Origin of the sequence: Clostridium nigeriense (assembly GCF_050585265.1) — a bacterium.
Taxonomy (GTDB): Bacteria; Bacillota; Clostridia; order Clostridiales; family Clostridiaceae; genus Clostridium; species Clostridium nigeriense_B.
Genome location: NZ_JBNOOE010000014.1, coordinates 1 through 57671, shown reverse-complemented (window position 1 = coordinate 57671; position 57671 = coordinate 1). Strand labels below are relative to the sequence as shown.

Sequence of the window (57671 nt, the reverse complement as noted above, 5' to 3'; positions counted from 1 at the left end):
TAGTAGTTAATGATTCAGAAGAAGAAGTTTTATATAATGAAGTTAAGGAGTATTTATCTAATTCTTTAGATAAACCATTTATAATTAATTTAGTAGTTTTGGCTTCAGAAGATTATTTAAGTTATGGAGAAAGCTATTACAATAAATTAGTATTCTCATTAAAAGATAGAAAAGTTATTTATTGTAGTGATGGATCTAAGGCATTTATACCAGTAATAGATTATATGTTAAAAATAGATAATAAAAAGTCAATTAATGTTAAAGATTTTAAATTTACATATAGTATTATAATTTTTAATATACTTATTTATTTAATAGAAGTAATAAAAGCAAGAAGTTTAATAGATATAGATTTATATACATTAGTTGAAATGGGTGCTAAAGTTAATGTGCTAATAAATAATGGCGGATTTTATAGATTAATTACAGCTGCATTTTTACATGGTGGATTAATTCATATATTTTTTAATATGAGCGCTCTTAATATTATAGGTAAAGAGGTAGAATTGGTATATGGTGGTAAAAGGTTTCTGGTAATTTACTTCATATCTGCATTAGGAGGAAATATATTTAGTTATTTATTTAGTCCAAAGAGTATATCGGTTGGTGCTTCTGGAGCTATATTTGGATTATTGGGAGCAATGTTAATATTTGGATTGAAGGAAAGACATAGAATAGGGAAAAAATATGCTAAAAATATATTAGAAACTATAGGGCTAAACGTAATTATAGGTTTAACTATATCCAATATAGATAATTTTGCACATTTAGGTGGATTAGTTTTAGGTGCTATTATGGGTTTAATTTTATTTAATAAAAAAACATTAAAAGTTAAGAATTAGTAAACAATTAATAGGAAAAAATAATAAATATAATATTTTGATATAATAGTAATGTTAAGTTTATTAGTTGTAGGAGTGATTTTGTGAAAAATAAGAATATTAATAAGGAGTTTATCGTTATAGCAATATTTACATTAGTTTTAGTCATTACTTCAATTTACGATTTTTTTGCTAGGGATGGTGAAAAGTTATTTAGAATAGGATTAACATTTATTACTATAGTACTTACATATTTATTATATAAAAAAAGTTTTCTTAAAGGATCAAAAATTATTTATTATATAAATATAGTTTTTATAATTTTATCAATGTATTTAGCAAGTGTTTGGAATTTTTATTCCATTCCGAATTATGATAAATTTTTACATCTTTTATCAGGGGCAGTGATTGCTATAATCGGATATGTATTTTTCTTATATTTAACAATAGGTAGTTCAAGAAAAGAAATAAATTCATTAATGCCAATGATATTTGTAATTCTTTTTGCAACGGCAGTAGCTGGAGCATGGGAGATTTGGGAATTTACAACGGATTCACTATTTGGATTAACAGCTCAAAATAATAGTTTAACAGACACTATGTGGGACATAATATGTGGGACTGTAGTAGGAATAATAACTTCTATTCCTATATATCTTCATAGTAAGGGTAAAAAAATAAAGATCATTGATATGATAATTGAAGATATTGAAAGAAATAAAAAGTAAAATTGGGGGGATAGATATAATTTTCTTCCTTTAGTTCTGAAGTGCTTCTAGTAATTTAGTGATGACTTGGAACCTAAAAATAGAATGAAAATTAATAATTTCGAGAGATAAGGGATTATTACGTTGAATTTGTAGAAGTAAATATGTTGTGTTAGGGCGATTTGGAGCAACTAATATAACATATTTACTTCTTTTTTACTTCTTTTTCATTTGAAATATTATACAAAAAGAGATATAATTTTAAATAATTAATAAATTTTTACAATATTTTAGAAAAATATATCAATAAAATAACTTATATTGTATTATATAGTTATTATTTTAAATTAAAGGGGTGGCAGAGTTGTCAGGAAGAGAATATGTTAACAAAGTAATTAGTGAAGTAGAAAAAAGAAATCCAGGTGAAAAGGAATTTTTAGATGCAGTAACAGAAGTGCTAAATTCATTAGTTCCAGTATTTGATAAGCATCCTGAGTACATAAAAGAGGGGATTTTAGAAAGATTAGTAGAACCTGAAAGACAAATATTTTTTAGAGTTCCTTGGATAGATGACAAAGGAAATGTACAAGTAAACAGAGGATTTAGAGTTCAATTTAATAGTGCAATAGGACCATATAAAGGAGGTCTTAGACTTCATCCATCAGTAAATCAAAGCATAATAAAATTTCTAGGCTTTGAACAAACTTTTAAAAATTCATTAACTGGTTTACCAATAGGTGGTGGTAAAGGAGGTTCAGACTTTGATCCAAAAGGAAAATCTGATAGAGAAGTTATGAGATTTTGTCAAAGTTTTATGTCCGAATTATATAAGCATATAGGTTTAGACACTGATGTTCCGGCAGGGGATATTGGAGTTGGCGCTAGAGAAATAGGATATTTGTATGGTTATTATAAAAAAATTAAAAATGCTAATGATCAAGGGGTATTAACAGGAAAGGGATTAACTTACGGTGGTAGCTTAGGAAGAACAGAAGCAACTGGGTATGGATTAGTATATTTTACTGAAGAAATGTTAAATGATAATAATACAAGCTTTAAAGATAAAAAAGTTGTTATTTCTGGATCAGGAAATGTTGCAATTTATGCTTGTAAGAAGGCAACAGAATTAGGTGCTAAAGTTATAGCGTTAAGTGATTCAAATGGATATATACATGATGAAAATGGAATTAAGTTAGATGTAGTTAAGGAAATAAAAGAAGTTAGAAGAGGAAGAATTAAAGAATATTTAGATAAAGTTCCAACTGCTAAATATGTAGAGGGCTGTAGAGGAATTTGGGGAATAAAGTGTGATATAGCACTACCTTGTGCTACTCAAGGAGAACTAGATATTGAATCTGCTAAAATATTAATTGAAAATGGAGTTAAAGTGGTTTCAGAAGGGGCTAATATGCCGACAACATTAGATGCTATAGGAGAATTACAAAAATCAGGAGTTATGTTTGGTCCAGCAAAAGCAGCGAATGCAGGTGGAGTTGCATGTTCAGCTCTTGAAATGTCTCAAAATAGTATGAGATTATCTTGGACACTTGAAGAAGTTGATGAAAAACTTAAAAATATTATGGTTAATATTTATAAAAATTCTAAAAATGCTGCTGAAGAATATGGAAATCCAGGAAATATATTAATGGGAGCAAATATTTCAGGATTTGTTAAAGTTGCAGAAGCAATGATGGCTCAAGGGATAGTCTAATTTTATAAATCATTAAAATAGAAACTCATTTTTGAGTTTAGAATAGAGACTTTTTATATTAAAATTTTGATTTTAGCATAAAAAGTCTCTTGTATTATCTAGGAAATTATTACTATCTCAACTTAATTATATCTTTGCTTATGTGGGATAAACTAATAATGAATAACAATATTAATATAATTTTAAGATTTCTATACTTGATTTTTTACCCCTATTGGAATATATTAATAAGGATGTCAGGGGGAAATTATAATTAGTAATATATAAAAATGCCCTTTATTTAAAGGAGTGGATTAAATGGGAGAAATTATTTATTCTGTCACAGCTATATTTCAATTACTTGTATTTGCACTTATGATGTATTATTTTATCTTAGCTTTCTTTGGACTAAGAAGAAAGCCAGAAAAGAAAAATTATAAACCAACTAAAAAATTTGCAATGATAGTAGCTGCACATAATGAAGAAGTTGTAATAGGAAAGCTAATTGAAAGTATGTTAAATCAGAATTACCCTAGGGAACTTTTTGATATTTTTGTTATTGCTGATAACTGTACAGATAATACTGCCAAGATAGCAAGAAAATATGGCGTGTATGTATATGAAAGATTCAACAAGGAACAAAAAGGTAAGGGTTATGCATTAGAATGGATGTTTGACAAAATCTTTAATATGCAAAAAAAATATGATGCAGTAGCAATTTTTGATGCTGATAATTTAGTTTCAAAAAATTGGTGTAAAGAAATAAATTCAAAGATGTTAGATGGATATAAAGTAGTACAAGGCTACATAGATAGTAAAAATCCAAATGATTCATGGATAGCAGCTTCATATTCAATAGCTTTTTGGACTCAAAATAGAATGTATCAATTAGCTAGAGCAAATGTTGGACTATCTAACCAAATAGGTGGAACAGGATTTGCAATAGATATAGATATTTTAAAGGAATTTGGTTGGGGAGCAACTTGCTTAACTGAAGACTTAGAATTTAGTTGTAAGCTAATATTAAATGGTGAAAAAGTAGGTTGGGCTCATGATGCAATTATTTATGATGAAAAGCCTTTAACTTTAAAACAATCTTGGGTGCAAAGAAGAAGATGGATGCAAGGATTTACAGATGTAGCATCTAGATATTTCTTTAAATTACTTAAAAAGGGCTTTAAAGAGAGAAAATGGTTTGTTTTAGATTGTGCTTTATATGTAATACAGCCATTCTTTACATTAATGATTGGTATATCTACAATTCTAAGTTTTATACAAAGTATGGCACCAAGTAATATTTTCTTAGTAAGCTATTTAACGGGAAATTTATCATTTAAAGTAATTGGAGTAATGCAATTCTTGATTACACCATTAGTTTTAAGACTAGATAAAAAGATATCATCAGGACTTTTTGCTATGTTAATATTCTACACATCTAATGTGTTTATATTACCAATATTTGCAACGCAAGCTGATAACTATGCACAAGTATTATTAATAGATTTAGCTTATAATATAGCATTTTTAATAGCTACAGCATTATTCTTAGGTAAAAAGAAACTTATATTATTCTTTAGATTTTTATTATATTCTTTATATACTTTAACTTGGATACCAATAACTGTAGAAGGTATATTGAGAAAGAACAATAAAGAATGGAATCCTACAAAACATATAAGAAATATAGAAATTTGTGATGTTCAATAAAGATAGACGTAGCTTGATGGCTACGTCTTTTAAATTTAACATTAAAGTAGATGTATTTAGAAAAGTAATAAATTTTTTATTGGTAACGAACATTAGTTTGACTTTTTTCAAATAAAGATTTATATTTTTATTTATAGTTTAATTATGATAAAATTAAAAAGATTATAATGAACATGGATGGTTAAACTAAGCTAAGATGTCTTAGCTTAATTTATAATATTATTTTGGAGGTTTGTATGAGTACAGATTTAGTAAAAGGATATGATGTTACAGACTTAACTTCCTTAGAAAAGTTAGAACCAGTTAGAGTAAGACCGGGAATGTATATTGGGTCAACAGGAACCAAGGGTTTGCATCATTGTATATGGGAAGTTTTAGACAACTCCATAGATGAAATTTCTAATGGTTATGGCAATAAAGCCACAATTATAATAAATAAAGATAAGAGTATAACTGTAATAGATAACGGAAGAGGAATTCCAACAGGAATTCATCCAACTAAAAAGAAATCTGGAGTAGAAATGGTTTTTACAGAACTACATACAGGGGGAAAGTTTAATAATAAAAACTATAAAACCTCAGGAGGATTACATGGAGTTGGTGCTGCTGTAGTAAATGCCTTATCTTCTTGGCTTGAAGTTGAAGTATGTCAAAATGGAAAAAGATATAAACAAAGATTTGAATATACTTATGATAAAGAATTAAAAAAAGTAATGCCTGGAACACCAGTAACTAAACTTGAAGTAATAGGTGAAAGTAAAGAAACAGGAACAAAAGTAACATTTATGCCTGATAAAGAAGTTTTTTCAACTATCGACTTTAAGGTTGACATAATAGATGAAAGATTACAAGAATTAGCATTTCAAAATAAAGGAATTTATTTAGAATTAATAGACTTAAGAAAAGAAGAATTTAGAAAAGAATATTATTCTGAAAGAGGACTTTTGGATTTTATAGAATATTTAAATGAGAGTAAAACTGCACTTCACGAAGTTCCTATTTACTTTGAGGGAGAAAAGTCAGTTAATGATATTCAAATGTCTGGTGAAGTTTGCATTCAGTTTACAGATTCAAGTACAGAAAATATAGCTAGTTATGTTAATAATATACCTACTACAGAAGCTGGAACACATGAAGCAGGATTCAAAACTGGTATGACAAGAGCTTTTAAAGAAGGTGCTAAGAAACTTGGATTAGTAAAAGAAAAGGATAAGGATTTTGAGGGCGATGATTTAAGAGAAGGTATGACTGCAATAGTTAGAATTAAAATAACTAATCCTATTTTTGAAGGGCAAACTAAAACTAAACTTGGATCAGCAGAAGCCTATACAATGATGAATGACTTAGCATACAATAAATTTCTAGAATGGATAGAAGATAATAAAGATGTAGCTAGCATGATAATAAATAATGCCCTTCAAGCAGCTCAAAGAAGAGAGAAAATTAAAAAAATAAATGATGCAGAAAAGAAAAAAATTGGAAAAGGAGCAGCACCTCTTGCTGGAAAAGTTGCGGTTTGTTCATTAAAAGATAAAACTGTTAATGAATTTATAGTGGTTGAGGGAGACTCTGCTGGTGGCTCTGCAAAACAAGCAAGGGATAGAAGATTCCAAACTATTATGCCTTCAAAGGGTAAAATAATGAATACTGAAAAACAAAAGCTTGAAAATGTATTAGCTTCAGAAGAGTTAAAAATATTTAATACTGCTTTAGGTACAGGAACTTTAGATAATTATAAAGATGAGGATTTAAAATACGATAAAATTATAATTATGAGTGATGCCGATGTAGATGGTTATCATATTAGAACTTTATGGATGACATATATCTATAGATATATGAGGCCTCTAATTGCAAATGGACATCTTTATTTAGCACAACCACCTTTATATAAGGTTTATAAAAATGTTAAAGGAAAAGAAGTTCATAAATATGCATATAGTGATGATGAGTTAGAAAGTGTTAAAAAGGAAATTGGTAAAGGTGCACTTATACAAAGATATAAAGGACTTGGAGAAATGAATCCAGAACAATTATGGGAAACTACTTTAAATCCTGAAACAAGAACTCTTCTTCAAGTTACAATTGAAGATGCGGCAAAGGCTGAAAAAATGGTTTCTTTACTTATGGGAGATATAGTTGAACCAAGAAAAGCTTATATGTATAAATATGGAGAATTTTAATAAAGAATTGGAGAAAAGATATGGCGAAGAAAGTTAATGAAATACCAAGGGATAATAATATAATTAGAGTTCCTTTAGAAGAAGCTATGCCTGATAACTATTTGCCTTATGCTATTGAAGTTGCAAAGGATAGAGCTTTACCTGATGTTAGAGATGGACTCAAACCTGTTCATAGAAGAATATTATATGGAGCTTACCAATTAAAGGCTTTTCCAGATAGACCTTATTATAAATCTGCAAGAATAGTCGGAGATATACTTGGTAAATATCATCCACATGGTGATTCTTCTGTTTATGATGCTATGGTTATTATGGCTCAAAATTTTTCAACAAGAGAAACATTAATAGATGGGCATGGTAACTGGGGTTCCATGGATGGCGATGGAGCAGCGGCTATGAGATATACTGAAGCAAGACTTGCACCTATTGCCATGGAAATGTTAAGGGATATTGATAAAGATACTGTTGATATGATACCAAACTATTCAGATAGTGAATTAGAGCCAAAGGTATTACCGAGTAGATATCCTAATCTTTTAGTAAATGGAAGCTTTGGAATCGCTGTAGGGCTTGCAACTAATATACCACCACATAATTTAGGAGAAGTTACAGAAGGTGTGTTAGCTTATATAGATAATAATGACATAACTACAAGAGAGTTAATGAATTATGTTAAGGGGCCTGATTTACCAACAGGTGGGATTTTAATTGGAGAAAATTCTATTTTATCAGCTTATGAAACTGGTGAAGGAAAAGTAACATTAAGAGCTAAGACTTCGATAGAAAAACTTGAAAATGGTAGACTTGGAATAGTAATTACTGAATTCCCTTACAGAAGAAATAAGGCAAGACTTTTACAAATAATTTCAGAAATGACTGGGGACAAGAAGCATTCAAAAGCTTTAGAATCCATAATAGATATAAGAGATGAGTCAGATAGAAGTGGTGTAAGAGCAGTTATTGAGCTTAGAAAATCTGCAGATGAAGAAGTAGCAGATAAAGTATTGAAATATTTATTTAAAAGAACTGATTTACAATGTAACTTGAGCTTTAATATGGTTGCATTAGCAGATGGTAAGCCTCAGACTATGGGACTTAAAACTATAATATATCATTATGTTAACCATCAGAAGGAAATAGTAACTAGAAGAACTAAAAAAGAGTTAGAAGTTGCGGAAAAGAGATTCCATATAGTTGAAGGTTTTATTAAAGCAATAGATGTTTTAGATGAAATTATTAAAACTATTAGAGAATCTAAATCTAAAAAGGATGCAAATGCTAATCTTATAAACAACTTTGGCTTTACAGAAATGCAAGCTGAAGCAATATTAGAGCTAATGCTGTATAGATTAACAGGTCTTGAAATAAAGGTATTCCAAAAAGAATATGCAGAACTGGAGAAGACTATTAAGAGACTAAAGAAAATTTTATCTGAGGAAAAAGAGTTACTTAAAGTAGTTAAAAATGAATTACAGGAAGTTTCATCAAAATATGGAACTCCAAGAAAAACTGCTATAGTTAAAGATGATAGTGAAGCTAAGATAGACGTAGAAGAGCTTATAGTAGTTGAAGATGTAATGATTACTTTATCTAAGGATGGATTTATTAAGAGAATTCCAATAAAAACTTATAATAGATTAAATGCAAATCCGGAAGATATTGAATATAGAGAAGGTGATGAATTAAAATTCTTATTTAATTCAAATACTACAGAAAATATACTTCTATTTACTAATAAAGGTAATATGTATCAAACTAAAGGAATTAATATACCTGAATCTAAATGGAAAGATAAGGGTGAAAGAATAGATGCTATTATCAAAGCCCTTAGTTTAGAAGATGAAAATATAGTTTATGCAACATCTTTAGGAAACTATATGCCAAATAAATATATTCAATTTATTACTTCAAAAGGTGGAATAAAAAAGAGCTCTTTAGATAAGTTCCAAACTAATTATTCTAAACTTCAAGCGTTAAAACTTAAAGAATTTGAAGAAGTTATAGATGTAGTAATACTTGATGAAGATGAGAAAAAAGATTTTATAAGCTTTGAAACAAAGGAAGGCTTAAACTTTAACATACGAAGTCCTAAGGTTGAAGATTCTCCAAGAAATATATTGCCGATTTCTATGTTTAATCTAACTTCAAAAGATGAGGTTATTAAAGTTAAGTATATAGAAAATATGGAATTTGTAGATTTCTCTATAGGAATAACTGCTAAAGGAAATGTTAAAGCTTTTAATTCTATAAAGAAAAATGATAACTTAAAAGTAAGTACAAACTCTTTAAGTAATATTTTACTATTTACTAATACAGGAAAAGTATTTAAAGTTCCAGCATTTTTACTATCAGGTGTTAATAATGGAGAAATCCCTTTAAATAAGATAATTGACAATCTTGAAAAAGGAGAAAAAATTATAAAGTTACTTTCAATTGATTCTTTTGAAAATAATAATTTTATATACTTCTTTACTAAGAGAGGAATGATTAAGAAAACTGCTCTTAAGGAGTTTGATGGAAGTTATTTAGTTCAGGCTTCATATAAATTTAAATATGATAATGATGAATTAATTTCAATAGATATGTATAATGAAAATGATGTGGAAATGATAATTATTACTAAAAAGGGAATGGGGATTAAGTTCCTATCAAGTAATATAAATCCAATGGGTAAAATAGCTTCAGGTGTTACGGGAATTAGTTTAAAAGAAGGTGATGAAGTTATTTATGGAAAATTAATAGGTATTGAAAAGATTAATACATTACCTGAAATAGCATTAACTTCTAGCAATAAAATAACATTAGTTAGCAAAAATAAAGAAAGAAAAGAATTATATCTAGAAGATTTTAAGCTTCAAAATAGAGCTGGAAAAGGTAGTAGTATTATGACTATAGTTTTAGATGATGAAATTAAAGAAATAATATAATAATGTAAATCATTAATTGAAGTTATATAAGGGAGGAATTTAAATGAAGGTTGCAATTTTATTAGCAAATGGTTTTGAAACTTTAGAAGGGTTAACAGTAGTTGATATTCTAAGAAGAGCAGAAGTACAATGTGATACTTTTTCTTTAGAAGGTAATGAAGTAACTACATCACATAAGATAAAAGTTCAGTCAGATAAAAATATCATGGGTGAAGAAATTAAAGATTATGATTGTATAGTTTTACCTGGAGGAATGCCAGGAGCTACGAACTTAAGGGATAGTGAAAGAGTTATTGAAATAGTTAAGGAATTTAATAATAAGAAAAAATGGATTTGTGCAATTTGTGCAGGCCCAATTGCATTGGGTAAAGCAGGTATTACTGAAGGAAAAAATATAACTTGTTATCCAGGTTTCGAAGATCAATTAGGTAATTGTAATTATAAAGATGAATTAGTAGTTGTAGATGGAAATATAATTACAGGGAAAGGCCCAGCAGCAGCTATACCTTTTGCATTTGAAATATTATCTAAGATTTCTGAAGAAAAGGTTAATAAAGTTAAGAAGGCAATGTTATTTAAATAAAAGGTGTAGTATGAAAGAAAATTGGATATTAGTAAATAAAAAAGAGAGCTTTTTGAAGCTCTCTGAATTTTTAGACGAAAACCCATTAGTTTTAAGAGTATTAGCTAATAGGGGAATAGATGATATAAATTTGGCTAATAGATTTCTTAAGGGAACTATAGAAGATTTATATGATAGTTACCTTATGAAGGATATGAAAAAAGGTATAGAAATAATAAAAGATGCAATTTTAAATAATAAAAAAATCATTATTTATGGGGATTACGATTGTGATGGAGTAAATAGCACAACTATTTTATATAAAGCATTAAAAGCTGTTGGAGCAAATTTTAGTTACTATATTCCTAATAGAGAAGAAGAAGGATATGGTATGCATAGTGGAAGAATACAAAAGCTATATGAAGAGGGATATAAGGTAATTTTAACTTGTGACAACGGTATTTCTGCATTTGAACAAGTAGAACTTGCTAAAAATCTTGGAATGGAAGTTGTAATTACAGATCATCATGACATTCCTTTAAGAGAAGATGAGAATGGATTATTAAAACCATCAACTCCTAAGGCAGATGCAGTAATAAATCCAAAGCAAGACGATTGTAATTACCCATTTAAAATGTTATGTGGAGCAGGAATTGCTTTAAAATTCTCTAAATGCTTGTTTAATGAGTTTAATATTGAAGGTGATAATTTTTTAGATTTAATTCAATTTGCTGCAATTGCAACTGTCTGTGATGTAGTTGATTTAGTAGATGAAAATAGAATTATAGTAAAAAAGGGATTAGAAATATTAAATGAAAGTAAGAATTATGGAATACAAGAATTAAAAAACGCAACTTTATTAAATAATAAAAGTATAGAAGAATATCACTTAGGATTTGTTATAGGTCCATGTATAAATGCAACAGGTAGATTAGAAACAGCAGATTTATCAGTAGAACTTTTAATTACAGAAGATAGAGAAAGAGCTAAATTTTTGGCGAATCAATTAAGTGAATTAAATACAATAAGACAAGATTTAACCAAAGAAAGTACAGAAAGAATAATTAATAAAATAGAATTAGAAAAGGATAAATCTGAAAAAGTTATAGTTGTTTACGATGAAAATGTTCATGAAAGTATTGCTGGGATAGTAGCAGGAAGAGTAAAAGAAAAATATAATATGCCTTGTATAATTTTAACAAAGGGAAAAGAAATGCCTAAGGGATCAGCTAGATCTATAGAGGGATATAATATAACTGAAGAATTAAGTAAGTGTGCTGAACTTATAGAAAAGTATGGCGGTCACCCAATGGCAGCTGGGTTATCTATAAAAGAAGAAAATATAGTAGCTTTAAGGGAAAAAATAAATGAAAATTGTATATTAAAAGAGGAAGATTTAATTCCAGTAGTAAAAATAGATCTTCCATTAAGCCTAAATTATTTAAATGAAGAATTAGTTGAAGTCATAGAATCTTTGAGACCTTTTGGTAAGGGGAATCCAAGCCCTTTATTTGCAGTAAAAGATGTTTTAATCGAAAGACTTTGGCTTATAGGAAAAGAAAAAAACTTTTTAAAGCTTAGATTTAGTTTTTATTCAAATAATAGAAAATTATATATTGATGGTATAAGTTTTGATAAATTTGAAAATTTAAAAGAGGATATAATAAATATTTACGGAGAAGAAAAATTTAATGAAGCTTGTGCTACTAGTTTTTTAAATCTAAAAGCTGATATTATTTATTATCCAAGCATAAATGAATTTAATGGTAATAGAAATATGCAATTAAATATTAAAAATATACGAGTAAAATAAAAAATAAGTAAGAGTTGTATTAATATAAAATTAATTATATTAATACAACTCTATTTATAATTTAAATGATTTACAATTAAAAACTATTTTATAGTATTTTCATATTGTTCAACCATTCTTTTAACCATTTCTCCACCAACGCTTCCACATTGTTTTGAAGTAAGGTTTCCATTATAGTCAGTAAAAGGAACTCCCATTTCACTAGCTACTTCATTTTTGAATTTAGCTAATCCATTTTTTGCTTCTGGTACTAATGTCTTTGCCATGATATACACCTCCTTTTCATCTTTGTAATTATAGCTTGTGTAATTTTAAAAGAAATATTATATGTAACTTTAGGAAATTGGACATAATAGTGGTATAAGATATTTTAAAATAAAAATTTAAAATAACATTTAAATTGCAATTAATAATATGATATATTGAAATAGTATTTATGTTTTTAAGGAAGTGGTTAAATGAGCAAATATAAGATAATAATGACTGGAGGAGGAACAGCTGGGCATGTTACTCCTAACTTAGCTTTAGTACCAAAGTTAAAAGAAAAAGGTTTTGATATAAAATATATAGGAAGTAAAGATGGGATAGAAAAAGAAATTATAGGAGATGCAAAGATACCTTACTATGAGATATCTTCAGGTAAACTTAGAAGGTATTTTGATTTTAAAAATTTTACTGATCCATTTAAAGTAATGAAGGGAGTTATGGAGGCAAATAAAATTTTAAAAAAAGAAAAACCGAATGTAATATTTTCCAAGGGTGGTTTTGTTGCAGTCCCAGTAGTTATTGCTGCGTCTATGAAAAAAATACCAGTAATATCTCATGAGTCTGATTTAACTCCAGGTCTTGCAAATAAATTATCTGCTCCTTTTTGTACAAAACTTTGTGTTACTTTCAGAGAAAGTTTAAAATACATAAAGGATGAAAAAGGAATATTAACAGGAACTCCTATTAGAGAAGAAATATTAAATGGAGATTATGAGAAAGGAAAAAGAATTTGTAATTTTAAAGATAATAAAGAAATTCTACTTGTCATAGGAGGAAGTCTAGGAGCTAATAGTATAAATGAGGCTGTTAGAAAGAACTTAGATGAAATTCTTAAGAGTTATAATATAATTCATATTTGTGGGAAAAATAATTTAGATAATAAATTAAAAAATAAAAAAGGATATCTTCAGTTTGAATATGTTAAAGAAGAATTGCCTCATTTATTAAAGTTTGCTGATTATGTTATATCTAGAGCAGGTGCTAATGTAATTTTTGAATTATTAGCTTTAAATAAGCCAACACTTTTAATTCCATTATCAAAGAGAATAAGTAGAGGAGATCAAATATTAAATGCTAATTCTTTTGAAAAAGAAGGATATTCACTGGTTCTTGATGAAGATGAAATGATTGAAAATGAAAAAAAATTACTTATAAAGCTAAAAGAATTAAAAGAAAATAAGGATATTTTAGTGAAAAATATGAAAAAAAGTTGTATAAGTAATGGTATTAACTCAATTTTGGAAGTAATTATAAATAGTATAGAGTTAAATAAGTAAAATAAGACCTCATTGGAATGGGTGAACAATATTGTACCAATATGGGATGTATAAAACTTGCAAAATTTTAATAGTGTTATATAATTAAATAGTAAGTGTAAAAATAGGTAATATGTATCCCAAAAAATGACTTTTTTGGTCAAGGATGAGGTGATGTATTTATGAAAAAAATTTCTATTATCTATTGGAGTAATGGAGGAAATGTTGAAGTCCTTGCAAATTCAATTGCAGAAGGTACTAAAAACCTAAATGCTGAAGTGAACATAAAACATGTTTGTGATGCAACAGTTGAAGATGTAACAGAAGCTGATTCAGTTGCCTTTGGTAGTCCTTCAATGGATAACAATAGAATTGAACAACATGAGATGGAGCCATTTATAAACCAATTTAAATTGTTACCTAATAAACAAAAGAAAATTGTATTATTTGGATCATATGGATGGGATGATGGTCAATTCATGATTGATTGGGTTCAACGCATGAAGGATTATGACTTTAATGTTGTAGGACACATCGCCGTTAAAGAATCACCAAGTAATGAAGAATTAGAAAATGCTAAAAAACTTGGTGAGGAATTAGCAAAATAATTCTTTAGGGGATAAGACATAAATAATAGTACTTATATAGGGGTTAAGTACTTAGACTTCAGTATAAAGAATTGAATCTTTTCTTACAAATTATTTATTCTTAAATTTAGAATACAGTGTTAAATTCCTGTATTTAGCTTATTATAAAATTTTTATATATAAGGAAGAGAGGTCAAACATGATGAGAAAAATGAAAACTATGGATGGTAATACAGCTGCCGCTCATATATCTTATGCTTTTACAGAAGTAGCTGCTATATTCCCAATCACACCATCTTCACCAATGGCTGAACACGTTGATGAATGGGCTGCACAAGGAAGAAAGAACATATTTGGTCAACCTGTTAAGGTAATGGAAATGCAATCAGAAGCAGGAGCAGCTGGTGCAGTTCATGGATCTTTACAAGCAGGTGCATTAACAACAACATATACTGCATCTCAAGGATTATTATTAATGATTCCAAATATGTACAAGATAGCTGGTGAAATGCTTCCAACAGTATTCCACGTATCAGCAAGAGCTTTAGCAACTTCTTCATTAAGTATATTTGGAGATCACCAAGATGTTATGGCTGCAAGACAAACTGGTTTTGCTATGCTTGCAGAAGGATCAGTTCAAGAAGTTATGGATTTATCAGCAGTAGCTCACTTAACTTCAATTAAAACTAGAATTCCTTTCATGAATTTCTTTGATGGATTTAGAACTTCACATGAAATTCAAAAAATAGAAGTTTTAGAATATGATGAATTAGCTAATTTAGTAGATCATGAAGCATTAGCAGGATTCAGAACAAGAGCATTAAACCCTAATAACCCTGTTACAAGAGGTACTGCTCAAAACCCAGATATCTACTTCCAAACTAGAGAATCTGTAAATAGATTCTATGAAGATATTCCAGAAGTAGTTGAAAGCTACATGGCTGAAATAACTAAATTAACAGGAAGAGAGTATCACTGTTTCGATTATTATGGAGCACCAGATGCTGATAGAATAATTGTTACAATGGGTTCTTCAACTGATGTTGCTGAAGAAACAGTAGATTACTTAAATGCTAAGGGAGAAAAAGTTGGTGTAGTTAAAGTAAGACTATATAGACCATTCTCTACTGAAAGACTATTAAAGGTTATACCAGCTACAGTTAAATCTATAGCTGTTTTAGATAGAACAAAAGAACCAGGTTCAATTGGAGAACCATTATATTTAGATGTTAAGAGTGCATTCTATGGAAGAGAAAATGCTCCAGTTATTGTTGGAGGAAGATATGGTTTAGGTTCTAAGGATCCAAACCCAGCAGATTTAGCAGCAGTTTTTGCTAACTTAACTAAGGAAACTCCAAAGGATGGATTTACAATTTCAATAGTTGATGATGTAACTAACACTTCATTAGAAGCAGTTGCAGATATCGATGCTACTCCAGAAGGAACAAAAGCATGTAAGTTCTGGGGATTAGGATCAGATGGTACTGTTGGTGCCAACAAGAGTGCTATTAAAATTATCGGGGACCATACTGATATGTATGCTCAAGGATACTTCTCATATGACTCAAAGAAATCTGGTGGTATAACAGTATCTCACTTAAGATTCGGTAAGAAGCCAATTAAGTCACCATATTTAGTTCACAAAGCTGATTTCGTTGCTTGTCACAATCAAGCTTATGTTTACAAATACGATGTATTAGAAGGATTAAAGAATAATGGTAAGTTCTTATTAAATACAATCTGGACTCCAGAAGAAGTTAATGAAAAATTACCAGCTGCAATGAAGAAATATATTGCAGAAAATAATATTGAATTCTATACATTAAATGCTGTTAAGATAGCTCAAGAAATTGGACTTGGCGGAAGAATCAACATGATAATGCAAGCAGCATTCTTTAAGATTGCTAACATTATTCCAGTTGAAGATGCTGTTAAGTACTTAAAAGATGCTGTTGTAACATCTTATGGTAAAAAAGGTGAAAAAGTTGTTAACATGAACTTTGCTGCTATAGATAAAGGTGTTGAATCTATAGTTAGAATAGATGTTCCAGCTGATTGGAAAGATGCTAAGGATGAAGCTAAAGAAGATAGAAATGACATTCCAGCATTTATTAAGAATATAGTTGAGCCAATAAATGCTCAAAAAGGATTTGACCTTCCAGTTTCAGCATTCGATGGAATGGAAGATGGTACATTTATGGCTGGTACTGCTGCTTATGAAAAGAGAGGTATAGCTATCAATGTTCCAGAATGGCAACAAGATAAATGTATCCAATGTAACCAATGTGCATATGTTTGTCCACATGCTGTAATAAGACCATTCTTATTAACAGAAGATGAAAAGACAAATGCACCAGAATCAATGAAGGTAGTACCTGCAAAGGCATTAAGAACAGAAGAACCAACATTCTACACTATTGGAGTTACTCCATTAGACTGTACAGGATGTGGAAACTGTGCTCAAGTATGTCCAGCACCAGGTAAGGCTTTAATAATGAAACCACTTGCTACTCAAGAAGAACAAATAGAAGCTTGGGATTATGCAATTAAGGATGTTAAACCTAAGAAAAACCCAATGAACAAGAATACTGTTAAGGGTAGCCAATTTGAACAACCATTATTCGAATTCTCAGGAGCTTGTGCAGGTTGTGGTGAAACTCCATATGCTAAGCTTGTAACTCAATTATTCGGAGATAGAATGATGATTGCTAATGCTACTGGATGTTCTTCAATTTGGGGTGGTTCAGTACCATCAACTCCATATACAGTAAATCATGAAGGAAATGGTCCAGCTTGGGCAAATTCATTATTTGAAGATAATGCTGAATTTGGATTAGGTATGTTCTTAGGAGTTAAGGCTATAAGAGAAAGAATAGCTGATAATATGCAAAAAGCTTTAGAAGTAGAAACTTCAGAAGAAGTTAAAGCAGTACTTCAAGACTGGTTAGATAATATGAACAGTGGAGAAGGAACTAGAGATAGAGCTAATAGAGTAGTAGCTGCATTACAAAATGTTGATGCTGACTATGCAAGAGAAATCTTAAAGGATAAAGAATTCTTAGTTAAGAGATCTCAATGGATCTTCGGAGGAGATGGATGGGCTTATGACATCGGATATGGTGGATTAGACCACGTTCTAGCTTCAGGAGAAGACGTAAATGTTCTTGTATTTGATACAGAAATATATTCAAATACAGGAGGACAATCTTCTAAGTCAACTCCAACTGCTGCAATAGCTAAATTTGCTGCATCAGGTAAGAAGACTAAGAAGAAAGACCTTGGAATGATGGCTATGACATATGGATATGTATATGTAGCACAAATTTCAATGGGAGCTGATAAGAACCAAACTCTTAAAGCAATAGCTGAAGCAGAAGCTTACAATGGACCATCATTAATTATAGCTTATGCTCCATGTATCAGTCATGGTATTAAGACTGGTATGGCTAATAGCCAAGAAGAAGCTAAGAAAGCTGTTGAATGTGGATATTGGGGATTATATAGATATAACCCAACATTAGTTGGAACTAAGAATCCATTCTCATTAGATTCTAAGGAACCAAAATCAAGCTTCAGAGAATTCTTAATGGGAGAAGTAAGATATGCTTCACTTGCAAAAGCATTCCCAGAACAAGCAGAAGCTTTATTTGAAAAGACAGAAAAGGATGCTATGGATAGATTAGCAAACTACAAGAGATTAGCTGAACAACAATAGTTTTTAAAAATAAGGGGCTATTTCTAGCCCCTTATTTTTTATTATTTATAAAATAATAAAAAAATTTAAATCTTTTACTTTTAATTTTTATAAATTAAGGGTAGAATTAAATAGAATATTAGTCTCATTAAAGGAGGATTATTGAAATGGAAAATGAAAAGAAATGTGGATGTCACGAAGAAGAAAATACATGTGGATGTGGACATGATCATGGACATGAACATAATGATGAATGTGGATGTGGAGAAGATCATCATGAACACTTTGTAGTTGATCTAGAAGATGATAATGGAAATGTAATATCTTGTCCAATAATTGATGCATTTGAATTTGAAGAGAATGAATATATTTTAGCTCAAGATCCTAATGAAGATTCAGTTTACTTATTTAGATCATTAGAAGATGGAGAATTAATAATTCCAGAAGAAGATGAATTTGATAGAGTATCAAAATTCTATAGCGAAGAATTAGCAGAATAAAAATATTTAAAAAGACACATTAGTGTCTTTTTTTATTGTCATTTTATATTAATAATGATATATTTTTAATATAAACTTAAGAAATAAGGTGTTGAAATGAAATATGCAGATTTACATATTCATTCTAATTATTCAGATGGCAATATGACACCAGAAGATATTATTAATATAGCTAGAGAATCAGGGGTAAAGAGTATTTCAATAACTGATCATGATTCAATTGCTTCACAATATGTTGTGGAGAAAGAATATACTGATATAACAGTTATACCTGGTATAGAATTAAGCACTGAATATGAGGATTTTGAACTTCATATATTAGGATATTTTATTAATATGAATGATAGTAATTTAATTAATATTGTAGATAAATTAAATAAATCAAGAATAGAAAGAATTGAAGAAATACTTTTTAATCTAAAAAAACATGATATTAAGTTAGAATTAGATGATTTAGATGTAGATTTAAATTCTACAGTAGGAAGAAGTCATGTTGCTAATGCAATGGTAAGAAAAGGATATTTTGAAAATTATAAGGCAGCTTTTACTAATTATTTAGTTAAAGGAAAACCAGCTTATGTTAAGGGATATAAGCTTAATTATAAAGAGGCTATTAAAGTTATTAGTAATGCAGGAGGAATAGCAGTTCTTGCCCATCCTGGACAAATTTATAAAGCTTCAGCTGTAGAAAGTATAATTAAAAATTTGAAGTTTTACGGATTAAAGGGCGTTGAAGTATATCATCCGAGTCATACAAGAGAACAAACTAATAATTTTCATAATTTATGCAAGAAATATAAATTGTTAGTAACTGGTGGCAGTGATTTTCATGGAAAAGAAGGATGTAAAGAAAATTTAATAGGCAGTTTTGGTATTAGTGAAAATTTATTTAATAAATTAATTAATTCAAAAAAATAAATGGGGGGTATAAAAATGGATTTATCTAATAAGGCAAAGCAAATTAATCCATCAATAACATTAGAAATTACAGCAAAAGCAAAGGAATTAAAAGAAGCAGGAATCGATGTAGTAAGTTTTGGAGCAGGAGAACCAGATTTTAATACTCCTAATAACATTATAAAAGCTGCTGTAAGAGCTATGGAGGAAGGAAAAACAAAATACACACCAACTAGTGGTATTTTAGATTTAAGAAAAGCAATTTGCTATAAGTTTAAAAATGATAATGGTTTATTATATAATCCAAGTCAAATAGTAGTATCTACAGGAGCAAAACAAAGCTTAGCTAATGCTTTTTTAGGGATACTAAATGAAGGAGATGAGGTAATAATTCCGGTTCCTTATTGGGTAAGTTATCCTGAACTAGTTAAACTAGCAGATGGAGTACCTGTATTTGTAAATACATTAAAGCAAAATGATTATAAATATACCATTGAAGATTTAAAAAAGGTAGTTACAAATAAAACTAAGGCTATATTAATTAATAGTCCTAATAATCCAACAGGAAGTATTTATTCAAGAGAGGAATTAATAGAAATTGCAGAATTTGCAAAAGATAATAATTTAATTATAATATCAGATGAAATTTATGAAAAGTTAATTTACGATGATAAAGAGCATATAAGTATAGCATCTCTATCAGAAGATGCTTATAATAGAACTATTGTAATTAATGGATTATCAAAGTCTTATGCTATGACAGGATGGAGAGTTGGTTATTCAGCATCTAGTGAGGAAATAGCGAAGCTTATGAGTAGTATTCAAAGTCATGTGACTTCAAATGTGAATTCTATTTCTCAATATGCAGCTGTTGAAGCATTAACTGGACCACAAGATAGTATTAAAGCAATGATAGAAGAGTTTGAAAAGCGAAGAAATTATATGATTAATAGAATTAGTAAAATAGAAGGAGTATCATATATTAAACCAAGAGGGGCATTTTATATAATGGTTTATATAGGAGATTTCTACGGAAAAACTATAGGAGGTACTTTAATTAAATCTTCTTTAGATTTTTCAAAGAGTATATTAGAAGAAGAAAAGGTTGCAGTAATACCAGGAATAGCATTTGGATTAGATCAATATATAAGATTATCTTATGCAACATCTATGGAAGTAATACAAGAAGGTTTAGACAGATTAGAAAGTTATTTAAAAAAATTAAAGTAATTTATATTTTAAACTAGGCTGTCATTTTGGCAGCCAATTTTTATTATAATATAAATTATAATTATTTGAATTTTAAATTGTATTACTTTGGAGGATCTATATATTTTATGTTTAAAAATAACAAATTTTAGTATATAATTAACTATGAAAACTTAGGAGGAAAAAGAATTGGATAAATTAGCGATATTTGATGTAGACTATACAATAACAAGAAAAGAAACATTAATAGAATTATATAAATATGTCGTATCAAAAGATATAAAAAATATCAGATTTTTACCAAGAGCTATATATAGCGGGATTATGTATAAAATTGGTGTATATGATGAGAAAAAAGTTAAAGAGTCCTTTCTTAAGTTTATAGATAATATAGATGAAAAAGATTTGTCAATTTTAGTTAAAAATTATTATAGAGATGTTTTAGAAAATATTTTATATCAAGATGCAATAAGTATGATGAGAAAATTAAAGGGACAAGGATATAAGGTATATTTGATATCTGCATCTCCAGAATTTTATCTAAATGAGCTATATTCAATTAAAGAAGTAGATGTAATTATAGGAACCAGATTTTCTATGACAGATGGAAAATTTCTAAGAAAAATGGATGGTGCTAATTGTAAGGGGGAAGAAAAGGTAAAAAGATTAAAAGAATTTTTAAATAATGAAAATATAGAGGTTGATTATAAAAATTCTTATATGTTTTCAGATTCCTTATCAGATAAACCACTTTTAGATTTAGTTGGAAATGCATATTTAATTAATTATAAAAAGAAAAGCAATTTTGAAATATTAAAATGGAAGTAATATGGAGGAAGTCATGGAAGCTATTTTGCAATATTATTTAGAAGATGGGCATTTAGAGCCTATAAGTAATTATACAAATGATACAAAGGAAAAGGGAAGAATTATATATGAAGTAATAAGAGTTATAAATAAAGCTCCTTTATTTTATGAAGACCATATTAAGAGATTAGAATCATCCTTTAGACTGATGGAGAAGCCATTTTCCTATAAATACGATAAGATAAAGGAATATTTAACTAAATTAATTGATGCTAACGATGTTATAAATGGAAATATAAAATTAACTTTCGATGTTAAAACAGACACTATGAAGGTTTTTAGTATAAAGCATAGCTATCCTAGTGAGGAGTTATATAAGACAGGTGTCAAAACTATTCTTTATCATGGAGAAAGAAATAACCCTAATGCTAAGGTTGTTGATAGTAGTTTTAGAGAAAAGGTAACTAAGGAAATTAATAGTGCAGAAGCTTTTGAAGCTATTTTAGTCAATAATGAAGGGTATATAACAGAAGGTAGCAAATCCAATATATTTATGGTAAAAGAAGGTGTTTTATATACATCACCCTTAGAAGAAGTTTTGCCAGGAGTTACTAGAGGAAGAATTATAGCACTAGCAAAGTCTTTGGGAATTGGATTTGAAGAAAAGAATATTAGGTATAATGATGTTAAAGATTTTGAGGCTATGTTCATTTCAGGAACATCTCCAAAGATACTTCCAATAAGAATAGTTGACGATATTAATCTTAATGTAGAAAATGAGACTATTCAAAAATTAATAAGAGAATTTGATAAAGGAATAGAAGAATATATTAAAAAATTTAATAAATAAATTGTAAGTTAGAGCAATATAGCAATTAATTTGTTATATTGCTTTTTATTCTTTATATAAATATAGACATAAGAAGTATTTTTAGATATACTAAATTAGTTGTTAAATATAATGATACTAAATAGTATTGGTTAAAAATAGATTTATATTTAAATTTATTTTTATTAAAAAGGAAGATAGGTGAAAATCCTACACAGTGCCGCTACTGTATTTAGGGAGTGTTATTTCAAAATAATCCATTGAACATATAGTTTGAGAAGGAGAAATAACATTATGATCTATAAGTCAGGAGACTTGCCAATGCTATAATATCGGTACTCTTCGGTAAAAGAGTGATATTAATTAAATATCAAATAATAACTAAGGGTATCCTATATCTTTATATTAAATGAAATATAAAATGATAAAAGGAGAAGAAAAATGAAAAAATTAAAAAACTTAACAGCAATTCTATTAAGCGTAATGCTTATCTTAGTTCTCGTTTCTTGTGGTACAGGAAATCAAGAAAAAGCAAATGATTCTTCTAATGGACAAGTTCAATCAAATGATGACTCACATTATCCAGTAACTATAACAACTTATAATTATTCAAAGGAACCAGTAGAATTAATTTTTTATAAGGCACCAGAAAAAGTTGTAGCTATTTATCAAAATTCTATTGAAACAATGTTAGCATTAGGATTAGAAGATAAAATTGTTGCAGCTGCGGGTCTTGATCATGATGTTAAAGATGAATATAAAGAGGCTTTTAGTAAAATAAATTATTTAGAAGAATTTACGCCATCAAAAGAAACTATAATAATGGAAGAACCAGACTTTATATTAGGATGGTATTCTTTATTTGATAATAAAAGATTAGGTGATATTGACTATTGGAATGAAAGTGGAGTAAATACATATATTTCATTAAATAGTGGAGCAGCTAAAGAAAGAACAATAGAAAATGAAATAACAGATATATTAAATATAGGTAAGATTTTTAATGTAGAAGACAAAGCACAAGCTATAGTAGATAATATTACATCTACTATTAAGGAAGTATCTGAAAAGGTAAGTAGTGAAGAAAAACAAAGTGCTATGGTAGTAGAGTTCTATGATGAAGATATCTATACATATGGATCTAAGACCTTAGCAGGAGATATGTTAACACAATTAGGAGCAGAAATTTTAAATCCAGAAGGTGGGAATATAGGTGCAGAAGATTTAATAAAGTTAAATCCTGATTGTATTTTTGTTTCTTATATGGATAGAGGAGACGAAAATATTGCTCTTGAAGAAGTTAATAAAGTTTTAAATAATCCTGCATTTGCAAGTCTTTCAGCAGTTAAAAATGGAAGAGTGTATGCTATTCCATTAGGAGATATGTACTCTAGTGGAATAAGAACTATAGACGGTATAAATACTTTTGCAAGTGGGTTATATGGAAATGAATAATAAGTTTATTAAGGAAGTTCCTATTTATATAGGAACTTCTATTATACTATTAATTATACTTTTTCTATCTATAGGATTATCTGTCACTATAGGTTCAGTTGATATTACTGTAAAAGAAGTGTATAAAGTTATATTATATAAATTATTTAAAATAGGAGATTCATCAGTTTCTACAGGACCTATAGCAGATGTAGTATGGCTTATAAGAATGCCAAGAATAGTTTTAGCTATTGAAGTTGGAGCAGGGTTATCAGTAGTTGGGATAGTAATGCAAGCAATAGTTAAAAATCCTTTGGCAGATCCATATATTTTAGGAGTATCGTCCGGGGCATCCTTAGGAGCAACACTTTCAGTAGTACTTGGTATAGGGAGTGTGTTTGGTAGTAATTCAATTGGATTTATGGGATTTATTGGGGCGTTTTCAATTTCTATATTAGTTTTAGCTTTATCTAATATAGGAGGAAGAAGCAATTCTATAAAGCTACTGTTAGCAGGTATGGCATTAAGTTCTGTTTGTAGTTCCTTTTCTAGTTTTTTAGTTTATATATCAGATGATTCACAGAAATTAAAAACTATAACTTTTTGGCTTATGGGAAGTTTAGCTGGAGCTAAGTGGAATGAAATAATTATTATATTTCCAATTATTATTTTAGGAACAATATTTTTTATAACTCAGTATAGAACGTTAAATTTAATGTTGTTAGGTGATGAAGTATCAATTACTTTAGGTACAGATTTACATAAATATAGAATTATATATTTAGTAATAACTTCACTTATGATAGGAATGTTAGTATATGTATCAGGAATGATTGGCTTTATTGGTCTAATAATACCTCATATAGTGAGAATAATTTTTGGAACTAATCATAAAAAGATAATACCAATAGCTGCTTTATTAGGATCTATAATTTTAATATGGGCAGATGTGATTTCAAGGATTTTAATAAAGGGGACAGAAATACCTATTGGAATAGTCATATCAATAATAGGAGCTCCTTTGTTTGTATGGCTTATGATTAAAAAAAATTATGGTTTTGGTGGTAATAAGTAATGAATATAAAAGCAGAAAATATTAATGTTGTATTAGATAAGTTCAATATATTAAAGGGAATAAATATGGAAGTAGATAATAAAGAGTTTGTAGGGATAATAGGTCCTAATGGCAGTGGAAAATCTACTTTCTTAAAGTGCTTATATAGAGTATTGAAGCCAAGCAAAGGTATAATAAAATTAGATGGAATTGATATGAAAAGTATATCAGTAAAAGAAAGTTCAAAAATGGTAGGAGTATTGTCTCAGCATAATAATTATAATTTTGATTTTACTGTTAAAGATATTGTTTTAATGGGAAGATCACCACATAAAAAATTTATGGAAAGAGATAATAAGGAAGATTATGATATTGTAAATAATGCTTTAAAAAATGTTGATATGCTAGATTTAAAAGATAGAACTTTTCAAAGTCTATCAGGTGGAGAGCAACAAAGAGTAATTCTTGCAAGAGCATTAGCACAAAATCCTAAGTGCTTAATATTGGATGAGCCAACAAATCATTTGGATATAAAGTATCAATTACAACTTATGAAAATAGTTAGAAATTTAAATATAGAAGTTATTGCAGCTATTCATGATCTAAATATTGCAGCTATGTATTGTGATAAAATATTTGTCTTAAAAGATGGAGAAATTATTAAATACGGAAAGCCAAAAAATGTTTTGACAAAGGAACTTATAAAAGATGTTTACGAGGTAGATTCAAAAATAATAGTAGACAATGAAAGAGTCCATATTTCTTATTTATTATAAATAATATTTTAGTTGATTATAAATTAATTAAAAATAAATAACAAAAGGATACCTAAGGTATCCTTTTGTTATTTATTAAGAATTTATAGCTGCAGTTATTGGTGGGACTACTTGTTTCTTTCTTGAAAGTACACCATCTAAGAAAGCAGTACTAGCATTTAAAGTAACATTAAATGCTTTTTCAGCTATTTCTGGTTTATCTCCAGCTACTAAAATTTGTGATCCTTCGTTAAGAATATCAGTTAATAATAGTAAAGTCATATCTAAACCATCTTCTTTAGCCTTTGTAGTCATATAAGTTAACATTTCGTCTTTTAATGGCATAAATCCTTCTATATCCATAGTGTTAACTTGTGCGATACCAACTTTAGTTTCTCCAATTGTAAATGGCTTAAAGTCTTGGTTAAAGATTTCTTCAACTGTTTTTCCTTTAAGTGAAGTACCAGCTTTAAACATTTCCTTAGCGAATTCTTCAACGTTTATTCCTGCAATTTCAGCAAGCTTTAAGCAAGTTTGTTTATCTTGTGGAGTACAAGTTGGACTTCTAAATAATAATGTATCAGAAATTATTGCACCACATAAAAGCCCAGCAGCTTGTTTAGAAGGTCTAATTCCATTTTCAAAGAAGCATTTACCAACTATTGTAGAAGTACTTCCAATAGGTTCACTTCTAAAGTATAATGGGCCGCTAGTTTGAATATCAGCTACTCTATGGTGATCTATAATTTCTAAGATATCAGCATCTTCTAATCCATCAACTGATTGACCTCTTTCATTATGGTCAACTTGAATTATTTTCTTTCTATAGTTTGAAATTAAGTGATATCTTGACATAGTACCAATTACTTTGTCATTTGAATCTATAACAGGATAGCTTCTAAATCTGGTTTCAATCATTACTGGTTTAACATCATCAACTAACTCTTCAGTTGAAAAGGTTACTAAATTATCCTTAATCATTACATATCCAACAGGGATACTTTGAATTATAAGTCTTGATGCAGTAAATGAATCATGAGGTGTTGTTATAACACTTATATTAGATTTCTTAGCTTTTTCAATTATTTTATCTGTAGGTGTATGTGATCCTGTTATAATCATAAGAGAAATATCTAAGTCTAATAATGCGTTTTGAACCTCCTCTCTATCACCAACTATTGCTATATCACCAGCATCTATGTGATCTTTCATACTTTCAGGTTTCATAGCAGTAACTACTATCTTACCAGGAAAATGTTTAGTATTAGGATTAGTATATATTTCTTTTGCTGATAATGTATCTACTATGTTATTAAAAGTAGTATTACTCTTTGCTAAAATTCTGTTATCCCAAATATCCATATAGCAAGAAGTTAAGTTTGAAATAGCTAAAACACCTAGTAAATGATTGTTTTCATCTGCTACAGGAAGAGTCTTTATATTTTTTTCTCTCATTATGTTCCAAGCCATTTTTAAAGATATTTCAGGTGATACTGGAGTAATCTTATCAAATTCAAGATCTTCCACCTTTAATTTTACGGTTTTCAATAATTGAGGAGCTTCTACTCCAAAATAATCAAGAATATATTGAGTTTCTCTATTTACATTTCCAAGTCTAACTGGAATAGCAGGTAAATTGCTGCCTGTCTTATTTTTAAATTCAGCATATGCATAAGCAGCACATATTGAATCTGAATCTGGATTTTTATGTCCAGTTACATATATTACATCTTTCAAGATATTACCCTCCTTAGTTTATTATTCATCTATACATATTCTATATTTATCTTAATGATTTGTAAAGATGCCTAATAGAAGTATATGTAGAAATTTGTTATATAAACAATAACTTATTAATTAAAATTTAGTGAAAATTTCAAAAAAAATCATATCTTTAAATTTACTAAATATAATATATAGAAACTATTATAAGGAGGACAACCGGTGATACAAGAACGAGAAATATCTAGGGGTCTATCTACAAAGGAAGCAGAGAAGAGACAAAATACATATGGGCTAAATGAAATATCCCATAAGAAGAAAACATCACCTATAGTAATATTCTTATCTCAATTTAATGACTTTATAGTTTGGGTATTAATAGCAGCAACTGTGATATCAGGTTTAATGGGAGACACAGCAGATGCTATAACAATACTTATAATAGTAGTTGTAAATGCAATTATGGGTTTTGTTCAAGAGTATAGAACAGAAAAATCTCTTGAGGCATTAAAGGAGCTTGCTGCCCCTACATGTAAAGTTATTAGAGATGGAGTTTTAAGAGTAATTAACTCTATAGAGGTTACATTAGGCGATTTAGTAATTTTAGAAGCTGGAGATAGAATACCGGCTGATGGTTCATTTATAGAAGCATCAGGAACAATGGTAGATGAATCACTTTTAACAGGTGAATCAGTTGGAGTTTCAAAAGATTCAAGAAAAGGAAAGAACCAAGGATTTATGGGAACAACAATATTAAAAGGAAGAGCTATCTTACTTGTTGATGGAATTGGAATGAATACTGAAATGGGTAAAATAGCAAATCTCTTAGATAATATTGAAGAAGAAAAATCTCCTTTAAGAGAGAGGTTGGATTCACTTGGAAAAATTCTAGTAGCACTTTGCTTAGTTATTTGTACTGTAGTAACTATTCTTGGAATACTTAGAGGAAATGAAATAGCAGAAATGTTTTTACTTGGTGTTTCTTTAGCGGTAGCTGCAATACCAGAGGGATTAGCAGCAATAGTTACAGTTGCATTAGCTTTAGGTGTATCTAGAATGTTAAAGAAAAATGCATTAGTTAGAAAATTGCCTGCAGTAGAAACATTAGGTTGTACATCTGTAATATGTTCTGATAAAACTGGAACATTAACGCAAAATAAGATGACAGTTAAAGAAATATATATGAATGGGAAAATATATGATTTAGATAAGGATGAATTAAATAACCATTCAACTATAATGAAGGCTTTAATTTATTGTAATGATTGTAATTATGATTTTAATGTTAAAAACATAGATAGGGCTTTATATGGAGATCCAACAGAAACAGCTTTAGTAAAAGCTTTCTTTAGTGACGTTAATATGTTAAAGGCTTTTATGACAAATTCCAATAGAGTTTTTGATATTCCTTTTGATTCTACTAGAAAAATGATGAGTGTTATAGTGAGAGAAGGGTCTAAGGAAGTTTGCTATATGAAAGGAGCTCCAGAAAGAGTAATAGAAAGATGCACACATATACTTGAAAATGGGACTATTAAACCTTTAACTTCTCAAAAAAAAAGACAAGTTGCTTCATATATAGAAGCTATGTCTAATAGAGCTTTAAGATGTATTGCAGCTGCTTACAAAGAAACGGGATTAGTTAAAAGCGATAATTTAGAAAAAGATTTAATCTTCTTAGGAGTTGCAGGTAGTATTGATCCTCCAAGGATTGAAGTTAGAGATGCTGTATTAAAATGTAAGCTTGCTGGTATAAAGCCAGTTATGATTACAGGAGATCATAAGAATACTGCTTTAGCCATAGCTAAATCTATAAATATTTGTAATACAGATGATCAAGCAATTACTGGAGAAGAAATAGAAAAAATAAGTGATGAAGATTTAGTTAAAAAAGTTAAGAATATTAGAGTTTTTGCAAGGGTATCACCACATCATAAGCTTAGAATTGTTAAGGCTTTTAAGAAGCAAAATAATATTGTAGCAATGACTGGAGATGGTGTAAATGATGCACCAGCTATTAAAGAGGCTGATATAGGAATAGCCATGGGTATATCGGGAACAGATGTTACAAAGGAAGCAGCATCAATGGTACTTATGGATGATAACTTTGCAACTATAGTTTCTGCAGTAGAAGAAGGAAGGGTAATATACGATAATATAAGAAAATTTATAAGATATTTATTATCTTGTAATTTAGGAGAAGTTTTAACTATGTTCCTAGCATCTATTTTTTATTTGCCAAATCCTTTAACGCCAATACAAATACTATTTGTAAATTTAGCAACTGATGGACTTCCAGCTATTGCACTTGGTGTAGATCCTCCTGATAAGGATATAATGATGCAACAGCCAAGGGAAAAAGGAGAAAGTATATTTGCTAGAGGATTATGGTCAAAAATAGTAATTAGAGGATGCTTAATTGGAATTTGTACATTATTATCTTTTATGACAGGAAGGCTTTATGGGATGGATTTAGCAACTTGTAGAACGCTAGCTTTAATAACATTAGTTATGTCTCAGCTTTTACATGTATTTGAATGTAGATCTGAAAGACACTCAATTTTTGAAATTAAGATATTTACTAATCCATACTTAGTTGGAGCTGTTTTAGTGTCTGTAACTATGGTATGTTCAATTTTATATATTCCTTTCTTAGCAGGAGTTTTTAATACTGTTCCATTAGATTTAGGACAATGGGGAATAGTTTTATTCTATTCAGGGGTAATATTTATAATAAATAGTGTGTATTTATTTATTAAAACTAAAAAATAATTAGATAAAAAATAGGAGCAAAATTTGCTTCTATTTTTTTATGTGTATCCAAAATAAAAACACTTGTATATAAAACAAAAACATGATATTATAAATTTAAGGGTAATAAACCAAGATTTGGGGTGATTTTATGAGGTTTATTAGTACTAGAGGAGTAGAGAAATGGATACCTTCCTCCCAGGCAATTATAAACGGAATATCTAAAGATGGTGGACTATGTGTTCCAGTAAGTTTTCCTAACTTATTTGAGAAAATTAAAGAAAAAATAGATATGACTTATGAGGAAGTTGCCTTTGAAGTTATAAAAGAGTTTTTCACAGACTTTTCAAATGAGGAAATAAAAGATGCAATAAGCAAAGCATATGAAAATCGATTTAAAGTAGTAGAGAAAAATGGTTTTCTAGAATTATATCATGGACCAACTTCAGCATTTAAAGATGCAGCTTTATTATTTCTTCCTCAAATTATGAGCTTAGCAAAGAAAAAGCTCAATATTAATGAAGAAATAGTTATATTGGCAGCTACTTCAGGAGATACAGGAAAAGCTGCTTTAGAAGGATTTAAAGATGTAGAAGGATTTAGGGTGATGGTATATTATCCCAAAGAGGGAGTAAGTCCAGTTCAAGAAATGCAAATGGTAACTCAAGAGGGAAGAAATGTAAGAGTAGTCGGAATTAAGGGCAATTTCGATGATGCTCAAAGAGGAGTCAAAGAAATATTTGGGGATAATGAATTTAAAGAAGAACTTCTTAAAATGAATTATAGGCTTTCTTCGGCTAACTCAATTAATATTGGAAGATTAATACCACAAATAATTTATTATTTTTATGGTTATCTTAAATTAGTCAATAAGCAACAAATAAAAATAGGGGATAAAATAAATATAGTAGTTCCTACTGGAAACTTCGGAAATATACTAGCTGCATATTATGCAAGGGAAATGGGGCTTCCTGTTGCAAAGTTTATATGTGCATCTAATGAAAATAATGTTCTTTCTGACTTTTTTAATAAAGGGGTATACGATAAGAGAAGGGATCTTATATTAACAGAATCGCCTTCTATGGATATACTAGTTTCATCTAACTTAGAAAGACTATTATTTGAAGCAAGTGGTAGGGATGCTAATGAAATCAAAGACTTAATGAAAGAGTTAAGTGATAATGGAGTATACACTGTTAATGAAAAGATTAAAAAAGGGTTAAAAGACTTTTATGGAAATTATGCCAAAAATGAAGAAGTTTATAATGCAATAAATTATTTATATAATGAAGAGGGTTATTTAGTTGATACTCATACTGCAGTAGCTTATGTAGTTCTGAATAAATATATAAGAGATACTGAAGATACAACACCATACTTAATTGCTTCAACAGCCAGTCCATATAAATTTCCAAGAAGCATTTCAAATGCTTTAAAAATGGAAGTGAATAATATTGATGATTTTGAAGTTATTGAGAAATTATATAATTTTTCCAAAGTGGAAGTTCCAAATAATTTAAAAGGATTAAATAATAAAGAAATTATTTATAATTTTATATCAGAAACAAATGATTTGAAAAATGCCCTTTTGAGTTTTTTAGGAGATAGTAATGATAAAGGTTAGAGTTCCAGCAACTTCAGCTAATATGGGACCAGGTTTTGATACTTTAGGTATAGCTTTTAATTTATATAATGAATTTGAATTTTCAGAGGATACTAAAGAAATTAAATTTTATGGGTTTAAAGAAGAGTATTCAAATGAAGATAATATAGTGTATAAGGCTATGAAAGCTTGTTTTGATAAGTGTAATTATAAACCTAAAGGTTTAAAAATAGCTTTAATTAAAGAAGAGATTCCTATATCAAGAGGCTTAGGCTCAAGCTCTACCTGTATTGTAGCTGGACTTTTAGGGGCAAATCAAATTATGGGAAATCCATTAAGTATTGAGGAACTTTTTAAAATTGGAGTTGAGATAGAAGGTCATCCTGACAATATAGCTCCAGCTTTTTTTGGAGGAATGGTTGTATCTATTGTAGAAAATAAAAATGTGTTTTATAATAAAATAGATGTAAAAGAAGGAATTAGTTTTGTAGCGTTAATTCCAGATTTTGAGCTATCTACATCATTAGCAAGAAAGGTATTACCTACTGATGTAGGGTTTAAAGAGGCAATATATAATATAAGTAGGGTATCTTTAATGATATCGGCCTTTGCAAATGGAAAGTATGAACTATTAAAATATAGTTGCAAGGATGCTATGCATGAAAAGTATAGAAGTCATTTAATAAAAAACTATGATTTAGTTTATAGTAAGTGTATATCTCTAGGAGCCTTAAGTTGCTTTTTAAGTGGGGCAGGGCCAACGATTATGGCTATTATTAAAAGTAATGATGAGGATATAGTTGATAATATTAAATCTTTTTTTTATTATGAAGATATATCTTGGGATGTAAAGGAGTTTTGTATAGATAATTGGGGGGCTATGGTATATTAAGGTGGTACTAATGAAGGGTAATTTTTTGATTGTTGATAAAAGAGCCTTACCAGATGTTTATGAAAAAGTAGTTGATGCAAAAAGATTACTTAAAGAGGGTAAGGTTAAAGACGTTACCGAAGCAGCTAAAACTGTTAATATTAGTAGAAGTGTTTATTATAAATATAAAGATACAGTTTTTGAACTTGTAGAAACAGATCAAGGGCAAAAGGTAACAATAAATATGATGATAAATGATAATAAGGGTGTACTTTCAGGAATATTAAATTTTATTTCTGAGGAAGGTGGAAGTATTATAACTATAAACCAAGGTATACCAATGAATAAAAAAGCTAACGTAAGTTTAACTATTAATATTTCATCTATTAATGGAGACTTAACTACATTAATGGAAGGATTGTCAAAATTAAAGGATGTTGAAAAAGTTGAATTTGTAGCAATGGAATAAACTTTCTTTAGAAAGTTTTGATATCACGCGTAAAAAAAGGCTATTTTAATATAGCCTTTTTTTAATGGATATGAAGTTTAGATAGAAATATCTTTATTTATTTTTAGAAATTTGATATATTAATTTTAAATCTATTGTAAAATACTAAAGGGAGGGATAAACTTTGGAAATTTATTTTGACAATAGTGCAACAACAAAACCATATAAAGAAGTTATAGAAAATACAGCGAAGGCTATGGAGGAATATTACGGTAATCCATCATCTCTTCATAAGATAGGAATAAAAGCCGAAAAGAAAATAAATGAGGCAAGGGAATTTATAGGTAAAAGTATAAATGCATCAAAGGATGAAATATATTTTACATCAGGTGGTAGTGAAGGAAATAATTTGATAGTTAAGGGGTTGGCAAAACCTGGACACCATATAATTACTACTAATTTTGAGCATCATTCAATTTTAATGACTTATAAGGAACTTGAAAAAAATGGAGTTAAGGTAACATATTTAAATTTAGACAAGGATGGTAGAATATCATTAGATGAGTTAGAAAAGGCCATTACTAAAGATACTGTATTAATTACAATAATTCATGTAAATAATGAAATGGGAGCAATTCAAAATTTAGAGGAAATAGGTAAGCTTATAAAAAATAAGAGTTCTAGGGCAAGATTTCATGTTGATGCAGTACAATCTTATGGAAAGTTAAATATAGATGTTAAAAAAATGAATATAGACATGTTAACAGCAGCTGGTCATAAAATTCATGGACCAAAGGGTGTTGGCTTTACTTTTATTAAGAAAGGTATAGTATTAAATCCTTTAATAAATGGTGGAAGTCAAGAAGGTGGAATAAGAGGTGGTACTCATAATGTGCCAGGAATTATAGGATTACATAAGGCTGCTGAAATAACTATGGAAAATATTAATTCTAGTTTTGAATATGTAAAATCTATTAAAGAATATATGATAAATAGATTAAGTGAGATAGATAATATAAGAATTAATAGTCCTTTAAGAGATGACTTTACACCATATATATTAAACGTTTCTTTTGTAGGTGTTAGGGCAGAGGTTTTACTTCATTTATTAGAAGAAAATAATATATATGTAGCAACAGGTTCTGCATGTACTTCAAAGACTAGTGCAGCGAAAGGAAGTTATGTAATTAAAGCTTTAGGATTAAGTAATAAAGAAATTGAAAGTGCTATAAGATTTTCATTTTCAAAGTTTAATACAAAAGAAGAAGTAGATAAAGTTATAGAAGTTTTAAAAAGTTCATTAACATTTTTAAGGAGAGTTAGAAGATGAATAAATTAATACTAGTAAAATATGCATCAGAAATTTTTTTAAAGGGCTTAAATAGAAATAAGTTCGAAAAAAAATTAAGAGATAATATTAAGAAAAAATTAAAGGGAATAGAATATACTTTAATTTCAGATCAAGGAAGATATTTTATTAAAGCCGATGACATTGAAGAAGCTACTGAAAGAGTAAGAAAGGTTTTTGGTGTAGCTGAAGTTTGTATAGTTACTGAAGTACCAAGAGATATGCAAGCTATTAAGGAAGAAGCTTTAAATAAGGTTAAAGAAGCTAATCCAAAGAATTTTAAAATTGAAACTAATAGAGCTAATAAGGCATTTCCAAAGAATTCTTTAGAAACATCTAAAGAAGTTGGAGCTTTCGTAGTTTATAATATGAATGGATTAGAAGTTAAAGTTAAAAATCCAGAGTGTTTAGTAAATATAGAGATTAGAGAAAATGCATACATATATACTACAAAAGATAAAATAAAAGGTGTTGGTGGACTTCCATATGGAATAAATGGTAGTACAATGCTTATGCTATCAGGTGGTATTGATTCACCAGTTGCAGGCTATTTAATGGCTAAAAGAGGTGTTGAATTACACTGTGTATATTATCATAGTCACCCATATACTTCTGAAAGAGCAAAGGATAAGGTTAAAGACTTAGCTAAGATATTATCTAATTATACTGAAAGAGTTAATTTACATATAGTACCTTTTACAGAAATTCAAATGGCTATAATAAATGGGTGTAGAGAAGATGAGTTAACTATAATAATGAGAAGATTTATGATGAGAGTGGCTTGCTCATTAGCTGAAAAGTATGGAATACAATCAGTAGCTACAGGAGAAAGTATAGGCCAAGTTGCAAGTCAAACTATGGAAGGTTTAATGGTAAGTAACGATTGTGCAGATAGACCTGTATTTAGACCTCTAATAGCAATGGATAAAACTGATATTATGGATATTGCAAGAGAAATTGGAACTTACGAAACATCTATCTTACCATATGAAGACTGTTGTACAATATTTGTACCTAAACATCCAAAAACTAAACCAAGAGTAGATTTAATAAGAAAATCAGAAGAAGTATTAAATATTGAAGAATTAGTTAATAAGGCTATTGAAGAAACAGAACTTGTAGTATTTAACTAGTAAAACAACTGTCTCTAGATATTGGAGGCAGTTATTTTAATTTAGAGCAATAAACTAAAATAGGAATTTAGTTAAACTAAATTCCTATACAAATTATACATTTCTATTTTCTGTAGAGAGAAATATTATTTTATTATCTAGCTCTCATTCTTGTTGCTTGTTGTCTTGCTTTTTTAAGCTGGCTATGATCAAATGGTTGTAGGTCTTTTTTAGTAGTTAGATTAGCTATATTAGAAATAGTAATTACTTCAGAATCAGCCTTACCTTTTTCACCTTCGATTCCCATGATAATAACCTTATGACCTTGTTTAACATCAATAAAAGTAGGCTTTTTAAACCATTTTCTAACCTTATATTGAGTTTTAACTACACCTTTACCCATATCTGGTTTAATTAAAATATGAGCAGTTAATTTTCTTATAATTCCTAATATATTTTTTTCTTCAATTTTTATAGATAAAACAGTACCAGCTGTACTAGTCATTCTATCTCCATATTTTTCCATATATGCATCTGTGAAGTATTTACTCATTTTATCTTTGAAACCCATAATTAAAACTCCTTTATATCTATGAATTATTCTATAATAAACAATTATAATACCAAGGTCATTATAACATAATTAGAGTATTAATAAAATAAAAAATTGAATTTATTATTTTTCAATTTCGTTTAAAATTTTAATAGTAAGTTTTCACTTTATAATATTATTTGCTTATAAAATATTTATTATTACAATATAGGAAAGATAATATAGGAGTGATATAATTTTAATCATATTAATTAACATTTTAAGAAGGGATGACAAAGATGAATATAATATTTAATGAATCAACAAAAGTAGCTTTATTAGAGAAATTAGAGGAGAGTAAATATAATAATATTAGAGTTAAGGTAGTTGCAGTCGGTTGTGGAAAGCCAGCATATGATCTTTATGCAGATTATGTAACTGAAGATGATTTTGAAGTTATTATAGATGGAGTTAGCTTTGTAATTTCAAAAAAAGATGAAAAATTATGTAATGACATAGAAATAAAATATGACAAAGAAACATATAACAATGGATTTTATATAAGAAGTATATAATTTGATATAGAAGAATAAAAAGTGAAGAATTAAGTTTAAAACAATTTAATTAGTATTAAAATAATAGAATTAGGGTAGTATTACAATAAAAATACTACCCTAATTTTTTCATAATATTAAGAGGACACTGATTACTGTATCCTTTTGTATTATTAACCATTCTATATATTTTTATACAAGAATAATAAAATTTATTTTAGGGAAACAATAGATTATTTAAACATATTATGTACTATCCATACTTTTAGATAAAAGGAGAAGATACTAATGAAAATATGTTTAAAAAAGGTAGAAAATATGTCTTGCTGCAAAGAATTTAATTTAATTATTTGTGCTGATGGATGTATAGGAAGAAAAATTAGAAGAAATTTGCCAAAGTGTATATGTGGTGATGGAATAAAAATTAATATTATAGTTACTGGGTGTGATGGTGTTTTAGAGGCTCCAGCTTTACCATGTAATAATTTAATTGCTATTTCTAGTCCAATTAGAGTAATAAGAAAAAATCCTTGTTGCAAAGAAATACGTGAGTCATGTTGTGATGATTTTAACATGGATAGTTTTAAATTTGGAGTAGAAGACTTTAATGATAGCTGTAATATGATGGATAGTTTTGTTCCAGAAACATGTGCTCCACAAGAGTTTGCAATAATAGTAAGATCTTTTAGTCCAGCTATATCACAATTTTTATGTGAATTTCCTCAAATGTTTATAACAGATTGTGATAAAACTGTAAAGTTAATTATTATTTTTGATAAAAATGGAAGTGTTTTTGCACCACAAAATAACTGTGGATGTGGCTTTGGTGGTGGATGCGGCTTTGGTAGCGGATGCGGTTTTGACGGCGGATGTGGCTTTGGCGGTGGATGCGGCTTTGGCGGTGGTGGATTTTTTGGATTAGCAGCGCTTGCATTATTGTTCTGTTGTTAATAATTAAATAAACTAAGGATAAAGTTTAAGAGCCAAGATAAGTTTTTCTTACCTTGGCTACTTTAATTTTAGGAATTGTTATTATTTTGTTATCAAACTGACACAAATTTTATAGTATAATGAAATAGGGGAATTTAATATGCGTAAGTAAAGTGAGGGAATGTGAATATGGAAAAACTTCTCAAAGACAGAATAAATCTGACAATTGAGAACTATAGAAATGCAAAGATGGATTTAAGGAATGATGGGGATTTAATTAATCATTTTGCTTCTTTAGTTTTTGCACATTATGAAAAAGAAATACCTTTTGAAAAGGTGAAAGAAATTAGAAAATATATAAAGGAAACATCCTCTAGGGTATCTCCTTTTAGGGGAGATATATTGTATATACTATCTCTTTTAATAGCTATAGAAAATGAAAATGAAAAAGAATTAATTAGTGATATATACCAAGTAGAAGAAATATTAAGACATGAAGGATTTTATGAGTGCGACTATCTAGTTTTAACATCATTTGTTATTGCTAAATATGGCAAGAATAACGATAAATATAAAATTGCTAATAAGATGAAGGAAGTATTTATTTTATTAAAAGAAAAATATTATAATATAACAGGAGAAGATGATTATTTAGTTTGTGCATTATGGGCATTAAATGATATAGAAATAAATACTATAGATGAATTTATAGAAACTATTTATAATAATATGACAAATTTAAATATAAAATCTAAGAATGGTATTCAAGGCTTAACTAATGCTATAATGCTAAATGGCTCATCTGGACATATGTATAAAACTATAGAATTTATTTTACAACTAGAAAAAAGAGATATAAAACTAGCATCGCAATTTTTACCATTACTAGGTATGTTGTCTAATAGAGATGTTAGAAAGAGTATAGATTTAATTGAGGGTGTAATAGAAACTTTATGTGAAGAAGAAAGTGAATATGAATATTATATGGATAAAGGTTTTAGAACAATTATAGCAATAACAATAATATCATTTACAACAATTAATGAAAATAGAAACTATATAGATGAATTATTAGCACAAGGTGTATATTGCTTTATAAAGTCAAAAAATAAAGGAATGTTTGCAGAGGCCTTAGCTTAAAGGAGTTAAGATGGAAAGGTTAATTTTACATGTGGATATGGATGCGTTTTTTGCATCAGTAGAACAGCTTGATAATAAAGAACTTAGAGGAAAGCCAGTAATAGTAGGTGGAGTAAGTGAAAGAGGTGTTGTATCAACGTGTTCTTATGAAGCTAGAAAATATGGAATTCATTCTGCAATGCCAATTTTTATTGCAAGAAAGTTATGTCCTCATGGAATATATCAAAGAACCAGAATGTTTAGATATAAGGAAGTATCTAGGAAAGTTTTTAATATACTAAGAGATGTAACACCCATAATAGAACCTCTTTCAATAGATGAAGCTTATTTAGATATTACAAATAGTAGATTTAATAATGGAATAGAAGCAGCTAAATATATAAAAACTAGAGTGCTTAGAGAAATTGGACTAACTATTTCAATTGGAATTTCTTATAATAAATTTTTAGCTAAATTAGCATCTGATTGGAATAAACCAAATGGTATAAAAGTAATAACTAAAGATATGGTACCTGAAATTCTTTTACCATTTCCAATTTCTAAAATATATGGATTAGGAAAAAAATCAGTTGAAAGGTTAAATAATATAGGTATATTTACAGTAAAAGACTTATATGAAATGCCAAAAGACTTTTATATAGAATATCTAGGAAAGTATGGATTAGAAATATATGATAGAATTAGAGGAATAGATAATAGAGAAGTTGAAGTAGAAAGAGATAGAAAGTCTTATGGAAGAGAAAGAACTCTAAAGATTGATACAAAAGAGAAAGAAGAGTTAATGGAATACTTAAAGGATTTTTCAGAAGAAATAAGTAATCAATTAATAAGACAAAGCATTGAGGGAAAGACTATAACAGTCAAATATAAAACAGAAAATTTTCAAAGTCATACAAGAAGTAGAACCTTAAATTTTTATACAAATAATTTTAATGATATATATAAAACTTGTCAGGAAATACTAGATAGTGAAGAAATCAATGAAAATATTAGATTAATTGGTGTGACTGTATCTTCTTTTAAAAAAAATATAGTGGAACAGTTAACTTTATTTTAAAATTACTTTAATTATTAGTGATTTTACTATATAATGAGAATGTTTAAAATACAAATATACATTATAGGAGGAGATCTTTTATGAATAAGAAAGATTTGGCTAGAATGATTGATCATACTAGTTTAAAGCCAGAGGCTACTGAGAAAGAAATTGAAAAGCTATGTAAGGAAGCATTAGAGTATAATTTTGCATCAGTTTGTGTTAATCCTGCCATGGTTGAAAAAGCTGCAAGTATGTTAAAGGATAGCGATGTAAAGGTTTGTACTGTAATAGGATTTCCTTTAGGAGCAACAACAACTGAAGTAAAAGTCTTTGAAACAGAAGATGTTATCAAAAAAGGTGCAACTGAAGTTGATATGGTTATAAACGTTGGAAAGCTTAAAGAAGGAAATTTAGAATATGTTAAAAATGATATAGAATCTGTTGTTAATGTTGCTAAGGGAAAAGCTTTAACAAAAGTTATAATAGAAACTTGTCTTTTAACAGATGAAGAAAAGATAACTGCTTGTAAGCTATCAAAGGAAGTAGGTGCAGATTTTGTTAAAACATCAACTGGATTTAGTACTGGTGGAGCAACTGCAAGTGATATAAAATTAATGAGAGAAACTGTTGGACCAGATCTTGGAGTAAAGGCTTCAGGTGGAGTTAGAAGTTTAGAAGATGCAATGACTATGATAGAAAATGGAGCAACTAGAATAGGTGCTTCAGCTTCAATAGCAATTTGTGAAGGAACTAAATCAGATTCTACGTACTAATATTTAAAAAGGAGGTTGTCAAAATGACAGCCTCCTTTTATATAATAAAAGAAAAAATAAGAAGTAATTTTTATTATATAGGTTATATGCTTTATTTATTCTAAAAATTAGTTTGGAAATTAAAAGATTTCATTAATTAATAATCCATATATTGAACATTTTTTATAACATTAAAATCTCTTTAAAGCAAATAATAATAGTGTAAGTTAAGGAGGTGTATAAAATGGGCAAGTGTGGATGTGAAAAGAAAAATAAGGAAAAGAAGCATAATTCAGATACTGGATATAATCATGGTGCTGAAAAAACAGCTACTAATAACCAATGGGGAAAATAGTGGTTAATTAACTATTTAAAATTTATGAAAGTAACTCGACAATTTTGTCGAGTTACTTTTTGTTTTATAATTATATTTTATTATAAAATTTAAGTGGTTAATTTTGTGAAATATAATTTATTTAAAAGTATATTAATTACTTAATTTCAAGATAATAATTAGCATTTGTTATTTTCACATAAGGATTTACCCAAAAAGAAGCAATACCAAGTGTAATTACAGCGAGTATATACCAACCAATAAAGGAGAGTTGTAGAACAAAATACTCGAATTTGTGTCCATACATCATTTCTTTACTTTCTATAATGCAATCTTTTATTGATTTAGATGGATTTTCAGCCAAAATGAAGAATGATTGAGAAAACATAATTAATAATATAATTCCTGGAACTATAAAAAGTAAAGTTCCAATAAAAGCAATTATACCAATAGTAATATATAAGCCTAATGTTTTCAAATAAATATTAAAATATGAAAATAAATCTTTAATTTCCGGTGTTTCTGAATTCTTTACTATTTTTAATAAAAACTTATTAAGACCTGCAGTAAATACTCCAGCAAATAATAATGTAAATAAGTCAAAGTATATAGAGGATCCTTCATCATAAAAGAAGGTTATCCCATTTTTAAATGTAGATGCATCGATAAAAATACTAGCTATGAATACTGTAATTATTGAAATTACTAAATTTTCTTTCAGCTGTTGTTTTGATTTTGATTTGATATAAGCCCTATCCATATTATTACACCCCTAATTTATTTGTTAATTAAATTATACAATACTTTATAGGGGAAATGAAGTATATATTTAAATATAAATAATACATGGATGATAATTAAATAACTTCACAAGATATATACAATTTTAGTAATAAAGGAATTATTTTTTTCATAAAATGTGTAGAGCAAAATAGTATTTATTAGAGGTGTTATAAATGAAAATAAAGATAGATATTTTTTCAGGCTTTCTAGGAGCAGGAAAAACATTTCTTATTAAAAAGCTTATTAAAGATGGAGCATATGAGGGAAAAGTAGCAATTATAGAAAATGAATTTGGAGAAGTTAGTATAGATGCTTTAATTCTTAAGGAGTCTAATATAAAGATTAAAGAAATAAACTCTGGATGTATATGTTGTGAGGTAATAGGTGATTTTAAAGAAGCGGTTTTAGAAGTAATAGAAAATTATAATCCAACTAGGGTTATAGTTGAACCTTCTGGTGTTGCAAAATTAACTGATATAGTTAGAATTTTTAAAGATGTAAAGTTAAGAGACAAGACCCAAATAGATAATATAATAACTGTTATTGATCCAGAAAAATTTGATTTATATATAACTAATTTTAAAGATTTTTATGAAGATCAAATTATAAATACAAAAAAAATACTTTTAAGTAGAACGCAAAGCATAAATAAGGAAAAGTTAGATGATATAATTCTTAAAATTAGAAAAATTAATAGGAAAGCTATAATTATAAGTGATGATTGGAGAAGAATAAAGGGAGTAGATATTTTAACTAATCAAGAGTTTCAATCAATTAATATTAATGAGAGTAGAATATTAAATCCAAGATTAAGAACTATTGAAGATAATAAGGCAAAAGATGTTTTTGAAAGTTTTGCTATATATCCTAATAGAAGAATTTCAAAGTCAGAATTAGTATCTAAGTTTAATTTTATTTCTTCATCAAAGGAATTTGGAGATGTTTTAAGGGCAAAAGGTGTAGTTAAGCTTACAGATGGTAATTTTGGACAATTTGACTTTGTAAAAGATGAATTTGAAATAAGAAAAATAAATAGTAGTAAATCTAGTGTAATTTCATTTATAGGAGTTAACTTAAATAAAAAAGATTTACAAAATCTATTTGATTGAGGAATGAAATGAAGGTAAAACTTGAAATAGTAAGTGGATTCTTAGGTTCTGGTAAAACATCTTTTATAAACTCCTATTTAAATACTGAGATTTGTATAGAAAAAGAAATATTAATTATTCTTTTAGAAAAGGGAATTTCTAATATAAGAAGAGACTTACAAAATGTAAAAATTGTATATTTAGAAGAGATAAATACATTAAAGGAAGTATTATTTAAAGAAATTAAAGGGAATGAATATAATAGAATAATAATCGAGTTTAATGGAACTCTCAACTTAAACATTATTGGAGAAATATTTAAAGATAAAGAAGTTAGAAAAAAAATTAGCTTTTATGGAAGTTATTATATAGGAGATAGTAGAAATCTAGATGTTTATTTAAAAAATTTAGGTGAAATAATTATCCCATTTATTCAGTCTAGTAAATTAATAATTTTAAATAATTTATCATTGTTAGATAAAATAAGGCAAAAGGAATTAATTAAAGACATTAAAGACATTAATACTGTAGCTCCTATTATCCTATTTTATGATACATCTAATTTTGACTTTGATATAAGAAGTTCTAGGTATTTTAAGGAAGAGAAAATAATAAAAAGATTTAAATCTCTATTAGCAAAAAAGGAGGAGATTGTATGATAAAGTGGGCTAATATTTTTATAAGTATGATATTAGAAGCATTACCTTTTATACTAATAGGATCTATAATATCCTCTATAATTCAAATGTATATATCTGAGGATTTAGTAAAAAAAATTTTACCTAGAAGTAGGTTTATTTCAATAATATTTGCAGCTTTTTTAGGAATATTCATTCCAATTTGTGAATGCGCTATAGTGCCTATAGGAAGAAGCTTAATAAAAAAAGGGGTTCCTATTGCGGTAGCTATAGTGTTTATGCTTTCAGTACCAATAGTAAATCCTGTTGTAGTTGCATCAACTTATTATGCGTTTAAGGATATAAATATAGTTTTAATAAGAGTATTAGGTGGTATTGTATCTGCAATTATTATAGGATTTTTAATAGAAGTATTTACTAATAAAAAGGAGCAAGTTGTTAAGGTAAAAAGTCAATATGAAAATATATGTGATTGTGGATGCGAAGTTACAGATTATTTTTATAACAAATCGAAGCTAAGATTATGTTTGGAGCATTCAAATAAAGAATTTTTCAATATATTAAGATACTACATATTTGGATCTTTTTTATCAAGCATATTTATTGTTCTTGTAAAAGAAGAAGTTTTATCAAACTATTCTAATGGAGTAATTTTACCAATTGGAATAATGATGTTATTAGCTTTTTTGTTATCCTTATGTTCAGAAGCAGATGCATTTATTGCAAAGGGATTTTTGGACTATTTTGGAATTCCAGCTGTATCAGCATTTTTGATATTAGGACCTATGTTAGATTTAAAAAATGCAATTATAATAGGATCGTATTTTAAAAAATCTTTTGCAATAAAACTAATTTCTTTAATTATTTTAGTTGTACTAGCCTTTTCAATATCATTAACGTTTATATTTTAGGAGGATAGTATGAAAAGATTTAATATAGAAGAATTTATTTGGCTACTTATACTTATTCTTTTAACATCATATATAGGGTATTTGATGCTATCTGGAAATATATATAACTATTTAAGTGTAAAAACAGCAAAGAATTTATATATAGCTTTAGTTATTTTACCAATGTTTATTATAGTCCAGCTTATGAAAGTTTTTAGCTTTAATTCTAGAGAAGATACTTCCTTTAAATTTATTCCTATAATTTTAACATTAAGTATTGGGGTTTTACTTTTATTAAGAAATAGCTTTTATAATGAAGAGAACAATATTGCAAGCTTCAACAATATTTTTGCAAAAGATGCCATAGAAATTAATCATGACACTCATCATATTTTAGAGGAGTTAGAAAGTTCCGGTGAAGAGTATCTAGGTAAGTATATAATATTTACTGGATTTGTATATAAATATGAGGGAGAAAGATTTATTTTAGCAAGAGAGGAAATGAATTGTTGTGCAGCAGACTCATATATTATAGGAATAAGCTCTTTATCAAAGGATAAGTTTAAGGAGGGGCAATGGATAAAAGTCCTAGGGAAAATAGCCTATGACGGAGAATACTATTTAGATGTAGATGAATATTTAAATATTAATGAACCAATTAATATTTATTTTTAGAAATTTATAAAAAGATTAGTGTTCTAATAATTTTTTATAAATTTTATCTTTAATATTAAAGTACTTCTATTAATTTTGTTATGACTTAGAGATTAAGACGGAATAAGCAAAATTATATAGAAGTACTTTTTTTATAAAGTTAGCTTTAGCTAAATTTCAAGCTATATTTTATTAGATGGTTCTACATGAATTATTAGATCTATTTTTTTATTTAATTTTTTATTTAGTGTATTTTCAATATCATGTACTAGGGTATGGGCCTCATCAACATTTAAGTTTGAATCAACTTTAATATGCATGTCTAAGAAAATATAATCATTGTGTCCTCTAGATCTAATATTATGGACATCATTAATAGCTTTAAATTCTTTTAGTATATTTATTATTACACCTTCATCTACCATATTTTTATCAGTTAGAGATGACATATTATCTTTAATTATTTCATAAGAGGCATGTAAAATAAAAAAGGCTACAATAAATGATGCAAAAGTATCTATAATAGGGGAAAGACCTAGTTTAACTGTCAGCAATGCAATTAAAACACCAATAGATACAAATATATCACTTTTAGTATGAAGGGAGTCAGCTATTAAAAGTTGACTATTTAACTTATGCCCTTGTTTATTTTCATATATAGCAACAAATATATTTATTATTAAGGTTATTAATATAACTATTAGGCTTTCAATAGTTATGGATAAAACAGAAGGATTAAATAGTTTTGAAATTGATGTCTTAATGACATTAATACCAAGAAGTAATAACATTAATCCTATTAGTATACTTGAAATTGTTTCAAATTTTTTATGACCGTATGGATGTTCAGTATCCTTAGGTTTTGAAGCTAATGTAATTCCTATAATTCCTACTATATTTGATGCACTATCTGAAATAGAATGGAGACCATCGGCAGTTACGCTAGAACTATTAATTACTAAGCCTACTAGAATCTTAGAAATTGCGACAAATAAATTTGCACCTAAAAGAATTATTAATATATATTTAACTTTTTTATAAGTAGCGTCTATTTTAATCTCTCCTTATAAATTATATAGTTTATTTTATTCTTGGAAAGGTTAAAAGTTACAAAATACAAAACCAGGTATTTATGAATTATTATTGGATAAACTAATGAGGAAATTTACTAAAGGTTGGTGTTCTTTTGTGACTATAATTAACTTTATAATATTTAATTTTATTTTGTATTCTATAGTAGGCTATATAATAGAAGAGGTATATAGCTATATAATTACTGGAAGATTTAAGAATAAGGGGTTTTTAAAGGGTCCATATAAACCTATGTATGGTATTGCATTTACTATACTAGCTTTATTAAATACATATTATAATTTTAATATATTTATTAGATTATTTTTATACATAATAGTCCCAACAACCATAGAATTTATAAGTGGGTATTTGCTTTTAAGGATATTTAATGAAAAATATTGGGACTATTCAGATTTAAAATATAATTATAGAGGTTTAATAACTTTAAGGTTTTCGTTTTATTGGATGATTCTTTGTTATTTTGGAATAAGTTATGTTCAACCGGTTGTAAATAATTTTTATATAAGTTTAGAAAATTTTTTTAGAGTATCTAATTTAATAATATCCATAATTATGGCAATAGACTTTATATACACATTAACTATTAAGTTAAATTTTAAAAAATCTAGGTTGCTTAATTCTTAGTAATTTTATATGATATAGATAAGAATTTTATTTGTAAAAAGGAGAAAAATATGTCATTTGAATTATTAGATACAAAGGAAACTTCAACAAATGAAGGAAGAAGCTGTGCTATATTATGCAACTTTAACGCTAAAGAAATAAAAACTATTAGTAGTTTAGCGGGAATGATTGGAATTAGAGATAAGATAGTTATAAGCTATAAAAATGGAAATACATTAGTTAAAGATGTTTTAGCAGGAAATATATTAAATGATTCTGAAGATGGAATTAAAAGTAAAGCAATAATATTTAATAATATTCCAGGAGCTAAAATAGGATTATTTATTGAAAATCTTAAAAAGTTTAGGTTAAATAATGTTTTAAAGGCTACAGTTACAGAAACTTCTAAGGAATGGAGTGTTAATGTATTATTAAAGAATTTAACAGCTGAAAATATAGCAATGAAATCAGGAAAAAACTATGAACACGAAGAGTAACAAAGTAGATTGAGTTAAGACTAAGAATTTATGGAGGATACACTTTATTAGTATTTTAATATAATTAATTTAGTGATTTATTATTAAAACTAGTATGTACTAATTTATGAGAAATATAAGATTTAACTTATAAAATTATGAATTTGAATTAGTTATTTTAAATATTTAATAATTATGTTATAATAATTATTATTAAATAGGAAAATACATGAGGGAGTTTATTATGAACAGCAAGGTAGAGTTAATATTTGAAAATGATGAATATAGTGTAATAGTAAATGGATCAATAGTAAATAAAGATAAGGATTTAGATAATGCTTTTGATAAATTTAAAAGTGTAATAACTAATAACAAAACTGCTGAAGCTAGAGCTTGGGATGAAATAGTTGAGAAGTTTACAAGCTTAGATAATAAGGATTTAGTAATAAATACTGAATATAAGACTATGGAGTACGGAAATATGAAGTATTTTTATAATATGGGCAGAGTGTTCTATATGGGAAATAGTCAAATGGTACCTTTAATAGGTGGATATGGGTTATTTAAATTTACATTAAATACAGTTTGTAAAGGAAGTTTAGAAAAAGCAAATGAATTTATAGAATTTTGTAAAGAGGTAATGTTATGCGATGTAAATTACAGAGTTACGGATTCTAGTATAATTGTTTCTAGTGCGAGCTTTAATTATGGATCAGCAGAGTATAACTTTTTTAGTGGAAAGATTAATAAAGGAGCTTCTATAATTGAAGGAAATTTTTCAGAATTTAGAAGTTATGTTTTAAATACAATTAAGAAAAATTAGCAAAAGAATAGACAGTGGATTTTAAATGATTCATCTGTCTATTTTTGTATTAATTTAATAATTTTAAAAGCTGTTACTGTTATATTAAAAAAAATAATCTATATTAATTAGCATATTGTAAAATTTTAGGATGAATTGAAGGAGGTTTAAAATTTATAATATAATATGTATATAATTATTATAGGGGGGATGAATTTTATGAATGATGGTTATGAAAGTTTTGAATCTGACTTTAATATTTTCAATAATAGAATGTCTTTATTAATTGAAGCTAGAAATAAAAATGAACTTATAAAGATAACAAAGGAAAAGCATTTATCAGAGTTAGTTGATGAAGTAGATAAGGAACATAAAAAAGATGACTTAATTATTTGGAATGCAATTTATACTAGAGAAATTATTAGAAATGGGATATCAAAAAAATATTTACATCCAATTTATAATAAGTTCTATAGAAAAATAAAAGAATCTAATTCTATAAAATACCTTCAAGAAATAGAACTTAATATGATCAATCAATATATGGAGTTACTTACTAATGATACTGAAATTACAGACAGCTTCACAGTCAATAAACTTCTACAAGCTCTTCATCTAAATATAGAAAATCATACATCCCTAGAAGAAATATGCAAAAATTTAAATATATCAGTTGGCTATGCATCTACTTGCTTTAAAAAGTACAAGGGTATATCGATAATGAGGTATTTAAGAGAAATAAAAATAGATAGAGCAAAAACCTTATTATTAAGTACTGAAAAAAGCATTTTAGAAATAAGCATATTATTAGGTTTCCATGATCAAAGTCATTTTACCAATACTTTTAAAAAAATAGTTGGAGTTTCTCCACTAAAATTTAGAAATAAAAATTATTCTATATAGGTGGCAATTTATTGAAAAAGGTTTAAATTAATACTATAATTTTATTAATACTTTTAAAGGGGGCAAAGAAATGTCAAATAATTGGAGCTTAAATGAGCTTTATCCATCTTTTACATCAAAGGAATTTCTTAATGATCTAGAGAAGATAGATAAGGACATAAATAATTTGAAAATATTTGCAGAGGAATTAAATAATAATGGTGATATTTTAAAATCACTAGAGTCTGTAATAAATAAAATGGAAAATATTTATTTACTTATAAGTAAAACAGCATCTTTTGCAAGCTTAACAATAAGTGCAGATTCAAGAAATGTTGAAGGAAGAAAATATTTAGATGTTGTAAATGCTAAAAATAGTCTTTTAGCTGAACCATTCACTAAAATATATAAATGGATTTCATCTATAGAAAATATAGATGAAATAATCAAATCTTCTAAATTATTAAAGGATCATGAATTTATAATTAAAGAAATAGTTGAAAAAAATAAATATATGTTAAGTGATAAGGAAGAAGCTATAATTGCTAAGATGAGAACTACAGGTTCAGAGGCTTGGTCAAACTATAAAGATTACTTAATATCAACTCATAAGGTAGATATTAATGTAGATGGAAAAGAGGAATCTCTTCCATTAACTGTTGTTTTAAATATGGCTTACAGCAAAGATCCAGATATAAGAAAAAAAGCTTATGAAGCTGAAATAAATTCTTATGGAAAAATAGAAGAAGGAGTAGCAGCAGCTTTAAACGGAATTAAGGGAGAAGTAATAACTACCTCTGAACTTAAAGGATATAAATCACCTCTTCATATGACTCTAGAAGAATCAAGGATGGATGAAGAAATATTAAATGCCATGATAACTGCTATTAAAGAAAGTTTACCTGTATTTAGAAAGTACTTAAAAAGAAAAGCTGAGATTTTAGGACATAAAAATGGACTTCCATTTTATGACTTATATGCACCTGTTATAGAAAAAGAAATGAAGTTCACTTTTGAAGAAGGAAAGGCTTTCGTAGAAAAGAATTTTAGAGGGTTTAGTAATAATTTAGCTGATTTTGTTGTTAAAGCATTCAATAATAATTGGTTAGATGTATATCCAAAAGAAGGCAAAGTAGGGGGAGCTTTCTGCGCTAGTATTAAGGATATTGGAGAAAGTAGAATATTATTAAACTATGGAGATAGTTTTAGTGATGTTGTAACTATGGCTCATGAACTTGGACATGGGTTCCATGGAGAATGTTTAAACAAAGAGACTATGCTAAATTCTGAATATCCTATGACTTTAGCTGAAACTGCATCTAATTTCTGTGAAATAATTATTAAAAAAAGTGCAGTTAAAGATGCTCCTAAAGAAGAGGCTTTTGCAATTTTAGAGGCTGAAATATCTGATTGTAATCAAGTTATAGTTGATATATATTCAAGATTCTTATTTGAAAGTGAAGTTTTTGAAAAGAGAAAAGAAAGTTCTTTATCAGTAGAAGAAATTAATGATGCAATGATTAGAGCACAAAAAGAGGCTTATGGGGATGGATTAGATAGTAATTATCTTCATAAATATATGTGGACATGGAAGCCGCATTATTATTATGCTACTGCTAATTTTTATAATTTTCCATATGCTTTTGGAAACTTATTTGCTAAGGGGCTATATGCAGAGTATTTAAAGAGAGGCGAGGGTTTCTGTAAGGAGTATGAAGAATTATTAGCGGTTACAGGTAAGAATATGGTAGCTGATGTTACTAAAATAATGAATATAGATGTTCATGATGTTAATTTCTGGAGAAGTTCTTTAAAGCTTATTGAGGAAGATATAGAAAAATTTATAGAATTGAGTTATGAAATATAAGATACTATAGAATAATATATAACATAAAATGAAAAATTAAAGAAAAAACTCTAGTAAGAGTTTTAAAAGTAAAAATTATTTTAATTGAGCTGTATGTAAGACAGCTCAATTTTTTTCTATTGTAAATTAATTTGAACTATTTCACTTTTGCTTCCTAATCTAACAGGAGGTCCCCAAGTTCCATATCCTGATGAAACTACAACATTTAAATTATTCTTTTTTAAATGACCATAGTGGACTTCAAATAATTTGTTAGTTACTATATTACCAGGAGCAATTTGCCCTTTATGAGTATGTCCAGAAAGTTGTAAATCAATATTAGCATCTAAGCTTTCATTTAAATATTTTGGATTGTGGTCAACAACAATTAATGGCTTAGATTTGTCTAAATCCTTTGTTAAATCTTCTAGAGAAGCACGAGACTTATTAGTGTATTTATTTACGGTTATATCGTCTCTTCCTATAATATAAAAACTATCATTAACTAAAGCAACTTCATCTCTTAATACAATTATTGAATTTTCTTTAAGTATTTTAACTATTTCATTCTCAGATTTAGTTATAATGTCATGATTACCTAAAGTTGCAAATACACCATATTTTGATTTTAAACTAGAAAACTCATTTGCCATATTGTGATTTAAAAATGGCTTAATATCACTATCAATAATATCTCCAGCAATAATAACTATATCTGGATTAAGAGAGTTTATTTCTTTTACCATAGTTTTCAATCTTTTATTTCTAATTATGTTACCTAAATGGAGATCTGAAACCATTACTATATTTAAAGGTTCTTTCAAACATTCTTTATTTGTTTTAACATTAATATATTTGATATAAGAATTTTTAGCATTATAACTTCCTAGTATAGTAATAAATATAAATATTAATAAAATTAATATTGTTTCATATAAATAAAAATTATTACTAAAAAAAGGAGCTTTAGTAATTAGTAGATTTATTATTGCTAAAATAGGAAAGGATAGTGCTGAATACATAAGAAGACCTAGCCAATAGGCACCTATTAAGTAAAGAAAATTTGTTAAACTAGGTTTTATATATTTATTTAATATAAAGGAAGCAGTATAACATAAGGCTAAGGCCCAAAATACAGGCCAGAATGCTAAGGGGGATATTTTTAAAATTGAATTAAAACCATTCAAAAATATGCTACCCATTATATAATTCACTAATAAATATACAGAAGTAAATATAATAAATATAAATTTATTTTTCCCTTTCAATTTTATCAACTCCATAAATAATTTTTAGATAATTATAACATATTAAAATTTTTTATGAAATAATAGGAGTTTTGACCATAAGTAAAATGTAGAACAATGAAATTACTAAAGATTATAGTATAATAATTATATAAATAAAAATATTTGAGATGAGTATTTAATTAAAGATGGTAGTAGAAAGTAAAGCTAGGAGGAGTAAGTATGACTTTAAATAAGGAACAAGCTTTAGTTGTAAATGAGTTAGATAATAATATTCTGCTTCTTGCATCAGCAGGTACTGGAAAAACTAATACATTATCAAGTAGAATTTCTAATATTATTAATTTAAAAAAAGCAGATCCTAAAGAAATATTATGCATTACTTTTACTAATAAAGCTTGTGCAGAAATGAGAGATAGAATTGAGGATGTTGTAGGTGATAGTGCAAAGGATATTACTATTAGAACATTCCATAGCTTTTGTTTCGATTTAATTAAAAGTGAGGCAAAAAAGAGAACAGATATATTTACGGATTTTATAGTTTTTGATGAGGAAGATTGTAAAGAAATAATTAAAGAGTGTAACTTTTATAATTACCCTGTAAATAAACTTCAACAGTTTATAGAATTAGTTAAAATTGAAAAATCAAGATTAAATTTTTCAGGAGAAGATTTATTAAAGACTTACAATGAAGTTGTTAAATATATTTTTAAATATAATCATGAAAAGATAAAATCTCTATGCAGTAATAGAGGAAGTTTAGACTTTAAAATGGAAAAAAATTTAGAAAAGCACGGGGGAGCATTAGTAATAGTATATAACTCTTTACTTTATAATAATCATGGATTAGATTTTGCAGATTTAACTATAAAAGCAAAAGAATTATTAATTGATGAGGAGTTAGTATTAAATTTAAAAAATAAATTTAAGTATATTAATATAGATGAAGTTCAAGATACTAGCACTTTAGAATATTCAATTATTGAAAGAATATTTGGAAACAACAATATATTACTTTGTGGAGACATGTTTCAAACTATTTATGGATGGAGAGGATCAGAGCCGGAGAGAATATTAGATTTATTTAAGGAAAAATACAAACCTATAGAAGTAGTTTTTTCTAAGAATTATAGGTCTACAAAATATATAACTGATGGATCTTTAAGTTTTTTAGAAAATGTTTTTCAAAAACAATATTCTTCTATATATAAAGAAAAGATAACTTCAATAACAAGTGTAACTGGGGAAAAAATTAAACTTAAAGAGACTAAGACCTTAAGAGAAGAAGCAAGGTATATATTCGATGAAGTAAGAAAACTAAATAAAGATGGAGAAGATGCTTCAAAGGTTTGTATATTAAGTAGGGATAATAATTACAATATAAGTTTAAGTAGGGAGCTTCAGAATATAATTGGATATGAAGGTTCAGAGTTTGAATTTATATTAGTTGATCAATTTAAGTTTTTTAGAAGGCAAGAAATAAAAGATATAATAGCTTTTTTAAAACTTATAGCTAATAGATATGACAATGTAAGTTTAAGAAGGATAGTTAAGAGATTACCTACAGGAATAGGAGAATCAACATTAAAGGTGATTGAGTCTAAAGAGTATAAAGAAGTTGGAATAGCTTTAACAGATTTTATAGATGAAAATGTAAAAATATATGGAGAAAAGTATTCTTTATTAATAGAGGAACTTCAAAAAGATAACATAATAGTGTTCGATGTAGAAAGTACAGGAACTGATGTAACAGAAGATGAAATAATTCAAATTGCAGCTATAAAAATAAATAAAGAAGGTAAAGTAATAGACAGCTTTGAGAAATTTTTAAAGAATAAAAAGTCTGTAGAAAAGTCTTTTAAAGTACATGGGTTTAGTGATGAATTTTTAAAGAAAAATGGAGAAGATAAAGAAAAAGTATTAAAAGAATTTATAGAGTTTTCTAAGGGTTCAGTTATTGTTGGGCATAATGTTCAATATGATATAAATATTCTAACTAGTGAACTTTCTAGAAATAAAATAGAAGGACTAAATTTTAAAACATTTTATGACACTTTAGATATATATAGGAGATTCCATACTAGATTAGAAAACTATAAGTTAGAAACTTTAAGTAATATATTTAATACTGATAATAAACCTAGTCATGATGCTATGGATGATATCTTAGCTACAAAAGATTTATTAATTAGAGCTGTATATAAGGATATAATGCCTACATCTTTTAATAGGATTAATTTTATTGGAAAGCATATAAGAGCTTTTTCTAAAATTAATGAATCATTAAATTCTTTATTTGAAAGATCTAAAAATAAAAGACCTCAAGATATTATTGTTGATATAATTAAAAGCTTTAGCATTAAAACTTTATATAGTGGTAGAAGTAGTGAAATTGAAAAGGAAGCTAATGAAAAAATTGAAAGACTTAGAGATTTTTATGTTTTAGTTAAGGAGCTTGATGATAATAGTAAAAGTAATAGAGATTCACTATTAGATATAATAAGAATAACTGGACTTTCTAATGGGGAACTAGAAAGCTTAATAGTAAATAGAACTAAGAAAAAAAGGATACCTATTATTACAGTTCATCAGTCGAAGGGATTAGAGTTTGATACTGTATTTATATGTGGACTTCAAGAAGGAGTATTTCCTTCATATATGGCAATTAAGTCAAATAACCTTGAAGAGGAGATGCGAACCTTCTATGTAGCATTAACAAGAGCTAAAAAACATTTGTATTTGACATACCATTTGTACGAAGATTACGGAAGGGAAAATAAAAGAAGTAAGTTTATTGTACATATTAATAAAGAATATATGGATAATGATTATTAATTGTAGTATAATTAAATAAATTTTATAAATACTGTGAGGAAGAAATTGATGAAATATAATTTAAATATTTATGAACTTGGACAACTGTTAACAAAAATTACAGAAGAGTATAACTTAGAGTTATTATCTAAGATAAAATTAAGTGGTGGGTGGATGACTATGACTGGAAAAGTTGAAGTTGTAGGAGTGCCAGAAAATAAAGTTGTTCTTAAAGGAAATAACATAATTACATTAAAAGTAAAAGATATAGGATGTGAAGGTAGTTTAATAAAAATTACTGGAGCTAAAGATAAAATTTTTAATATTGATTTATCACCAACCAAATATAAAGAATTTGGAAATTCAGGTCTTAACTTAAATAAAATTAAGATAAATAATAATGAAACTAAGCTTAGAATTGATGAAGATGTGATATTTACCATAAGGGAAGCATCAGTTAAGTCTATAGAAAATATAATTAATAGTATATAAGCTTAAAAAGATGAAGGAGATTTTATAAAGTGCCATCTCTTTCATCTTTTTTTAATTTAATGAAAAATGTATTAAAATCTATATAGACATGGTAATTTTAGAATTGTATAATAATGAAGTTAAGTTTTAAAAGAAGGGATAAAAAATGGAGATAAATGAAATACTTGAAGTAGCTTCTTACGCGGGAAAGATAATGTTAGAAAGTGGTGCTGAAGCTTATAGGGTTGAAGAAACTATGAATAGAGTTTGTACATCTTTAGGTGTAGAATCGGCTAGTAGTTATGCTACTCCTACTGTAATAATTGCTTCTGCTTCTCATAAAGGAATAATAAAATCATTAGTTGTAAGAATTTCTAATAGATCGGTAGACTTGCAAAAAATTCATAAAGTAAATGATTTAGCAAGACATATAAGTAGTGAAAATATAACGTTGGAAAATTTAAAAAGAAAGCTTAAAGAAATTGAAGATGAAAAAAGATATTCTGATAAAGTAACAATTTTATTTTCTGCAATAGGTGCTTTTGGGTTTGTATTTTTATTTGGTGGATCCTTAAGAGATGCAATAGCTGCTTTTTTTATTGGATTAGTAGTAAAGTATGTTACCATAAAAAATGAAAAAATGGGACTGAATTCATTTTTTATTACGAGTATAGCAGCAGGAATTTTAGCATTATTAGCTATTTTCTCTATTAAAATTAATTTAGCAAATGATATGGACAAGGTCATAATTGGGTCTATTATGTTATTAGTTCCTGGATTATCCATTACAAATGCTATTAGAGATACTGTGGCTGGAGATTTAGTATCAGGTCTTGCAAGAGGAGCTGATGCATTCTTAACAGCTATTGCAGTAGCTGTGGGTACAGGCGTGATTTTAAGTTTTTGGATTAGTTTATTTGGAGGAATATAAAATGATACTTGAAGTGATTGCTGCTTTTATTTCAACATTTGCATTTGGAATAGTTTTCAATATAAAAGGTAAAAATTTAATTTTTGCAGCATTATGTGGTGCCTTAGGCTGGTTCGTTTATAAGTTTTCTTTAATGCTTGGGGTATCAGATACAACATCATTATTTTTAGCGGCACTAGCATTAAGCACATATTCAGAGATTTTTGCAAGAGTATTAAAAACTCCTGTAACTACTTTTGTAATTGCAGCATTAATTCCTTTAGTTCCAGGAGGCGGGATGTATTATACTATGGTAGAAGCAATAACTGGAGATATTATGAAATCATTGGAAATAGGAATAAATACAATGGCTTCAGCAGGGGCCTTAGCACTAGGAATAGTTTTAGTTTCGACTATTACTAAGATATTAATAAAAAATAAAAAGGTAAAAATTGAAGTGAATAAAAATATAATTATCCACAAATAATAGATTTGTAGTCAGAAGTTATTATTCTATTAACTATGGCTATGGGGCGCTGCAGGACATAATGTAGCGCCTTTTGACATTTTTATAATTAGTACATATAATATTTATAATATAAAGATATTTTTAGGAGGAAGAAGTTTTGACTAAAGAGAGTGACTTAAAGAAAGCCTTTGAAAAAAATATGAAAAAGCATAAGGGCAATAAAAAGGCTCAATTATTAACTATTATAATCTTTGGGATTATAGCTATTTTTTCAGCCTACTTTGGTAAGGATATAATAAACACTAATTTAGGTATACCAACAGGAGTTTTAGAAATATCTTATTTAGATGTTGGACAGGGAGATGCAGCCTATATTAAAGTTAATGATTTTGATATACTTATTGATGCTGGACCAAAAAGTGATTCAGATAAATTAATTCAACAATTAGAAGAAAAAAATATTGATGATTTTGAAATAGTTATAGCAACGCATCCTCATGAAGATCATATTGGTGGAATGACGAAGATTTTTGAAAAGTATGATGTAGAAAGTTTCTATATGCCAAAGGTAACTAATACAACTAAGACATTCGAAAATATGATGAAGGCAGTAAGTAATGAAGGATTAAAGGCAAATGTAATAAAAGAAGGGACAAGTTTTGAATTAGGAGAGGGAGCTAGGATAGATGTTTATTCACCTATACAAGAAAGTTATGATGATTTAAATGATTATTCACCTATAATGAAGTTAACTTATGGAGATAAAGCATTTATATTTACAGGAGATGCCGAAAAAGTTGTAGAAGAAGAAGTGGTAAAAAAATATTCAAATGAACTAAAAGCTGATGTTATTAAATTTGGGCACCATGGTTCAAGTACGTCATCTACTAAAGAATTTATAGAAGCTATTTCTCCTAAATATGGAATAATAAGTTGTGGTATAGATAATTCTTATGGTCATCCTCATAGAGAAACATTACAGATTATAGATGATATGGGAATTGAAGCATATAGAACAGATAAACAAGGACAAATAACAATTACTTCTGATGGAAACAATATTGAAATAAAAACTCAAGCTATTTAAGCTTGAGTTTTTTCAGACTGCTGACAAAGTGTCAGCAGTCTTTAATTTTATACAAATATGTAATATAATTTAAAATATATT

At 27.6% G+C, this 57671-nt stretch carries 50 protein-coding genes and 1 riboswitch (1 of these 51 running past the window's edge); of the genes, 44 read left to right on the top strand and 6 right to left on the bottom strand.

Translation table 11 applies throughout. The features are described 5' to 3' along the window. The 8 genes from ACQPVP_RS12870 to recJ all read left to right on the top strand — a co-directional run. Positions 1-842, top strand: the 3' portion of a protein-coding gene (locus ACQPVP_RS12870) for a rhomboid family intramembrane serine protease (RefSeq protein ID WP_430850555.1). It extends 139 nt beyond the left edge of the window; only the last 842 of its 981 coding nucleotides appear in the window; the start codon falls outside the window, past its left edge; it ends in the stop codon at positions 840-842. An 83-nt stretch (positions 843-925) separates the two neighbouring features. Next, a complete protein-coding gene (locus tag ACQPVP_RS12865) occupies positions 926-1549 on the top strand; it encodes a hypothetical protein (RefSeq protein ID WP_430850553.1) in 624 nt (207 codons plus the stop codon). A gap of 343 nt (positions 1550-1892) precedes the next feature. Beyond that, positions 1893-3239, top strand: coding sequence for an NADP-specific glutamate dehydrogenase (gene gdhA / locus ACQPVP_RS12860; protein WP_430850551.1), 1347 nt, complete (start codon positions 1893-1895; stop codon positions 3237-3239). Between the two features lie 297 nt (positions 3240-3536). After that, positions 3537-4925: a glycosyltransferase family 2 protein gene (locus tag ACQPVP_RS12855; RefSeq protein ID WP_430850549.1), complete on the top strand. Its 1389-nt coding sequence runs from the start codon at positions 3537-3539 to the stop codon at positions 4923-4925. A gap of 236 nt (positions 4926-5161) precedes the next feature. Next, positions 5162-7108, top strand: a complete 1947-nt coding sequence (locus ACQPVP_RS12850) for a DNA gyrase/topoisomerase IV subunit B (RefSeq protein WP_430850547.1) — start codon at positions 5162-5164, stop codon at positions 7106-7108. 20 nt (positions 7109-7128) lie between these two features. Beyond that, positions 7129-10035 (top strand): DNA topoisomerase IV subunit A, encoded by a 2907-nt coding sequence (locus ACQPVP_RS12845; RefSeq protein ID WP_430850545.1) that lies wholly within the window; start codon positions 7129-7131, stop codon positions 10033-10035. A 43-nt stretch (positions 10036-10078) separates the two neighbouring features. After that, positions 10079-10618 (top strand): DJ-1 family glyoxalase III, encoded by a 540-nt coding sequence (locus ACQPVP_RS12840; protein WP_430850543.1) that lies wholly within the window; start codon positions 10079-10081, stop codon positions 10616-10618. 10 nt (positions 10619-10628) lie between these two features. Next, positions 10629-12410 (top strand): single-stranded-DNA-specific exonuclease RecJ, encoded by a 1782-nt coding sequence (recJ, locus tag ACQPVP_RS12835; RefSeq protein WP_430850541.1) that lies wholly within the window; start codon positions 10629-10631, stop codon positions 12408-12410. 83 nt (positions 12411-12493) lie between these two features. On the opposite strand, the gene ACQPVP_RS12830 is transcribed toward recJ, so the two are convergent. Then, entirely contained in the window at positions 12494-12676 is a 183-nt protein-coding gene (locus tag ACQPVP_RS12830; protein WP_430841265.1) for an alpha/beta-type small acid-soluble spore protein, read from the bottom strand. A gap of 192 nt (positions 12677-12868) precedes the next feature. Between ACQPVP_RS12830 and ACQPVP_RS12825 the strand changes: the two genes are divergently transcribed. The 11 genes from ACQPVP_RS12825 (at position 12869) to ACQPVP_RS12775 (ending at position 25720) form a co-directional block, all read left to right on the top strand. Then, entirely contained in the window at positions 12869-13954 is a 1086-nt protein-coding gene (locus ACQPVP_RS12825; protein WP_430850539.1) for an undecaprenyldiphospho-muramoylpentapeptide beta-N-acetylglucosaminyltransferase, read from the top strand. A 161-nt stretch (positions 13955-14115) separates the two neighbouring features. After that, complete coding sequence (locus ACQPVP_RS12820; RefSeq protein ID WP_430850537.1) at positions 14116-14541, top strand: flavodoxin; 426 nt, start codon at positions 14116-14118, stop codon at positions 14539-14541. A 181-nt stretch (positions 14542-14722) separates the two neighbouring features. Further along, entirely contained in the window at positions 14723-18235 is a 3513-nt protein-coding gene (gene nifJ / locus ACQPVP_RS12815) for a pyruvate:ferredoxin (flavodoxin) oxidoreductase (protein ID WP_430850611.1), read from the top strand. A 146-nt stretch (positions 18236-18381) separates the two neighbouring features. Next, positions 18382-18714 carry a DUF1292 domain-containing protein gene (locus ACQPVP_RS12810; RefSeq protein WP_430850535.1) on the top strand — a complete coding sequence of 111 codons (333 nt, stop codon included), beginning with the start codon at positions 18382-18384 and terminating at the stop codon, positions 18712-18714. A gap of 96 nt (positions 18715-18810) precedes the next feature. Continuing rightward, a complete protein-coding gene (locus tag ACQPVP_RS12805; protein WP_430850533.1) occupies positions 18811-19632 on the top strand; it encodes a PHP domain-containing protein in 822 nt (273 codons plus the stop codon). Positions 19633-19647: 15 nt separating this feature from the next. Beyond that, positions 19648-20841, top strand: a complete 1194-nt coding sequence (locus tag ACQPVP_RS12800) for a pyridoxal phosphate-dependent aminotransferase (RefSeq protein ID WP_430850531.1) — start codon at positions 19648-19650, stop codon at positions 20839-20841. A gap of 168 nt (positions 20842-21009) precedes the next feature. Next, a complete protein-coding gene (locus ACQPVP_RS12795; RefSeq protein WP_430850529.1) occupies positions 21010-21648 on the top strand; it encodes an HAD-IB family hydrolase in 639 nt (212 codons plus the stop codon). 13 nt (positions 21649-21661) lie between these two features. Further along, positions 21662-22477 (top strand): aminotransferase class IV, encoded by an 816-nt coding sequence (locus tag ACQPVP_RS12790; RefSeq protein WP_430850527.1) that lies wholly within the window; start codon positions 21662-21664, stop codon positions 22475-22477. Positions 22478-22588: 111 nt separating this feature from the next. Continuing rightward, positions 22589-22793, top strand: a riboswitch (cobalamin riboswitch). 104 nt (positions 22794-22897) lie between these two features. Beyond that, positions 22898-23911: an ABC transporter substrate-binding protein gene (locus tag ACQPVP_RS12785; RefSeq protein ID WP_430850525.1), complete on the top strand. Its 1014-nt coding sequence runs from the start codon at positions 22898-22900 to the stop codon at positions 23909-23911. Next, entirely contained in the window at positions 23898-24965 is a 1068-nt protein-coding gene (locus ACQPVP_RS12780) for a FecCD family ABC transporter permease (RefSeq protein WP_430850523.1), read from the top strand. The genes ACQPVP_RS12785 and ACQPVP_RS12780 overlap by 14 nt, the downstream gene beginning before the upstream one ends. Next, complete coding sequence (locus ACQPVP_RS12775) at positions 24965-25720, top strand: ABC transporter ATP-binding protein (RefSeq protein WP_430850521.1); 756 nt, start codon at positions 24965-24967, stop codon at positions 25718-25720. Before ACQPVP_RS12780 ends, ACQPVP_RS12775 begins: the two co-directional genes overlap by 1 nt. Before the next feature lie 75 nt (positions 25721-25795). Here the strand turns inward: ACQPVP_RS12775 and ACQPVP_RS12770 are convergent, their stop codons facing one another. Next, on the bottom strand, positions 25796-27436 hold the full coding sequence (locus tag ACQPVP_RS12770) for a putative manganese-dependent inorganic diphosphatase (RefSeq protein ID WP_430850519.1): 1641 nt from the start codon (positions 27434-27436) through the stop codon (positions 25796-25798). Positions 27437-27643: 207 nt separating this feature from the next. Here ACQPVP_RS12770 and ACQPVP_RS12765 point away from each other — a divergent pair, with 207 nt between their 5' ends. From ACQPVP_RS12765 to thiI, 6 genes are all read left to right on the top strand, one after another. Beyond that, positions 27644-30193, top strand: coding sequence for a calcium-translocating P-type ATPase, SERCA-type (locus tag ACQPVP_RS12765; RefSeq protein WP_430850517.1), 2550 nt, complete (start codon positions 27644-27646; stop codon positions 30191-30193). A 130-nt stretch (positions 30194-30323) separates the two neighbouring features. Next, positions 30324-31796 (top strand): threonine synthase, encoded by a 1473-nt coding sequence (gene thrC / locus ACQPVP_RS12760; RefSeq protein ID WP_430850515.1) that lies wholly within the window; start codon positions 30324-30326, stop codon positions 31794-31796. Then, positions 31783-32667 carry a homoserine kinase gene (gene thrB / locus ACQPVP_RS12755; protein WP_430850513.1) on the top strand — a complete coding sequence of 295 codons (885 nt, stop codon included), beginning with the start codon at positions 31783-31785 and terminating at the stop codon, positions 32665-32667. Before thrC ends, thrB begins: the two co-directional genes overlap by 14 nt. 10 nt (positions 32668-32677) lie before the next feature. Beyond that, a complete protein-coding gene (locus ACQPVP_RS12750; protein WP_430841250.1) occupies positions 32678-33115 on the top strand; it encodes an ACT domain-containing protein in 438 nt (145 codons plus the stop codon). Between the two features lie 163 nt (positions 33116-33278). Then, entirely contained in the window at positions 33279-34424 is a 1146-nt protein-coding gene (locus tag ACQPVP_RS12745; RefSeq protein WP_430850512.1) for a cysteine desulfurase family protein, read from the top strand. Beyond that, positions 34421-35575 (top strand): tRNA uracil 4-sulfurtransferase ThiI, encoded by a 1155-nt coding sequence (gene thiI, locus ACQPVP_RS12740; RefSeq protein ID WP_430850510.1) that lies wholly within the window; start codon positions 34421-34423, stop codon positions 35573-35575. The genes ACQPVP_RS12745 and thiI overlap by 4 nt, the downstream gene beginning before the upstream one ends. Positions 35576-35708: 133 nt before the next feature. Here thiI and ACQPVP_RS12735 read toward each other — a convergent pair whose 3' ends face one another. Further along, on the bottom strand, positions 35709-36125 hold the full coding sequence (locus tag ACQPVP_RS12735) for a hypothetical protein (RefSeq protein ID WP_430850508.1): 417 nt from the start codon (positions 36123-36125) through the stop codon (positions 35709-35711). Positions 36126-36385: 260 nt separating this feature from the next. Here ACQPVP_RS12735 and ACQPVP_RS12730 point away from each other — a divergent pair, with 260 nt between their 5' ends. The 5 genes from ACQPVP_RS12730 to deoC all read left to right on the top strand — a co-directional run bounded on the left by ACQPVP_RS12730 (position 36386) and on the right by deoC (position 40522). Continuing rightward, the gene (locus ACQPVP_RS12730; protein WP_430850506.1) at positions 36386-36661 is read left to right on the top strand and encodes a hypothetical protein; all 276 of its coding nucleotides are present in this window, start codon (positions 36386-36388) and stop codon (positions 36659-36661) included. 267 nt (positions 36662-36928) lie between these two features. Further along, positions 36929-37591 carry a hypothetical protein gene (locus tag ACQPVP_RS12725; protein WP_430850504.1) on the top strand — a complete coding sequence of 221 codons (663 nt, stop codon included), beginning with the start codon at positions 36929-36931 and terminating at the stop codon, positions 37589-37591. A 168-nt stretch (positions 37592-37759) separates the two neighbouring features. Next, complete coding sequence (locus ACQPVP_RS12720) at positions 37760-38710, top strand: DUF4003 family protein (RefSeq protein ID WP_430850502.1); 951 nt, start codon at positions 37760-37762, stop codon at positions 38708-38710. Between the two features lie 10 nt (positions 38711-38720). Then, positions 38721-39767 carry a DNA polymerase IV gene (locus ACQPVP_RS12715; protein WP_430850500.1) on the top strand — a complete coding sequence of 349 codons (1047 nt, stop codon included), beginning with the start codon at positions 38721-38723 and terminating at the stop codon, positions 39765-39767. A gap of 80 nt (positions 39768-39847) precedes the next feature. Next, positions 39848-40522, top strand: a complete 675-nt coding sequence (gene deoC, locus ACQPVP_RS12710; RefSeq protein ID WP_430850498.1) for a deoxyribose-phosphate aldolase — start codon at positions 39848-39850, stop codon at positions 40520-40522. 470 nt (positions 40523-40992) lie between these two features. Here the strand turns inward: deoC and ACQPVP_RS12705 are convergent, their stop codons facing one another. Continuing rightward, the gene (locus ACQPVP_RS12705; RefSeq protein WP_430850497.1) at positions 40993-41595 is read right to left on the bottom strand and encodes a DUF975 family protein; all 603 of its coding nucleotides are present in this window, start codon (positions 41593-41595) and stop codon (positions 40993-40995) included. A gap of 196 nt (positions 41596-41791) precedes the next feature. On the opposite strand from ACQPVP_RS12705, the gene ACQPVP_RS12700 reads away from it, so the two are divergent. From ACQPVP_RS12700 to ACQPVP_RS12685, 4 genes are read left to right on the top strand one after another with little or no spacing between them, the layout of a single operon-like run. Beyond that, positions 41792-42727 (top strand): CobW family GTP-binding protein, encoded by a 936-nt coding sequence (locus tag ACQPVP_RS12700; RefSeq protein WP_430850495.1) that lies wholly within the window; start codon positions 41792-41794, stop codon positions 42725-42727. Between the two features lie 8 nt (positions 42728-42735). Beyond that, positions 42736-43365: a GTP-binding protein gene (locus ACQPVP_RS12695; RefSeq protein WP_430850493.1), complete on the top strand. Its 630-nt coding sequence runs from the start codon at positions 42736-42738 to the stop codon at positions 43363-43365. After that, on the top strand, positions 43362-44255 hold the full coding sequence (locus ACQPVP_RS12690; protein WP_430850491.1) for a permease: 894 nt from the start codon (positions 43362-43364) through the stop codon (positions 44253-44255). The genes ACQPVP_RS12695 and ACQPVP_RS12690 overlap by 4 nt, the downstream gene beginning before the upstream one ends. 9 nt (positions 44256-44264) lie before the next feature. Then, positions 44265-44909: a TIGR03943 family putative permease subunit gene (locus ACQPVP_RS12685; RefSeq protein ID WP_430850489.1), complete on the top strand. Its 645-nt coding sequence runs from the start codon at positions 44265-44267 to the stop codon at positions 44907-44909. 161 nt (positions 44910-45070) lie between these two features. On the opposite strand, the gene ACQPVP_RS12680 is transcribed toward ACQPVP_RS12685, so the two are convergent. Beyond that, positions 45071-45901 carry a cation diffusion facilitator family transporter gene (locus tag ACQPVP_RS12680; RefSeq protein WP_430850609.1) on the bottom strand — a complete coding sequence of 277 codons (831 nt, stop codon included), beginning with the start codon at positions 45899-45901 and terminating at the stop codon, positions 45071-45073. A gap of 142 nt (positions 45902-46043) precedes the next feature. On the opposite strand from ACQPVP_RS12680, the gene ACQPVP_RS12675 reads away from it, so the two are divergent. The 5 genes from ACQPVP_RS12675 (at position 46044) to ACQPVP_RS12655 (ending at position 50613) form a co-directional block, all read left to right on the top strand. Continuing rightward, a complete protein-coding gene (locus tag ACQPVP_RS12675) occupies positions 46044-46607 on the top strand; it encodes a putative ABC transporter permease (protein ID WP_430850487.1) in 564 nt (187 codons plus the stop codon). Positions 46608-46657: 50 nt separating this feature from the next. Next, complete coding sequence (locus ACQPVP_RS12670) at positions 46658-47083, top strand: DUF3783 domain-containing protein (protein WP_430850485.1); 426 nt, start codon at positions 46658-46660, stop codon at positions 47081-47083. A 223-nt stretch (positions 47084-47306) separates the two neighbouring features. After that, the gene (locus ACQPVP_RS12665; protein ID WP_430850483.1) at positions 47307-47885 is read left to right on the top strand and encodes a hypothetical protein; all 579 of its coding nucleotides are present in this window, start codon (positions 47307-47309) and stop codon (positions 47883-47885) included. A gap of 198 nt (positions 47886-48083) precedes the next feature. Further along, positions 48084-48767, top strand: coding sequence for a helix-turn-helix domain-containing protein (locus ACQPVP_RS12660; RefSeq protein ID WP_430850481.1), 684 nt, complete (start codon positions 48084-48086; stop codon positions 48765-48767). Positions 48768-48837: 70 nt separating this feature from the next. Further along, on the top strand, positions 48838-50613 hold the full coding sequence (locus ACQPVP_RS12655) for a M3 family oligoendopeptidase (protein WP_430850479.1): 1776 nt from the start codon (positions 48838-48840) through the stop codon (positions 50611-50613). A 116-nt stretch (positions 50614-50729) separates the two neighbouring features. Here ACQPVP_RS12655 and ACQPVP_RS12650 read toward each other — a convergent pair whose 3' ends face one another. Further along, complete coding sequence (locus ACQPVP_RS12650) at positions 50730-51779, bottom strand: metallophosphoesterase (protein WP_430850477.1); 1050 nt, start codon at positions 51777-51779, stop codon at positions 50730-50732. Between the two features lie 282 nt (positions 51780-52061). Between ACQPVP_RS12650 and ACQPVP_RS12645 the strand changes: the two genes are divergently transcribed. From ACQPVP_RS12645 to ACQPVP_RS12625, 5 genes are all read left to right on the top strand, one after another. Next, on the top strand, positions 52062-54674 hold the full coding sequence (locus tag ACQPVP_RS12645; RefSeq protein WP_430850474.1) for a 3'-5' exonuclease: 2613 nt from the start codon (positions 52062-52064) through the stop codon (positions 54672-54674). A gap of 48 nt (positions 54675-54722) precedes the next feature. Further along, on the top strand, positions 54723-55145 hold the full coding sequence (locus ACQPVP_RS12640; protein ID WP_430850472.1) for a UDP-N-acetylglucosamine pyrophosphorylase: 423 nt from the start codon (positions 54723-54725) through the stop codon (positions 55143-55145). 145 nt (positions 55146-55290) lie between these two features. Then, positions 55291-56055, top strand: a complete 765-nt coding sequence (locus ACQPVP_RS12635) for a threonine/serine exporter family protein (RefSeq protein ID WP_430850470.1) — start codon at positions 55291-55293, stop codon at positions 56053-56055. 1 nt (position 56056) lies between these two features. Next, the gene (locus ACQPVP_RS12630) at positions 56057-56521 is read left to right on the top strand and encodes a threonine/serine exporter family protein (protein WP_430850468.1); all 465 of its coding nucleotides are present in this window, start codon (positions 56057-56059) and stop codon (positions 56519-56521) included. A 181-nt stretch (positions 56522-56702) separates the two neighbouring features. Beyond that, on the top strand, positions 56703-57590 hold the full coding sequence (locus ACQPVP_RS12625) for a ComEC/Rec2 family competence protein (RefSeq protein WP_430850607.1): 888 nt from the start codon (positions 56703-56705) through the stop codon (positions 57588-57590). Positions 57591-57671: the final 81 nt, after the last annotated feature.

Bases quoted from the DNA above. Each gene is read 5' to 3' on its own strand.
- ACQPVP_RS12800 (WP_430850531.1), top strand. From the start codon at position 19,648: ATGGATTTATCTAATAAGGCAAAGCAAATTAATCCATCAATAACATTA.
- deoC (WP_430850498.1), top strand. From the start codon at position 39,848: ATGAATAAGAAAGATTTGGCTAGAATGATTGATCATACTAGTTTAAAG.
- ACQPVP_RS12730 (WP_430850506.1), top strand. From the start codon at position 36,386: ATGAATATAATATTTAATGAATCAACAAAAGTAGCTTTATTAGAGAAA.
- ACQPVP_RS12700 (WP_430850495.1), top strand. From the start codon at position 41,792: ATGAAAATAAAGATAGATATTTTTTCAGGCTTTCTAGGAGCAGGAAAA.
- thrC (WP_430850515.1), top strand. From the start codon at position 30,324: ATGAGGTTTATTAGTACTAGAGGAGTAGAGAAATGGATACCTTCCTCC.
- ACQPVP_RS12670 (WP_430850485.1), top strand. From the start codon at position 46,658: ATGTCATTTGAATTATTAGATACAAAGGAAACTTCAACAAATGAAGGA.
- ACQPVP_RS12775 (WP_430850521.1), top strand. From the start codon at position 24,965: ATGAATATAAAAGCAGAAAATATTAATGTTGTATTAGATAAGTTCAAT.
- ACQPVP_RS12665 (WP_430850483.1), top strand. From the start codon at position 47,307: ATGAACAGCAAGGTAGAGTTAATATTTGAAAATGATGAATATAGTGTA.
- ACQPVP_RS12805 (WP_430850533.1), top strand. From the start codon at position 18,811: ATGAAATATGCAGATTTACATATTCATTCTAATTATTCAGATGGCAAT.
- ACQPVP_RS12695 (WP_430850493.1), top strand. From the start codon at position 42,736: ATGAAGGTAAAACTTGAAATAGTAAGTGGATTCTTAGGTTCTGGTAAA.
- ACQPVP_RS12685 (WP_430850489.1), top strand. From the start codon at position 44,265: ATGAAAAGATTTAATATAGAAGAATTTATTTGGCTACTTATACTTATT.
- ACQPVP_RS12785 (WP_430850525.1), top strand. From the start codon at position 22,898: ATGAAAAAATTAAAAAACTTAACAGCAATTCTATTAAGCGTAATGCTT.
- ACQPVP_RS12625 (WP_430850607.1), top strand. From the start codon at position 56,703: ATGAAAAAGCATAAGGGCAATAAAAAGGCTCAATTATTAACTATTATA.
- ACQPVP_RS12845 (WP_430850545.1), top strand. From the start codon at position 7,129: ATGGCGAAGAAAGTTAATGAAATACCAAGGGATAATAATATAATTAGA.
- ACQPVP_RS12735 (WP_430850508.1), bottom strand. From the start codon at position 36,125: ATGGGTTTCAAAGATAAAATGAGTAAATACTTCACAGATGCATATATG.
- ACQPVP_RS12725 (WP_430850504.1), top strand. From the start codon at position 36,929: ATGAAAATATGTTTAAAAAAGGTAGAAAATATGTCTTGCTGCAAAGAA.
- ACQPVP_RS12660 (WP_430850481.1), top strand. From the start codon at position 48,084: ATGAATGATGGTTATGAAAGTTTTGAATCTGACTTTAATATTTTCAAT.
- ACQPVP_RS12690 (WP_430850491.1), top strand. From the start codon at position 43,362: ATGATAAAGTGGGCTAATATTTTTATAAGTATGATATTAGAAGCATTA.
- ACQPVP_RS12655 (WP_430850479.1), top strand. From the start codon at position 48,838: ATGTCAAATAATTGGAGCTTAAATGAGCTTTATCCATCTTTTACATCA.
- ACQPVP_RS12790 (WP_430850527.1), top strand. From the start codon at position 21,662: ATGGAAGCTATTTTGCAATATTATTTAGAAGATGGGCATTTAGAGCCT.
- thrB (WP_430850513.1), top strand. From the start codon at position 31,783: ATGATAAAGGTTAGAGTTCCAGCAACTTCAGCTAATATGGGACCAGGT.
- ACQPVP_RS12640 (WP_430850472.1), top strand. From the start codon at position 54,723: ATGAAATATAATTTAAATATTTATGAACTTGGACAACTGTTAACAAAA.
- nifJ (WP_430850611.1), top strand. From the start codon at position 14,723: ATGAGAAAAATGAAAACTATGGATGGTAATACAGCTGCCGCTCATATA.
- ACQPVP_RS12630 (WP_430850468.1), top strand. From the start codon at position 56,057: ATGATACTTGAAGTGATTGCTGCTTTTATTTCAACATTTGCATTTGGA.
- ACQPVP_RS12830 (WP_430841265.1), bottom strand. From the start codon at position 12,676: ATGGCAAAGACATTAGTACCAGAAGCAAAAAATGGATTAGCTAAATTC.
- ACQPVP_RS12825 (WP_430850539.1), top strand. From the start codon at position 12,869: ATGAGCAAATATAAGATAATAATGACTGGAGGAGGAACAGCTGGGCAT.
- ACQPVP_RS12820 (WP_430850537.1), top strand. From the start codon at position 14,116: ATGAAAAAAATTTCTATTATCTATTGGAGTAATGGAGGAAATGTTGAA.
- ACQPVP_RS12810 (WP_430850535.1), top strand. From the start codon at position 18,382: ATGGAAAATGAAAAGAAATGTGGATGTCACGAAGAAGAAAATACATGT.
- ACQPVP_RS12720 (WP_430850502.1), top strand. From the start codon at position 37,760: ATGGAAAAACTTCTCAAAGACAGAATAAATCTGACAATTGAGAACTAT.
- ACQPVP_RS12850 (WP_430850547.1), top strand. From the start codon at position 5,162: ATGAGTACAGATTTAGTAAAAGGATATGATGTTACAGACTTAACTTCC.
- ACQPVP_RS12750 (WP_430841250.1), top strand. From the start codon at position 32,678: ATGAAGGGTAATTTTTTGATTGTTGATAAAAGAGCCTTACCAGATGTT.
- ACQPVP_RS12635 (WP_430850470.1), top strand. From the start codon at position 55,291: ATGGAGATAAATGAAATACTTGAAGTAGCTTCTTACGCGGGAAAGATA.
- recJ (WP_430850541.1), top strand. From the start codon at position 10,629: ATGAAAGAAAATTGGATATTAGTAAATAAAAAAGAGAGCTTTTTGAAG.
- thiI (WP_430850510.1), top strand. From the start codon at position 34,421: ATGAATAAATTAATACTAGTAAAATATGCATCAGAAATTTTTTTAAAG.
- ACQPVP_RS12855 (WP_430850549.1), top strand. From the start codon at position 3,537: ATGGGAGAAATTATTTATTCTGTCACAGCTATATTTCAATTACTTGTA.
- ACQPVP_RS12645 (WP_430850474.1), top strand. From the start codon at position 52,062: ATGACTTTAAATAAGGAACAAGCTTTAGTTGTAAATGAGTTAGATAAT.
- ACQPVP_RS12705 (WP_430850497.1), bottom strand. From the start codon at position 41,595: ATGGATAGGGCTTATATCAAATCAAAATCAAAACAACAGCTGAAAGAA.
- ACQPVP_RS12840 (WP_430850543.1), top strand. From the start codon at position 10,079: ATGAAGGTTGCAATTTTATTAGCAAATGGTTTTGAAACTTTAGAAGGG.
- ACQPVP_RS12675 (WP_430850487.1), top strand. From the start codon at position 46,044: ATGAGGAAATTTACTAAAGGTTGGTGTTCTTTTGTGACTATAATTAAC.
- ACQPVP_RS12715 (WP_430850500.1), top strand. From the start codon at position 38,721: ATGGAAAGGTTAATTTTACATGTGGATATGGATGCGTTTTTTGCATCA.
- ACQPVP_RS12780 (WP_430850523.1), top strand. From the start codon at position 23,898: ATGGAAATGAATAATAAGTTTATTAAGGAAGTTCCTATTTATATAGGA.